55 protein-coding genes (2 of these 55 cut by a window edge) are annotated in these 55,580 nt (G+C 71.6%); 34 read left to right on the top strand and 21 right to left on the bottom strand.

The window, feature by feature from the left end; all coding sequences use genetic code 11:
- The 3 genes in view from ACBI99_RS12825 to ACBI99_RS12815 are tightly spaced (each overlapping or abutting the next) and all read left to right on the top strand, a layout consistent with a single transcriptional unit that may run on beyond the window.
- On the top strand, positions 1–490 hold the end of the coding sequence (locus tag ACBI99_RS12825) for a C45 family peptidase (RefSeq protein WP_219500638.1). 641 nt of this gene lie to the left of the window's left edge; 490 of the gene's 1,131 nt are visible here — the last part of the coding sequence; its start codon lies beyond the left edge, outside the window; it ends in the stop codon at positions 488–490.
- The gene (locus ACBI99_RS12820; RefSeq protein ID WP_219500639.1) at positions 483–1,316 is read left to right on the top strand and encodes a polysaccharide deacetylase; all 834 of its coding nucleotides are present in this window, start codon (positions 483–485) and stop codon (positions 1,314–1,316) included. The genes ACBI99_RS12825 and ACBI99_RS12820 overlap by 8 nt, the downstream gene beginning before the upstream one ends.
- Positions 1,313–2,038: an SDR family NAD(P)-dependent oxidoreductase gene (locus ACBI99_RS12815; protein ID WP_375072367.1), complete on the top strand. Its 726-nt coding sequence runs from the start codon at positions 1,313–1,315 to the stop codon at positions 2,036–2,038. Before ACBI99_RS12820 ends, ACBI99_RS12815 begins: the two co-directional genes overlap by 4 nt.
- Before the next feature lie 23 nt (positions 2,039–2,061).
- Here ACBI99_RS12815 and ACBI99_RS12810 read toward each other — a convergent pair whose 3' ends face one another.
- The 6 genes from ACBI99_RS12810 to ACBI99_RS12785 are packed head-to-tail and all read right to left on the bottom strand — an operon-like array spanning position 2,062 to position 8,660.
- Positions 2,062–3,807 carry an ABC transporter substrate-binding protein gene (locus ACBI99_RS12810; protein ID WP_375072366.1) on the bottom strand — a complete coding sequence of 582 codons (1,746 nt, stop codon included), beginning with the start codon at positions 3,805–3,807 and terminating at the stop codon, positions 2,062–2,064.
- 46 nt (positions 3,808–3,853) lie between these two features.
- On the bottom strand, positions 3,854–5,437 hold the full coding sequence (locus ACBI99_RS12805) for a thiamine pyrophosphate-dependent enzyme (RefSeq protein ID WP_375072365.1): 1,584 nt from the start codon (positions 5,435–5,437) through the stop codon (positions 3,854–3,856).
- Positions 5,434–6,198: an ABC transporter ATP-binding protein gene (locus tag ACBI99_RS12800; RefSeq protein ID WP_375072364.1), complete on the bottom strand. Its 765-nt coding sequence runs from the start codon at positions 6,196–6,198 to the stop codon at positions 5,434–5,436. Before ACBI99_RS12800 ends, ACBI99_RS12805 begins: the two co-directional genes overlap by 4 nt.
- Positions 6,191–6,940: an ABC transporter permease gene (locus ACBI99_RS12795; protein WP_357584277.1), complete on the bottom strand. Its 750-nt coding sequence runs from the start codon at positions 6,938–6,940 to the stop codon at positions 6,191–6,193. The genes ACBI99_RS12800 and ACBI99_RS12795 overlap by 8 nt, the downstream gene beginning before the upstream one ends.
- A complete protein-coding gene (locus tag ACBI99_RS12790) occupies positions 6,937–7,713 on the bottom strand; it encodes an ABC transporter permease (protein ID WP_219500650.1) in 777 nt (258 codons plus the stop codon). Before ACBI99_RS12790 ends, ACBI99_RS12795 begins: the two co-directional genes overlap by 4 nt.
- Positions 7,710–8,660, bottom strand: coding sequence for an ABC transporter substrate-binding protein (locus ACBI99_RS12785; RefSeq protein WP_364173515.1), 951 nt, complete (start codon positions 8,658–8,660; stop codon positions 7,710–7,712). The genes ACBI99_RS12790 and ACBI99_RS12785 overlap by 4 nt, the downstream gene beginning before the upstream one ends.
- 108 nt (positions 8,661–8,768) lie before the next feature.
- Between ACBI99_RS12785 and ACBI99_RS12780 the strand changes: the two genes are divergently transcribed.
- Complete coding sequence (locus ACBI99_RS12780; protein WP_375072363.1) at positions 8,769–9,524, top strand: IclR family transcriptional regulator C-terminal domain-containing protein; 756 nt, start codon at positions 8,769–8,771, stop codon at positions 9,522–9,524.
- A 324-nt stretch (positions 9,525–9,848) separates the two neighbouring features.
- Here ACBI99_RS12780 and ACBI99_RS12775 read toward each other — a convergent pair whose 3' ends face one another.
- Together ACBI99_RS12775 and ACBI99_RS12770 are read right to left on the bottom strand one after the other, a co-directional pair.
- Positions 9,849–10,667: a MerR family transcriptional regulator gene (locus ACBI99_RS12775; protein ID WP_375072362.1), complete on the bottom strand. Its 819-nt coding sequence runs from the start codon at positions 10,665–10,667 to the stop codon at positions 9,849–9,851.
- A 51-nt stretch (positions 10,668–10,718) separates the two neighbouring features.
- The gene (locus ACBI99_RS12770) at positions 10,719–11,432 is read right to left on the bottom strand and encodes a helix-turn-helix domain-containing protein (RefSeq protein WP_357584271.1); all 714 of its coding nucleotides are present in this window, start codon (positions 11,430–11,432) and stop codon (positions 10,719–10,721) included.
- 250 nt (positions 11,433–11,682) lie between these two features.
- Between ACBI99_RS12770 and ACBI99_RS12765 the strand changes: the two genes are divergently transcribed.
- The 7 genes from ACBI99_RS12765 to tgmC all read left to right on the top strand — a co-directional run bounded on the left by ACBI99_RS12765 (position 11,683) and on the right by tgmC (position 17,056).
- Positions 11,683–12,912, top strand: coding sequence for a serine hydrolase (locus ACBI99_RS12765; protein WP_219500667.1), 1,230 nt, complete (start codon positions 11,683–11,685; stop codon positions 12,910–12,912).
- A 23-nt stretch (positions 12,913–12,935) separates the two neighbouring features.
- Positions 12,936–13,337, top strand: a complete 402-nt coding sequence (locus ACBI99_RS12760) for a hypothetical protein (protein ID WP_357584267.1) — start codon at positions 12,936–12,938, stop codon at positions 13,335–13,337.
- A gap of 84 nt (positions 13,338–13,421) precedes the next feature.
- Positions 13,422–13,967, top strand: coding sequence for a UTRA domain-containing protein (locus tag ACBI99_RS12755; RefSeq protein WP_357584265.1), 546 nt, complete (start codon positions 13,422–13,424; stop codon positions 13,965–13,967).
- A gap of 3 nt (positions 13,968–13,970) precedes the next feature.
- Entirely contained in the window at positions 13,971–14,729 is a 759-nt protein-coding gene (locus tag ACBI99_RS12750; RefSeq protein ID WP_375072361.1) for a GntR family transcriptional regulator, read from the top strand.
- 79 nt (positions 14,730–14,808) lie between these two features.
- Positions 14,809–14,955 (top strand): hypothetical protein, encoded by a 147-nt coding sequence (locus ACBI99_RS12745; RefSeq protein WP_219500671.1) that lies wholly within the window; start codon positions 14,809–14,811, stop codon positions 14,953–14,955.
- On the top strand, positions 14,955–15,911 hold the full coding sequence (gene tgmB / locus ACBI99_RS12740; RefSeq protein ID WP_375072360.1) for an ATP-grasp ribosomal peptide maturase: 957 nt from the start codon (positions 14,955–14,957) through the stop codon (positions 15,909–15,911). Before ACBI99_RS12745 ends, tgmB begins: the two co-directional genes overlap by 1 nt.
- Complete coding sequence (gene tgmC, locus ACBI99_RS12735) at positions 15,908–17,056, top strand: ATP-grasp peptide maturase system methyltransferase (RefSeq protein ID WP_375072359.1); 1,149 nt, start codon at positions 15,908–15,910, stop codon at positions 17,054–17,056. The genes tgmB and tgmC overlap by 4 nt, the downstream gene beginning before the upstream one ends.
- 52 nt (positions 17,057–17,108) lie before the next feature.
- Here tgmC and ACBI99_RS12730 read toward each other — a convergent pair whose 3' ends face one another.
- On the bottom strand, positions 17,109–18,116 hold the full coding sequence (locus ACBI99_RS12730; RefSeq protein WP_375072358.1) for a LysR family transcriptional regulator: 1,008 nt from the start codon (positions 18,114–18,116) through the stop codon (positions 17,109–17,111).
- Between the two features lie 124 nt (positions 18,117–18,240).
- On the opposite strand from ACBI99_RS12730, the gene ACBI99_RS12725 reads away from it, so the two are divergent.
- On the top strand, positions 18,241–18,789 hold the full coding sequence (locus ACBI99_RS12725; RefSeq protein WP_357584253.1) for a hypothetical protein: 549 nt from the start codon (positions 18,241–18,243) through the stop codon (positions 18,787–18,789).
- Positions 18,790–18,830: 41 nt separating this feature from the next.
- Here ACBI99_RS12725 and ACBI99_RS12720 read toward each other — a convergent pair whose 3' ends face one another.
- Together ACBI99_RS12720 and ACBI99_RS12715 are read right to left on the bottom strand one after the other, a co-directional pair.
- On the bottom strand, positions 18,831–19,718 hold the full coding sequence (locus ACBI99_RS12720; RefSeq protein WP_357584251.1) for a MurR/RpiR family transcriptional regulator: 888 nt from the start codon (positions 19,716–19,718) through the stop codon (positions 18,831–18,833).
- Positions 19,703–21,175, bottom strand: coding sequence for a glycoside hydrolase family 3 protein (locus ACBI99_RS12715; RefSeq protein WP_375072357.1), 1,473 nt, complete (start codon positions 21,173–21,175; stop codon positions 19,703–19,705). Before ACBI99_RS12715 ends, ACBI99_RS12720 begins: the two co-directional genes overlap by 16 nt.
- A gap of 88 nt (positions 21,176–21,263) precedes the next feature.
- On the opposite strand from ACBI99_RS12715, the gene ACBI99_RS12710 reads away from it, so the two are divergent.
- Both ACBI99_RS12710 and ACBI99_RS12705 read left to right on the top strand, forming a co-directional pair.
- The gene (locus ACBI99_RS12710) at positions 21,264–22,793 is read left to right on the top strand and encodes a glycoside hydrolase family 10 protein (RefSeq protein ID WP_219500682.1); all 1,530 of its coding nucleotides are present in this window, start codon (positions 21,264–21,266) and stop codon (positions 22,791–22,793) included.
- A 4-nt stretch (positions 22,794–22,797) separates the two neighbouring features.
- A complete protein-coding gene (locus tag ACBI99_RS12705; protein ID WP_375072356.1) occupies positions 22,798–23,919 on the top strand; it encodes an anhydro-N-acetylmuramic acid kinase in 1,122 nt (373 codons plus the stop codon).
- On the opposite strand, the gene ACBI99_RS12700 is transcribed toward ACBI99_RS12705, so the two are convergent.
- Entirely contained in the window at positions 23,893–24,534 is a 642-nt protein-coding gene (locus ACBI99_RS12700; RefSeq protein ID WP_219500688.1) for an FHA domain-containing protein, read from the bottom strand. The genes ACBI99_RS12705 and ACBI99_RS12700 overlap by 27 nt on opposite strands.
- Positions 24,535–24,715: 181 nt before the next feature.
- Between ACBI99_RS12700 and ACBI99_RS12695 the strand changes: the two genes are divergently transcribed.
- From ACBI99_RS12695 to ACBI99_RS12680, 4 genes are all read left to right on the top strand, one after another.
- On the top strand, positions 24,716–25,837 hold the full coding sequence (locus tag ACBI99_RS12695; protein WP_357584245.1) for a citrate/2-methylcitrate synthase: 1,122 nt from the start codon (positions 24,716–24,718) through the stop codon (positions 25,835–25,837).
- Between the two features lie 10 nt (positions 25,838–25,847).
- Complete coding sequence (locus ACBI99_RS12690; protein ID WP_219500691.1) at positions 25,848–26,144, top strand: DUF3017 domain-containing protein; 297 nt, start codon at positions 25,848–25,850, stop codon at positions 26,142–26,144.
- Positions 26,145–26,197: 53 nt separating this feature from the next.
- The gene (locus tag ACBI99_RS12685; RefSeq protein ID WP_219500694.1) at positions 26,198–27,412 is read left to right on the top strand and encodes an NADP-dependent isocitrate dehydrogenase; all 1,215 of its coding nucleotides are present in this window, start codon (positions 26,198–26,200) and stop codon (positions 27,410–27,412) included.
- Between the two features lie 141 nt (positions 27,413–27,553).
- On the top strand, positions 27,554–28,555 hold the full coding sequence (locus ACBI99_RS12680) for a polysaccharide deacetylase family protein (protein ID WP_357584243.1): 1,002 nt from the start codon (positions 27,554–27,556) through the stop codon (positions 28,553–28,555).
- Here the strand turns inward: ACBI99_RS12680 and ACBI99_RS12675 are convergent.
- Both ACBI99_RS12675 and ACBI99_RS12670 read right to left on the bottom strand, forming a co-directional pair.
- The gene (locus tag ACBI99_RS12675; RefSeq protein ID WP_375072355.1) at positions 28,530–29,528 is read right to left on the bottom strand and encodes a hypothetical protein; all 999 of its coding nucleotides are present in this window, start codon (positions 29,526–29,528) and stop codon (positions 28,530–28,532) included. The two genes, ACBI99_RS12680 and ACBI99_RS12675, sit on opposite strands and share 26 nt — an antisense overlap.
- Positions 29,525–31,072, bottom strand: coding sequence for a hypothetical protein (locus ACBI99_RS12670; RefSeq protein WP_375072354.1), 1,548 nt, complete (start codon positions 31,070–31,072; stop codon positions 29,525–29,527). Before ACBI99_RS12670 ends, ACBI99_RS12675 begins: the two co-directional genes overlap by 4 nt.
- Before the next feature lie 109 nt (positions 31,073–31,181).
- On the opposite strand from ACBI99_RS12670, the gene ACBI99_RS12665 reads away from it, so the two are divergent.
- A complete protein-coding gene (locus tag ACBI99_RS12665) occupies positions 31,182–31,691 on the top strand; it encodes a hypothetical protein (protein WP_375072353.1) in 510 nt (169 codons plus the stop codon).
- 28 nt (positions 31,692–31,719) lie between these two features.
- Positions 31,720–32,652, top strand: a complete 933-nt coding sequence (locus ACBI99_RS12660; RefSeq protein ID WP_375072352.1) for a DUF5996 family protein — start codon at positions 31,720–31,722, stop codon at positions 32,650–32,652.
- Here the strand turns inward: ACBI99_RS12660 and ACBI99_RS12655 are convergent.
- Positions 32,624–33,085 (bottom strand): SMI1/KNR4 family protein, encoded by a 462-nt coding sequence (locus ACBI99_RS12655; RefSeq protein WP_375072351.1) that lies wholly within the window; start codon positions 33,083–33,085, stop codon positions 32,624–32,626. The two genes, ACBI99_RS12660 and ACBI99_RS12655, sit on opposite strands and share 29 nt — an antisense overlap.
- A gap of 15 nt (positions 33,086–33,100) precedes the next feature.
- On the opposite strand from ACBI99_RS12655, the gene ACBI99_RS12650 reads away from it, so the two are divergent.
- Positions 33,101–35,080: a serine/threonine-protein kinase gene (locus ACBI99_RS12650; RefSeq protein ID WP_375072350.1), complete on the top strand. Its 1,980-nt coding sequence runs from the start codon at positions 33,101–33,103 to the stop codon at positions 35,078–35,080.
- Between the two features lie 54 nt (positions 35,081–35,134).
- Positions 35,135–36,109 carry a malate dehydrogenase gene (locus ACBI99_RS12645; protein ID WP_375072349.1) on the top strand — a complete coding sequence of 325 codons (975 nt, stop codon included), beginning with the start codon at positions 35,135–35,137 and terminating at the stop codon, positions 36,107–36,109.
- A 121-nt stretch (positions 36,110–36,230) separates the two neighbouring features.
- Here ACBI99_RS12645 and ACBI99_RS12640 read toward each other — a convergent pair whose 3' ends face one another.
- Positions 36,231–36,356, bottom strand: a complete 126-nt coding sequence (locus ACBI99_RS12640) for a hypothetical protein (RefSeq protein WP_281426784.1) — start codon at positions 36,354–36,356, stop codon at positions 36,231–36,233.
- Between the two features lie 59 nt (positions 36,357–36,415).
- Positions 36,416–37,363, bottom strand: a complete 948-nt coding sequence (gene galE, locus ACBI99_RS12635; protein WP_375072348.1) for a UDP-glucose 4-epimerase GalE — start codon at positions 37,361–37,363, stop codon at positions 36,416–36,418.
- Positions 37,364–37,449: 86 nt separating this feature from the next.
- Between galE and ACBI99_RS12630 the strand changes: the two genes are divergently transcribed.
- From ACBI99_RS12630 to ACBI99_RS12620, 3 genes are all read left to right on the top strand, one after another.
- The gene (locus ACBI99_RS12630; protein ID WP_357584226.1) at positions 37,450–38,763 is read left to right on the top strand and encodes a hemolysin family protein; all 1,314 of its coding nucleotides are present in this window, start codon (positions 37,450–37,452) and stop codon (positions 38,761–38,763) included.
- 14 nt (positions 38,764–38,777) lie between these two features.
- Complete coding sequence (trpS, locus tag ACBI99_RS12625) at positions 38,778–39,782, top strand: tryptophan--tRNA ligase (RefSeq protein ID WP_357584224.1); 1,005 nt, start codon at positions 38,778–38,780, stop codon at positions 39,780–39,782.
- Between the two features lie 92 nt (positions 39,783–39,874).
- A complete protein-coding gene (locus tag ACBI99_RS12620; protein ID WP_357584222.1) occupies positions 39,875–40,813 on the top strand; it encodes a YihY/virulence factor BrkB family protein in 939 nt (312 codons plus the stop codon).
- Here the strand turns inward: ACBI99_RS12620 and ACBI99_RS12615 are convergent.
- The gene (locus tag ACBI99_RS12615) at positions 40,802–41,911 is read right to left on the bottom strand and encodes a D-alanyl-D-alanine carboxypeptidase (RefSeq protein WP_357584220.1); all 1,110 of its coding nucleotides are present in this window, start codon (positions 41,909–41,911) and stop codon (positions 40,802–40,804) included. The two genes, ACBI99_RS12620 and ACBI99_RS12615, sit on opposite strands and share 12 nt — an antisense overlap.
- 98 nt (positions 41,912–42,009) lie before the next feature.
- Between ACBI99_RS12615 and ACBI99_RS12610 the strand changes: the two genes are divergently transcribed.
- A complete protein-coding gene (locus ACBI99_RS12610) occupies positions 42,010–42,261 on the top strand; it encodes an SCO4848 family membrane protein (protein ID WP_246644007.1) in 252 nt (83 codons plus the stop codon).
- Here ACBI99_RS12610 and ACBI99_RS12605 read toward each other — a convergent pair.
- Positions 42,173–43,576, bottom strand: a complete 1,404-nt coding sequence (locus ACBI99_RS12605; protein WP_375072347.1) for a peptide ligase PGM1-related protein — start codon at positions 43,574–43,576, stop codon at positions 42,173–42,175. The genes ACBI99_RS12610 and ACBI99_RS12605 overlap by 89 nt on opposite strands.
- A 461-nt stretch (positions 43,577–44,037) precedes the next feature.
- Here ACBI99_RS12605 and ACBI99_RS12600 point away from each other — a divergent pair, with 461 nt between their 5' ends.
- Positions 44,038–45,273 (top strand): M20 family metallopeptidase, encoded by a 1,236-nt coding sequence (locus ACBI99_RS12600; protein ID WP_375072346.1) that lies wholly within the window; start codon positions 44,038–44,040, stop codon positions 45,271–45,273.
- A gap of 9 nt (positions 45,274–45,282) precedes the next feature.
- Here the strand turns inward: ACBI99_RS12600 and ACBI99_RS12595 are convergent, their stop codons facing one another.
- Complete coding sequence (locus ACBI99_RS12595; protein ID WP_375072345.1) at positions 45,283–47,163, bottom strand: Xaa-Pro dipeptidyl-peptidase; 1,881 nt, start codon at positions 47,161–47,163, stop codon at positions 45,283–45,285.
- A 291-nt stretch (positions 47,164–47,454) separates the two neighbouring features.
- Here ACBI99_RS12595 and ACBI99_RS12590 point away from each other — a divergent pair, with 291 nt between their 5' ends.
- From ACBI99_RS12590 to ACBI99_RS12565, 6 genes are all read left to right on the top strand, one after another.
- Positions 47,455–48,525 (top strand): BMP family protein, encoded by a 1,071-nt coding sequence (locus tag ACBI99_RS12590; protein ID WP_219500718.1) that lies wholly within the window; start codon positions 47,455–47,457, stop codon positions 48,523–48,525.
- A 94-nt stretch (positions 48,526–48,619) separates the two neighbouring features.
- Positions 48,620–50,149, top strand: a complete 1,530-nt coding sequence (locus ACBI99_RS12585; protein WP_219500721.1) for an ABC transporter ATP-binding protein — start codon at positions 48,620–48,622, stop codon at positions 50,147–50,149.
- A complete protein-coding gene (locus tag ACBI99_RS12580; RefSeq protein ID WP_364173422.1) occupies positions 50,149–51,273 on the top strand; it encodes an ABC transporter permease in 1,125 nt (374 codons plus the stop codon). The genes ACBI99_RS12585 and ACBI99_RS12580 overlap by 1 nt, the downstream gene beginning before the upstream one ends.
- The gene (locus ACBI99_RS12575) at positions 51,270–52,547 is read left to right on the top strand and encodes an ABC transporter permease (protein WP_219500726.1); all 1,278 of its coding nucleotides are present in this window, start codon (positions 51,270–51,272) and stop codon (positions 52,545–52,547) included. Before ACBI99_RS12580 ends, ACBI99_RS12575 begins: the two co-directional genes overlap by 4 nt.
- A complete protein-coding gene (locus ACBI99_RS12570; protein ID WP_219500729.1) occupies positions 52,544–52,939 on the top strand; it encodes a cytidine deaminase in 396 nt (131 codons plus the stop codon). Before ACBI99_RS12575 ends, ACBI99_RS12570 begins: the two co-directional genes overlap by 4 nt.
- On the top strand, positions 52,939–54,213 hold the full coding sequence (locus ACBI99_RS12565; protein ID WP_219500731.1) for a thymidine phosphorylase: 1,275 nt from the start codon (positions 52,939–52,941) through the stop codon (positions 54,211–54,213). Before ACBI99_RS12570 ends, ACBI99_RS12565 begins: the two co-directional genes overlap by 1 nt.
- Here ACBI99_RS12565 and ACBI99_RS12560 read toward each other — a convergent pair.
- On the bottom strand, positions 54,210–54,596 hold the full coding sequence (locus ACBI99_RS12560; RefSeq protein WP_219500732.1) for a MarR family winged helix-turn-helix transcriptional regulator: 387 nt from the start codon (positions 54,594–54,596) through the stop codon (positions 54,210–54,212). The genes ACBI99_RS12565 and ACBI99_RS12560 overlap by 4 nt on opposite strands.
- 87 nt (positions 54,597–54,683) lie before the next feature.
- Between ACBI99_RS12560 and ACBI99_RS12555 the strand changes: the two genes are divergently transcribed.
- Positions 54,684–55,580, top strand: partial view of an MFS transporter gene (locus ACBI99_RS12555; RefSeq protein ID WP_357584215.1) — the 5' portion only. Its footprint extends 507 nt past the window's final position; only the first 897 of its 1,404 coding nucleotides appear in the window; it begins with the start codon at positions 54,684–54,686; the stop codon falls past the right edge of the window.

Genomic DNA, 55,580 nt, shown 5'->3' with positions numbered 1-55,580 from the left:
CTCCTCCGGCAACCTGCTCATCGCCGACGCCGGAGGCGAGGCGATCGACCTGGAGGTGGCGCCGGGCGTGTTCGGCGCGCTGCTGCCGGAGGGCGGGCTGATCACGCACTCCAACCACTTCCAGTGCCCGCTGCCGCTGACCGACAGGAAGGCGGCCACCTCGGCGCTCACGCTGCTGCGGCCGGCGAGGGCGCGCCACCTGCTGGAGGACGCCGCCGCCGCGCGCACGCTGGAGCCGCGCGACCTCGTCGCCGCGCTGCGCGACCACTACTCCCACCCCGACAGCATCTGCCGGCACGCCGACCCGGACGCCCCAGCCGCCGAGGTGGTGACGACCGTCTACTCGGTGCTGATGGACCTGAACCGGCGGGAGCTCAGCATCGCGCCGGAGCCGCCCTGTTCGCACCCGTACGAGCGGTGGCGGCTGGACGACGTGTTCGAGCCCGGCGCCGTACCCGAGGTCTGCTTCCCTGAGGAGGGCCATGCCTGAGAGCACGATCTGCCTGACGTTCGACTTCGACGCCATCTCGCTCTGGCTGGCGCGCGGGATGACGTCGCCGGGGCCGGTCTCGCGCGGCGAGTTCGGCGCGCACGCGATGCCGCGCATCCTCAAGGCGCTGGCCAGGCGCGGGATCACCGCGACGTTCTTCGTCCCCGGCCACACCGTCGACACCTATCCGGCCGAGTGCGCCGCCATCGCCGAGGCCGGGCACGAGATCGCCCTGCACGGCTACGCGCACGAGCCGGTGTCGAAGCTCGACCGGGCCGGCGAGCTCGCGGCGGCCGTGCGGGCCCGCGACTCCATCAGGAGGGTCACCGGCTACGAGCCCACCGGCAACCGGACGCCGAGCTGGGACTTCACCGCCTCGACCGTGGACGTGCTGCTGGAGCTGGGCTGCGAGTACGACTCCAGCCTGATGGGCACCGACTACACGCCCTACTACGCCAGGCGCGGCGACGTGGCCGACGCCGACGGGCCGTACCGGTTCGGGGAGCCGACGCCGCTGGTCGAGCTGCCGGTCTCCTGGTCGCTGGACGACTACCCGCAGTTCGAGTATCTGCGGACGGACACGGCGATCATGCCGGGGCTGCGCGATCCGGGCACGGTGTTCGGCAACTTCCTGGACGACGTGGACTACATGGTCCGGGAGGAGCCGGGCGGCGTGTGCGTGCTGACGTTCCACCCGCAGGTGATCGGCCGGGGGCACCGGATGATCGGGCTGGAGCGCTTCCTCGACGCCTGCCTGGAACGGCCGCTGGCCTTCCGCACCTGCCAGGAGGTCGCCCGCGCCTTCCGCGCCGGGGACGGCTCGTGAGGTTCGCCGGCCGTACGGTGCTCGTGCTGGGCGCGGCGGGCGGGATCGGCGCGGCGGCCTGCGCGGCGCTGTCGCGCGAGGGGGCGCGGGTGGTCGCCGCCGACGCGCCCGGGGCCGGCGCCGAGCTGGCCGCCGACCTGGCCGAGCCGGGCGCCGCCGCGGCCGTCGTGCGGGAGGCGTGGCGGTCCCACGGCCCGCTGGACGCGCTGCTGCACGTGGCGGGGCTGTTCCCGGCGCGGCGGGCGCTGGAGTCGACCGAGGAGCTGTTCGACCGGGTCATGGCCGTCAACACCCGCTCGGCGCTGATGGCCGCCACCACGCTGGCCGGCCTGTGCGCGGGCCGCCCGGCCGCCGTCGTGTTCACCAGCTCGGGCGGGGCGGGCCGTCCGCGCCCCGGCACCACCGTCTACGCCGCATCCAAGGCCGCGCTGGAGGCCGTGACCCGCGGCCTCGCGCTGGAGCTGGGCCCGCTGGGCGTCCGGGTCAACGCCGTCGCCCCGGGCTTCGTCGACGTGGGCTCCGCGCTGAACCCGGTCCCGGCCGCCTACGTCGAGGCCGTCGCCGCCGGCAGCCCGGCCGGCCGCGTCGCCGGGCCCGGCGACATCGTGCCCAGCCTGCTGTGGCTCTGCTCCGGCGAGTCGGCCTGGGTCAACGGGCACGTGCTGGCCGCCGACGGCGGCGCCGGGCTCGGCTCGCCCGCCGCGCCGTCATGGCTGGGCTGAGCCGGAGCCGTGAACCGGTGCTGTCAGGGCCGGGCTGATTCGGCGCGGAAGGCGTGCTGCGCCAGCTCCACCGGCGCGATCACCCGGCTGCGGCCGTCCTGCACCTGGTGGACGAGGTGTGCGTGGGCCAGCGAGGCGTCCCAGGTGTCGTCCGGGTAGGCCAGCGCCCGCTGGCCGCGCCCGCCGAAGTAGTACGGGCCCGCCGCCCCCCGGTGCACGCCCTCGCGCAGCGAGCGCACCACCGCCCCGAAGTCCCACGGCCTGCCGACCTCCGACCAGGCGCCGGCCAGCATGTGGATCATGTCGTAGTGGATGGCCGCGCTGCCGCTGCCCGGCTCGTCCCCGTAGGCGTGCCGGTAGCGGCGCATGAACCTGGCGCTCACCGGGTCCCCGTACGTGCCGATGACCGTGGACCACAGCAGGCCCTCGGCCAGCCCCTCCATCCGCTCCTCGAACCGGGGGATCGTCGGCGTCCACACCGTGTAGACCAGCGACCGGCTGCCCGACCCGCGCAGCTCCTCCAGGAACCGGCGCAGCTCGTCCTCCACGTACGTGCACACCAGCACGGCCGCCGGCTCGATCGCCTGGATGCCGGCCACCACCTCGGGCCACGGCACCCGCGTGTCGGCGATCGGCACCATCGCGGCCAGGTCCCAGCCGCGCGCCCCGGCCAGCTCGTCCAGCTCGGCGGCCCGGTGCGGGTCGTGGTCGTCCTCGCGCACCAGCGCCACCAGCCGCCGGTTGTCCGGCCGCCACTGCCCGGAGGTGTCGAGCAGATCCAACGTCCGGACGAACCCGGACAAGTACGCCGTCTCGGTGGCACACACCTGGAACGTCTGCCCGAGCATGCCGGGATTGTCGTGCACGTGCTCGGTGATCGACGGCGACACCATCGCGTGCATCAGCGGCGCCCGGTACTCGGCCGCCAGGGTGATCGCGCCCAGGTGGTAGCGCGGGCTCACGTTGCCCAGCGTGATGGCGTCCACGTCGTGCGAGCGCAGGTACTCCACCGCGCGCAGCAGGTCGCCGTCCGTGTCGCCGGACACCTCGATCGCCAGGTGGTCGATCCGCCGCCCGCCCACGCCGCCGCGCGCGTTGACCTCCTCCACCGCGATCGCCGCGCCCCGCCGCATCGCCAGCGCGTCGAACCGCCTCGGCCCGTCGAGCGGGTAGATCGCGCCCAGCCGGATCGGCCGCCTGACGGACCCGCCGCCCGGCCCCGGCCTCGGCGCCGGCTCGGCCCGGGCGCAGCCGCCGGTCACCCGGCCCACCGCCGTGACCGCGAACCCCTCCGGCCCGGAGAACGGCGCCAGCAGCGCCTCCTCGTCCACGGCCAGCGCCGCCGCCGCCGTCCGCGTCGGCGCGCCCAGCTTGACCAGGATCCGCTCGACATGCGTGGCCACGGTACGGGCCCCGCACCCGACGCGCTCGGCCGCCTCCGGGTTCGTCATGCCGACGGCCACGCAGGTCAGCACCTCGTGCTCGCGCTCCGTCAGCCCCAACGGCGCCTCGCACCGCCGCGCCTCCAGCCCGGTCACGGTGCCGCGCCCGGTGACGGACACCTCGACGCTCACCCGGTACAGCCGCCGGTCCGCGCCCCGCCAGTAGTAGCGCAACACCCCCGGCCCCTCGCCGGCGGCCCGCATCGCATGCTGGACCAGAGGACGATTACGCGCGAAGAACCCGGCGGCGCCGGTCACGACCCGCTTCCCGGGTTCGACCACGAGCCTGGCCCGGAACTCCGGCTCCGCCTCCAGACGTCTCTCCATTTCGTGACGATACCGGCCATATCCCACAAACCGCCACCGCCTGGGCTCAGGGTTGGAAGTCGGGGTCGACGCTCACCTGGATGTCCAGCAGCAGGGGGTCGGGGCGGGTGCGCAGGGCCGGGATCACCTCGTCCAGCGTCGCCGTCAGCGCGGCGTGGTCGTCGATCCGCCTGGCCTCGCAGCCGAGCGCCCTGGCCAGGCCGCTCACGCTCACCTCGTCGAAGGCCGGCCAGGGGGCCTTGCCGCCCTGCTTGTCGGCCAGCCGGTCCATGATCGCGTACCGGCCGTTGGCGAGCACCACGAACAGCGCGCCCACCCGGTAGTGGGCGGCGCTCCACAGGGCCTGCACGCCGTAGAGGGCCGACCCGTCGCCGGCGACCGCCACGACCGGCCGGTCCGGCAGCGCCATCCGCAGCCCGACGGCGGCGGGCAGCGCGAACCCGAGCCCGCCCATCGCCGCCGACACGAACCCGAGCGGGTTGCGCGCCGGCATCAGCCGGTGCAGGTCGGGCCGCGACGACGGGGTCTCCTCGACGAGCACCACGTCCCGGGGCAGCCGGGCGGCGAGCTCCGCCAGCACGTGGGCGGGCCGCAACGGCCGCCCGCCCGGGGGCGGCCCGGGTGCCTCGGCGCGCAAGCGGGGGACGGCCGTCACGGGCCGGGCGGGCACCAGGCCGAGCAGGGCGGCGCAGGCGGCGGCCGGTGCGGCCAGGCAGGCCAGGTCGGCCGGGCTGCGGTGCGCCTCCTCGGGGTCGTCGGTGACGAGCGCGACCAGAGTGCCCGGCTCCACCAGAGGCCCGGGCGCGTACGGGTACTGCCGGAACACCGGCGCACCCACGGCGAGCACCACGTCGTGCCCGGCGAGCGCGGCCCGCAGGCGCGGCCGGTCGGCCGGCAGCACGCCCGCGTACTGCGGATGGTCCTGCGGGAACCCGGCCCGCGCGCCGAACGACTCCTGCCACACCGGGCACCCGAGCCGCTCCGCCAGCGCGACCAGCGGCTCCCAGGCGCGCACCCCCGCCCCTGCCACGATCGCGGGGGAGCGCGCCCCGGCCAGCATCGCGGCCAGCGGCCCCACGTCACCGGCCGCCTCCGCCCGCACCAGCCGCGCGGGCGCCGCGGGGGTCTCGCCCTCGTACGGCGCCGCCCAGTCGTCCATCGGCACCACGACCAGCGCCGGCCCCCGGTACGTGACGGCCCGGTGGCAGGCGGCGGCCACGGCTCCGGGCACGTCCTGCGCCCGGACCGGCTGGTCGACGTGCACCGGGTAGTCGCCGGCCAGCCCCGCCAGCCGCCCGGCCAGGAACGGCTCCAGAGCCAGGTGCCGCCGGTCCTGCTGCCCGACGAGGATGACGAGCGGCACCCGGTTCACCCGGGCGGTGGCGATGGCGCCGACGGCGTTGCCCAGCCCGGCCGTGGTGTGCAGCACGGCCAGCGCGGGCGCGTCGTGCCCGATGGCCCAGCCGGTGGCCATCCCGACCACGGACCCCTCGTGCAGCGCGAGCGTGAAGGTGAGGTCGTCGGGCAGCCCGGTCAGCAGCGACACCTCGGTCGAGCCCGGATTGCAGAAGATCGTCGTCAGCCCGGTGCGGCGCAGCACCTCGAACGTGGCGTCCCTGACCGTCGTCATCCCCGGGCCGCCTGGATCCGTGCGTAGACGTGCCCGCGCAGCTCGCCGAACCTGGGCAGCGACCGGGTTTTGAGCTGGTCCCGGTCGGGCGGCAGGTCGATCTTCAGGTCCTCGGTGACGACCGTCGGCGACGACGACAGCACGATCACCCGCTGTCCCAGGTAGACGGCCTCGTCGATATCGTGTGTGACGAACAGCGTGGTCACCTCCAGGTCCCGCCACAGGCGCAGGATCAGGTCCTCCAGGTCCGCCCGGGTCTGCGCGTCGACGGCCGCGAACGGCTCGTCCATCAGCATCACCTGAGGCTCGTACGCCACCGCGCGGGCGATCGCCACCCGCTGCTGCATGCCGCCGGACAGCTGCCACGGATGCGCCTGGGCGGCGTCGGCCAGCCCCACCGACTCCAGCGACTGCGTGACCAGCTCCCGGCGCCTCGGCGCGGGCACCTTCTTCTCCTTCAACGGCAACTCCACGTTCTGCCACACGGTCATCCACGGGAACAGGCTGCGGCCGTACTCCTGGAAGACCACCGCCATGCGCGGCGGCGGCCCGGTGACGGGCACCCCGTCCAGCCGCACCTCGCCGGTGCTCGCGGGGAGCAGCCCGGCGACCATGCGCAGCAGCGTCGTCTTGCCGCACCCGGACGGCCCCACGACGCACACCAGCTCCCCGGCCGCCACCTCGAACGTCAGCGACCGGATCGCCTCGACGCTGCGTCCCAGGCTCTCGTACGTCTTTCCCAGCCGGTCGATCTCAAGCACGCGCGGCTCCGCTGCCGTAGTACCAGGACAGGACCCGCCGCTCCAGGCGGCGGAAGAGCAGCGAGAGGCCCAGCCCGAGCAGCCCGAGCAGCAGGATGCCGCTCCACATCTCGGCGATCTGGAACTGCCGCTGGAACAGCACGATCGTGAACCCGAGCCCGCTGGAGCTGGCGAACATCTCGCTGATGACCATGAGGATGATGCCGATCGACAGGGCCTGCCGCAGCCCGGCCATGATCTGCGGGCCGGCCCCGGGCAGCACGAACCTGCGTAGCCTCGACCCGCCGCGCACCCCGTACATCCGGCAGGTGTCGGCGAGCACCCCGTCCAGCGCGCGCACGCCCTCGACGGTGTTGAGCAGGACGGGCCACACGCAGCCGGAGACGATGACGAGCACCTTCATCGGCGTGTCGATGCCCGCCAGCAGCATGATCAGCGGGACCAGCACCGGCGGCGGGATCGCCCGGAAGAACTCCAGTACCGGCTCCAGCGTGGCCCGCAGCCTCGGCGACAGCCCGATCGGCACGCCCAGCCCGATCCCCAGCAGCGCCGCCAGCGCGTAGCCCGCCAGCAGCCGTCCCACGCTGGGCAGCACGTCGCCGGTCAGCCGCTCGGAGAGCCACGTCTCGGCGAACGCCACCGCGACCCGGTCCGGGCTCGGCAGGTAGAACGACCCGCCGCTGACCGCCCACCAGACCAGCACCAGCAGCGCGGGCACCCCGAGCAGCCTGACGACCCTCACCCGGCCACCTCCCCGCGCACGGCCGGATGCCAGGCCAGCACCCGGCGTTCCAGCAGCCGTACGGCGGTGTTGACGCCGATGCCGATCAGCCCGGCGACGACGACGAGCGCGTACACGGTGGAGACCGCGCCGCTGCTCTGCGCCACCTGGATCTGCGCGCCCAGCCCGGGGCTGCCGATCACCAGCTCCGCGGTGACCGCCAGGATGAACGCCACCGCCGCCGCCAGCCTGAGCCCCGTCATCACGTACGGCAGCGCGGTCGGCCACACCAGGTGCCGCACCCGCGACCAGGCCGACAGCCCGTAGGCGCGAGCGGTGTCGTCGGCGACCGCATCGACCGCCGCGACCCCGTACAGCACCTGGATGAGCACCTGCCAGAACGACGCGTACACCACCAGCAGCAACGTCGACCCGAGCGACGGCCCGAACAGCAGCGTCGCCAGCGGCACCAGCGCCACCGACGGGATCGGCCGCAGGAACTCCACGGTCGAGCTCGTCGCCGCCCGCAGCCCCGGCACGACGCCGATCACCACCCCGGCCGCCACCGCCAGCGCGAACGCCAGCGCCAGCCCGGCCGCCCAGCCGCGCATCGTCTCGCCCAGCGCCACCCACAGCCCGGCCGTGGCCAGCTCGCCGGCGAGCGTGCGCAGAATCTCCGAAGCCGGAGGCAGGAACCGCTCATCGACCAGCCCGAGCCGGGGCGCCGCCTCCAGCACGGCCAGCAGCCCGGCCGGCCCGATCAGCCCGAGCAGCCCGTGGTGCGGCCGGCTCACGGCACCAGCTCCGAGACGTCGATCTCGGCGTTCAGCACGCCGTCGGCCAGCGCCAGGTCCGCGATCGTCTGCACCGACGCGCGGTTCACCTCGGCGGGCCACTTCGGCAGGTAGATCTTCTCGATCACCTCGGGCGCGATCTTCGTGTACGTCGACAGTACCTGGCGCACCTCGTCCGGATGCGTGTCGGCGTACTCCAGCGACTTGCGCATCGCCGCGGTGAACCGCTTGGTCAGGTCAGGGTCGGTCCGGCTCGTGGTGAAGTACATGGCCACGGTCAGCGCGTCGGCGGCGTCGGCGAAGTTCCACGCCACCGGGCGGGCGCCCTGGCTGATCGCCTGGCTCACGAACGGCTCCACCACCCAGATGGCGTCCACCCTGTCGTTCTCCAGCGCGGCCGGGGCGTCGGGGAAGGGCAGCTCGACGAACTCGATGCCGTCCGGGTCGCCGCCGTCCTTGCGCACCGAGGCGCGGATCGTGGTGTCGCCGATGTTCTTCAACTGGTTGACCGAGACCTTCTTGCCCGCCAGGTCCTTGGCCGACCTGATCGGGCTGCCCGGCTTGACCAGCACCGCGCTGAAGTCCTTGCCCGGCTCGCCGGTCGAGGAGACGCCGTTGGCCACCACCCTGATGTCGAGCCCCTGCTGCTTGGCCGTCAGCAGCGAGGTGGTGTTGGCGAAGGCGAACTGGAACTGCCCGCTCACCGCGCCCGTGATGCTCGCCGCCCCGCCCTGGACCGGGGTGATCGTCAGGTCGATGTCCTGCTCGTCGAAGAACCCCTTGGCCTTGCCCAGGTGGATCGGCGCGGTGTCGACGATCGCGATGACACCGGCGTTGACCTTGTCCTTGCCCGTGCCCTCGCCCGTGCCCTCGCCCGGCGGGGCCTGGGGTCCGCCGCACGCGGCGGCCAGTAACAGGACGAGGGGGACCGCGAGAGCGAGACGCACGATGTTCTCCCGATTGTCTGTTCGCTATGCGCACATTTATTCTCTGGTCGAACACCCCCCGCTACGCGGGAACATACGCGCTCACCGCCCCCTGTCAAGGGATCTCCGATGGCTGATCACGTCCAGTCGCTGGCCCGTGGGCTCGCCGTCATCCGCGCCTTCAGCGCCGTCTCGCCCGCGCTGACCTTGAGCGACGTGGCGCGGGCCACCGGGCTCACGCGGGCGGCGGCCCGGCGCTTTTTGCTGACATTGACGGATTTGGGATATGTGCGGAACGACGGCCGGCTGTTCTCCCTCACTCCCCGCGTCCTGGAGCTCGGGTACGCGTACCTCTCCAGCCTGTCGCTCCCCGAAGTCGCCGCGCCCCATCTGGAACGCCTCGCCGCCGACGTCCACGAATCGGCGTCCGTGGCCGTGCTCGACGGCGAGGACGTCGTGTACGTGGCCCGCGTCGCCACCGCCCGCATCATGCGCGTCACCATCAGCATCGGGACCCGCTTCCCCGCCTACTGCACCTCCATGGGCCGCGTCCTCCTCGCCGCCCTGCCCCCGGCCGCCCTCGACGCCTACCTCACCCGCGCCCGCCTGCGCCCCCTCACCGCCCGCACCATCACCCAGCCACCGGCCCTCCACGCCGAACTCGACCTCGTACGCGCCCAGGGCTGGGCCATGGTCGACCAGGAACTGGAGGAAGGGCTCCGCTCCCTGGCCGTCCCCATCCGCGACCGATCGGGCACGACGGTGGCGGCGGTGAACGTGTCCACCCACGCCAGCCGGATGACCCTGGCCCAGGCCCGCCGCGACCTCCTGCCCCGCCTCCAGGCCACCGCCACCTACATCGAAGCCGACCTCACCCCGTCCTGACCCCCTGACCGCAAGGTCCTCGCCCGGGAGCGCGCTTCGCGCGGGGCGGCTCGGGCTGTGTCGCCGGGGGGAGCCGAGCTCCCCCGCGCCCCCCTTGCCGGTGGCCTCCGGCCCCCGGACCCCCGAGCGCGGCGCGGGGAGCACGAGGGAGGCCGAAGGCCCACCTGACAGGTACATGCGCCGGCCTAGGCATCTCGCCGGGGATCGTGGTGGGCCGCCTCCAGCATGACGGCCTCTGGCCTGCGCGGCAGGGCAACGGGTTGAAGCGAAAAGTGAACCTGGAGAGCGACTTCTGAACACGTGACCCTGCTGACGGCGGGGGCGTCAGCTCCAGGTGGCCGTGTCCGGGTCGATGCCGCAGGCTCGCGCGTTGGCGTCGATGATGTCGCGCAGCCAGCAGGCCAGGCCCGGCTCGAGGTCGTCGTAGTAGTCCGCGAACCCCGGCTCCTCGGCCTGCTTCCTGCCCAGGCAGACCTGCATCGCGTGCGTGCAGTCGAAGTACGCGCCGATGGACGCCCGGTGCCGTTCGGCCAGGGCGTTGGCCTCGGCGCTTCCCGGCGTGACGCCGGCGCGTTTGGCGGCTGCCAGGTCGTGCTCCAGTGCCGCCTTGGAGTCGGCGACCTGTTGCCAGTCCTCGGGGGTCCTGCCGGCGGCGCGTTCGGCGTACTGGACCCATTGGGGTGTGTCGCCCCAGCGGTCGCGGGCGCCGGCGATCCAGGACGGCTCCCAGCGCCGGCCGAAGATCGCGACCTGCTCCTCAGCGGAGAGCAGGATGCCGTCGCTGGCGGCTTCGATCATGCGGTCGACCGCGTCGACCATCGTCCGGAGGCGGGAGATGCGGTCGAGGAGCTGGGCGCGCTGCTGTTTCAGCGGCACGGTCATGTCGGCCGAGGGGGCGTCGAGGAGTTCGCCGATGTCTTCGAGGGGCAGGCCGAGCTCGCGGTAGATGAGCACGCGGTGGATGCGGGCGATGTCGGCCGCCGAGTAGAGCCGGTAGCCGCCGGAGGTGCGCCCGGACGGGCTGACGAGCCCGATCGCGTCCCAGTGGTGCAGGGTGCGGACGGTGACTCCCGCGTGGGAGGCCGTGGCCCCGACGGTCAGCCCGTCGGCTCCCGCGGCTTCGTCCGTCGCGCTGCTGGTCACGCCGTCGAGTCTGCCATGCGTGCCCGGCCGGCGTGCCTCCCGGGGGCGCGCTCAGCGTTGCCCGGCGTTGCGGGCGCGCCACTGGTCCATGGCCTGCCGGTGGGCGTCGGTGACGAGGTGGAGGAAGTCGGCGGAGGCCTCGAACCGGGCGCCCGCCGGGGTCGTGGTCCCGAGGATCGCGCCGCCGCGCCGTGACGCGGCGATCAGGATCTCGTTCATCTCCAGGGCCGCCTGGATGGACCGCAGCCACATGTCCTCGTCCATGACGTAGCGCTCGCGCCGCCCGCCGGGGTCGCGTTCGCGCCTGAGCATGCCCTGCTGTTCGAGGAAGGTGACGGCGTGCGAGATCGACGCGGGGCTGACGCGCAGCCGCTGGACCAGGTCGGCGGCGGTGAGGCTGCCCGAGTCGGTGACGTACAGGCTGGCCAGCACCCTGGCCGCCATCTTCGGCAGCCCCTGCTGGGCGAGCAGGTCGGTGAAGGAGCGGGTGAAGTCCTCGACCGCCTGCGGGTCGCGTCCGTGGCCGCTTTCGGGGACGGGCGGCGGGGGAGGCTGGGTCCGCTTGCGCCGGCGGGCGCGCACCTGGGTGGCCTCCTGCGCCCGGTCGGCCCCGTAGCCGTCGGGGCCGCCGTTGCGGGTGACCTCCCGCATGACCGTCGAGGCGGGCCTCCCCAGCCGCCGGCCGATCTCCGCGTATCCGAGCCCTTCGGCCAGCCATGCGGCGATGTTCTCCCGGTCCTGGCCGGTCAGTCTGCCTCCGGGCATCGGTGCTCGGCTCCCCTCGGTCGGCGTGCGCGTGACTCTGCTGCACAGTATGCGTTCACCCGTATCTCATTGCAATATCAGCGTACCTTTCTCCTTTGCGTTCAGCGACATACTCATTGCAAAGAAGGCTCGCTAGCTCCAAACTACCAGCGAGAAAGGTGCGATTTTGCATGTTGACGAAACTTTGAACGCAATGTACTGTCGCAGTCGTTCAGAGATTCCCGAACACAAACTGAGAGCGAGAACCATCATGGAGAACGGCACCCGAGGCTTCACCAAGACGGGGCTGAGCAGGCTGCACGACGTGCTGGCGCGGCATGTCGAGTCCGGGCGGATCCCCGGCCTCGTCGCCCTCGTCAGCCGTGGTGACGAGACGCATGTCGAGACGATCGGGACGATGCGTCACGACGGCGGCGCGCCGATGCGCCGCGACACGATCTTCCGGATGGCGTCCACGTCCAAGCCGGTCTCGATGGCGGCGGCGATGATCCTGATCGACGAGTGCAGGCTGCGTTTCGACGACCCGGTGCAGGAGTGGCTGCCCGAGCTGGCCGACCGTCAGGTGCTGAGGCGCTACGACAGCCCGCTGGACGACACCGTGCCGGCGCGGCGGCCGATCACCGTACGGGACGTGCTGACGTCCACGTTCGGGCTCGGCATGGACATGACGTCGCTGGGCACGCCGATCATGAACGAGATTTTCAGCCGGGGCCTCACGCCCAACCTGCCGGAGCCGATGCCCGAGCCCGACGAGTTCATGCGCCGCCTGGGCGAGCTGCCGCTGATGCACCAGCCCGGCGAGCGCTGGCAGTACCACATCAGCAACGACCTGATCGGCGTGCTGGTGGCCAGGGTCACCGGTCAGCCGTTCGAGACGTTCCTGCGCGAGCGCCTCTTCGGGCCGCTGGGCATGACCGACACCGGGTTCCACGTCCCCGCTGACAAGATCGACCGCCTGCCCACCCTGTACGCGCCCGATCCCCAGTCGGGCGAGTTCCTGGTGTGGGACGAGGCCGAAGGCGGGCGCTGGAGCCAGTCGCCGGCGTTCCCGAGCGGCGGCGGCGGGCTCGTCTCGACCGTCGACGACTACCACGCCTACTTCCGCATGCTGCTCAACGGCGGCACCCACCGCGGCGAGCGGATCCTGTCGCGGCCCGCCGTGGAGCTGATGACCACCAACCGCCTCACGCCCGAGCAGCAGGCCGCCCGCCACGCCATGGCGACCGACAACGTCCACATCTCCCACGGCCAGGGCCAGCACGGCGGCTGGGGCCTCGGGATGGCGGTGCGCACCTTCCGCGGCGACTACGCGCCCGTCGGCCAGTTCGGCTGGGACGGCGGCAGCGGCACCTCCAGCTACGCCGACCCCGCCAACCAGCTCACCGGCCTGCTCCTCACCCAGGTCGGCGCGTCGGTCCCCGACCCGATGCGGCTCATGCACGACTTCTGGACCACGCTCTACCAGGCCCTCGACAACTGACCAGCGGATCGGAGACGACCACCATGTCCATCACCCTCGCCGAACAGGACCAGCTCACCCTGCGCACCGCCGCCTACGGCGCCGTCTCGCTGATGGCCGCCGCCTCCGGCAAGCCGCACAAGGCCGCCACCCAGGGCTCCGTCGCCCTGTCCTCGGCCACCGGCCTGGTCGGCCACGTGCTCGCCGACACCTCCACGGCCGTCAACCTGTACGGCAAGTCCGTGGCCGCGCTCGCCGACCACGTGCTGCCCGCCCTGACGGAGGCCATGGCCCTGCTCAAGCGGCAGGCCCCGGCCGAGGCGGGCAACTTCCGCACCACCGTCCTCCTCGCCGTCGACACGGCCGCCCGCGCCCACAACGGCGACCCCAGCCCCATCAGCGCCGACATGGCCCGCAAGATCACCGAAGCCCTCGACGCCGCGTGACCTCGCGCCGGTCCGCGCGGCATCGGCGAAAGTACTGTGGAGATCGTGGTGTCCTTTACTACCTAACCGGATATGGGGGTAAGGATGAACGATCGTCACGATTGGCTGGGCAGCACCGCGCGCTACGTGGCACCGCGCACGCCGGGGGAGCCTGACGCCTGGAGCGAAGAGCTGGCCGAGCACGGCCGGCGCGGCTCCCAGAGGCTCCGCGAAGCGGGCGAGGCCGAGCCTCCCGGCTTCGTGGCCGCCGCACTCCGCCTCGCCGACGGTGAGCGGGCGGTGGTACGGCGGCGCGTCATGCTGGAGGAGGACCGGCCGGTCGAGCTCACCGACTCCTATTACCCCCGGTCCGTCGCGGCGGGCACGGGGCTCGCGGAGCCCCGGAAGATCCGGGGCGGCGCCCCGACGCTGCTGGCCGAGCTCGGTTACGTGGCCGACGAGGTGGTCGAGGACCTTTCCGTGAGGCGGGCGGAGCCGGACGAGGCGCACGAGCTGGCGCTGCCGGCCGGCGCCCTGGTCATCCAGCTCGTCCGGGTCAGCTCGACCGCGGACGGCGTGCCGTACGAGGTCTCCGTGATGACGATGCGGCCCGAGGGGCGTCACTTCCGCTACCGGCTGAAGGCGGGCTGAGCGGTGGCGACCAAGGAGGACGGGCGTCCGAGGCACCAGCAGATCGCGGCGGAGATCCGGGCGCGGGTCATGTCAGGGGACCTGGTGCCCGGCACCCGCCTGCCGACGACGCAACAGCTCATGTCCACCTACGACGTCACGAACCAGACGGTTCAGCGGGCGTTGAGCGTGCTCAAGGACGAGGGGTTCCTGATAGGTCGTGCCGGAGTCGGGGTGTACGTGCGGGACGATTCGGTCCTCGCCCTCGAACCCGCCGCCTACCACCGGCCGCCCGCCGACGGCATGCCGTACCCCTGGACGAGCGAGGCCGAGGCGCGAGGCCGGCGTGGCGCGGTCCGGATCCTGGAGGTGGCGACCGTGCGGCCGCCGGTCGAGGTGGCCCGGCTGTGGGGCGGGCGGGTGTCGATGCGGCGCCTGCTGTTGCTGCTCGATCAGCAGCCGACCGAGCTGGCCTGGATCTACCATCCGCTGGAGATCGCCGACCGGACTCCCCTCGTCGGGCGGCGCAAGATTCCCGGGGGCACCGCACGGGTCCTCGCCGACCTGGGGCTGCCGCCGGTCGAGTGGGCGGACCGGGTATCGGCGCGGCTGCCCACGACCGAGGAGCTGGAACTGCTGCACCTGCCCGACGACGTGCCCGTGCTGCGGACGTTCCGGACGGTGTACGCGGAGGGCGGGCGGCCGGTCGAGGTGCAGGTGCTCGTCAAGGGCGGCCACCGGTACGAGCTGACTTACCGAAATGCTTACCCCCTTAGGGAGTAAAGAAGTATGGTGGGGCTCCCCTGCGGATGATCGGAGAAGCGCCATGCGCCGTTCGTACGTCCCCTGGGGAGTGAGCCGGATGGCTCCCTTCCCAGTGATCGAGGCCGCCAAGCACGGCTCCAACGTCGAGCGGCCGACGGCCACCGCGCCGCCCATGCCCGACGGCGACGGCAGCGGCAGCGGCCACGGCAAGCAGGACTCCACGACCGACTGGGTGTCCGACTGATGCCGGTGCTGGTGGTGTCCTGCGTGGACGACCCCACGGCCGACCTGGTGCTGGCCGAGCTGTGCGACCGGGAGGTCCCGGTGGTGCGGTTCGACCCCGGCGCCGACTTCCCCCACGAGCTGACCCTGTCGGCCTCGGTCGGCGACACCGGCCTGGCCGGCTCGATCGAGACCGCGGCGCGCAGGCTCGACCTGCTCGGCGTGCAGGCGGTCTACTGGCGTCACCCCACGCCCTACCGGCCGCCGCGACATCTGGACGAGCACACCGGCCGGTGGGTGGCCGACCAGTCACGCTTCGGGCTGGGCGGCGTCCTCGCCGCGCTGCCGGGGGCCCGCTACCTCAACCACCCCTGGCGCAACCGGGACGCCGAGCACAAGCCGGTCCAGCTCGCCACCGCCGTGACCGCCGGGCTCAGGGTGCCGCGGACGCTGGTGACCAACAGTCTCGACAGCGTCCGGTCGTTCGCGTCCGTCGTGGGCGACGTGGTCTACAAACCGCTGTGGTCGACCCCGTACCAGAACGCGGATGGTGAGGCGCGGACCATCTGGGCGGACGTGATCGACCCTGGGACGCTCGACGAGCGGGTGGGCGGCGCCGCGCACCTGTTCCAGGAGCGGGTGCGCAAGGTCGCCGACGTCCGGGTGACGATGGTGGGCGAGAGGGCCTTCGCCGTCCGCATCGACGGTGCGCCCCGGCTCGACTGGCGCCAGGACTACCCGTCCCTGACCTACACGCCGGTGGACGCGCCGTCCACGATCGTGCGGGGGATGCGCGCCTACCTCGACGCGTTCCGGCTGGACTTCGGCGCGTTCGACTTCTCCCTGACGCCTGACGGCGACTGGGTGTTCCTGGAGTGCAATCCGAACGGCCAATGGGGCTGGTTCGGCCCGGACATCTCGCAGCCGATAGCTCACGCGATAGTCGATCAGCTCACAACAGCCGAAGCGCGGCGATGAGCTCATCCGCGGCGCGGCACAGGCAGGAGATGGCCGGACTCCTGGCCTCGGAGAAGGGCGTCACGGATCGGCGCTGGATCGAGGCGGTCGCCGCCGTGCCGCGTGAGCTGTTCCTCGGCGACGCCGTCTTCCACCCGGACGACGGCGCGCAGGGCACGCTCTGGCGTCCGGTCCGGCGCGACCGGACGGATCCCGAGACCTGGTCGCGCATGGCCTACGCGGATCGGAGCTGGGTGACGCAGGTCGACGGCGTGCTGGCCGAGGACGCCACGCGGGCGCTGCCCGGGGCACCGACCTCCTCTTCGACGCTGCCCAGCCTGGTGGTGAAGATGCTGGAACGGGCCGAGATCGCCGAGGGGGACCGGGTGCTGGAGATAGGCACCGGCACGGGCTACTCCACCGGCCTGCTGTGTGAGCGCCTCGGCGCAGGTCAGGTGACGTCGGTCGAGTTCGACCCGGCGGTGGCGGCCCGTGCCAGGGCGGCCCTCGAATCCGCCGGGCACGCGCCGGTCCTGATCGTCGGTGACGGGCTGACGGCCTACGACAAGGACGCCGAGTACGACCGGCTGATCGCCACCTGCTCGGTGCGCTACATCCCCGCGCCCTGGATCTGGCAGGTACGGGACGGCGGCACCATCACGACCCCGTTGTCCGGATGGCTGGGAGGCACGGTCCTGGCGCATCTCACGGTGGAGCCCGGCGGGGCCGGCGGGCGGTTCCTGCCTGATGAGCTGTCGTTCATGTTCGCCAGGCCGCACGACCGGCCCTCACGCGCCCACTACCTGCTCCGCCTCGGCGAGCAGCGCGAGACGCGGATCGCCCCGGCCGTGCTGGACGACCCGGCCGCCCGGTTCGTGGCCCAGCTGGGAGTTCCGTCCGCGGAGCTGATGGGCGCCGGGGACCACGTCGTGCTCCTGGACGTGGCCACCGGCTCCCAGGCCACGACCGAGCCCGCGCCCGGAGGCGGCTGGAGGGTACGCCAGCACGGCCCCCTGCGCCTGTGGGACGCCGCCGAGGACGCGATCGAGACCTGGCGGGAGGCGGGGAGCCCGCCCGTCTCGGCGTTCGGGCTCACCGTCACCCCGCAGGGCCAGCGGGTGTGGCTCGGCGATCCGGGCGGGCCGTCGTGGAGTCTGCCGGCGTGAGCCGCCGAAAATGCCGAAACCGCTGTCCTTTACTCAGGGAGTCAGGTGAATATCAGGCGTCCGAATGGTGGGAGAGAAAGGTGCGGGCCGCCTGGCGGATGGCGGCGATGACCGGGCGGTCGCGGTCGGTCTGCAACCAGGCCAGCGCGGACGTACTCGGAGAAAGATCCACCACGTCGAGATAACGCACCCCGGGCCGTGGATAGAAATCGCGTGCGGCGGCGGGCAGAAAGCCGGCGGCCTCGCCGCGGGCGACGGCGAGAAGCAGCGCCTCCATGTCGGGGACGACGGGCCCGAAGCGCACCGGGCGGCCGTCCGGGCGCGGGTTCACCGCCCAGAAGTCGCGCCAGACGCGCGGCACCTCGGCCGGCATGTCGACGAAGGTGTGCTCGCCGAGCTGGGCGAGGGTGAGCCGGGGCTCGGCGGCCGGCGGGTCGTCGGCGGGCAGGCAGACCACGCGGGGTTCGGTGGCCAGGACCTGGAGGCCGATGCCGGGCGGCGCGGGTGGCCGGGAGAAGACGACGTCGACGTCGCCGCGGATGAGCGCGCCGAGGTGGTCGGCGAAGTTGAGGGTGGAAAGCCGCACGTCGATGCCCGGGTAGTGGTCATGGAGGCGGTCGAGGATGGCGCGGGTGTAGGGCATCGCGGCCTCCGCGCCGACGGTGCCGATGGCCAGCCGCCCGGTGACGGTCGCGGCGTGCTCGCCGGCCTCCCGGCGCAGCGCGTCCAGGGCGGTGACGGCGGCCCGGATCGCCGGCAGCAGGCTCCTCCCGGTGGTGGTGAGCTCGACGCTGCGGCTGGTGCGCTCGATCAGCCGGACTCGCAGCCGGTGTTCGAGAGCCTTGATCTGCTTGCTGAACGCGGGCTGTGTCATGAACAGTCGTGCCGCCGCCCTGCCGAAGTGCAGTTCTTCGGCGAGGACGAGCAGTAATCGCAGTTGGTGCGGGCTCGGGTCGCCGCCACTCGTTCCGGTGGACGGCTCCTTGTGCGCCTCTCTGGAACGGCCAATCCCCCGGGGCTTCCCCCGGCACGGCGAAACCGCGCTCGGTGAAGAATCCATATACCGGATGCTATCAATGAAAATTCGATGGGAATCGAATTTTCCTTTGCCGCCAGGGCCCGCCGGACGAGCATGGAACCCGGCTCGTCCGGAGCCAGTTGTCAAACGATCGGCAAGGAGCGCAATGAGGATCTGGAACAGGCTCGCCGTCGTGATCACCCTGCTGGCGGCGGGGCTCGTCGGCGCGCAGGGCGCGGCCCTGGCCACGCCCACGCCGGCCGACACGGGGAAGGCGGGGAAGACGCAGTACTGCAACATCGTCGTGGGCAAGGCGCCCAAGGGGGAGCTGTCGCCGATCCTGTCGAGGTCGTGCGGCACCGACCCGGAGGCGGCCCGGACCGACGTCAGCATCCAGGCACGCACGCTGCTGATGGAGTGGAACGAGCACGCCTTCAACGACCCGCCCACGACCGTCGGCCGCATCTACGGCGACTACGGCCCGTGTGACTCCGACGGCTACCGGGTGCGGGCGGAGGGCTTCTGGGCCAACCGCATCTCCGGGTTCGCCACCTGGAACCGGTGCAGCGTCGCCACGGGCTACGACCTGGTGAACGTCTCAGGTGACCAGCAGACCTGGAACGGCACCGCCAACGCCTGCGAGTGCGTGGACGTCGGCTTCGTCGGCTACTACATGAACGACCGCATCGAGTCGTTCTGGATCCGCCGGGGCTGACCCGACGGGCCACGGGGCGTCCGCCTGCCAGGCGGGCGCCCCTAGGAGCGGTGGCGGTAGCGGTCCGTGGCTTCGCGGGTGGCGCGGATGGCCGCGTCGGCCCGGTCGTAGGTCCGCTGGGCCAGTCCCACGAAGATGCAGTCCACGATCAGGAGCTGGCTGATGCGGCTGGCCAGGGCGCCGGGCCGGAACGCCGTCTCGCGTCCGGCCGACACCAGCGTGTGGTCGGCCACCCCGGCCAGCGAGGAGCGCGGGTTGTTGGTGATCGCGACCACCAGCGCCCCCGCGTCGGCCGCCGTGCGGGCGGGCACGAGGACGTCGGGCGTCTCCCCGCTGCAACTGATGGCCACCACCACGTCCCCGCCGCGCAGCAGCGCGGCGCTGGTCAGCGCCAGGTGCGCGTCGCTGAACGGGTGGCTGGACAGCCCGATCCGCAGCAGCTTCTGCGACATGTCGGCGGCCACCAGCCCGGACGCGGCGACGCCGTACACGTCGACGCGGCGCGCGCCGGCGATGGCCGTGACGACCTCGCCGAGGCCGTCCGGGTCGAGCTGGGCGGCGGTGTCGGCGAGCGCCTCCGACTCGGCGCGGGCGACCTTGGCGATCACGTCGGTCAGCGGGTCGTCGGGGCCGAGGTCGCCGGGGACGAGCCGTTCTGGCTCCTTGGCGACGGCGGCGGCCAGGGCGAAGCGCATCTGGGAGTAGCCGCTGAAGCCCAGGGCGCGGGCGGTCCGGACGATGGTGGCCTCGCTCGTCCCCGACACCACGCTGAACTCGGTGATCGTGCTCCTGACGACCAGGCCGGGGTCGTCGAGGATGATGCGGGCGATCGACTGGGCGGCGGGGGTGAGTGAGGGCAGCACGGCCCGTACGGCCGCGACCGGGCTGGCCGGCTCGCCGTCGACGGTGCCGGTCACGAGGTGAGCCATTCGGCCGCCGCCTGGGCCGAGACGCGGGAGATGCCGTGGGTGGCCAGGTGGACGGCGCCGGCGGGGGCGTCGGGGATGCCGGTGTCGACGACGATCACGTCGGGGCGCTCCTGGACGGCCTGGGCGATGCGGTCGCGGACCCACGGGTGGCGGGCGGCGTCGTGCACGACGAGGACGACGGGGCGCCGGTCGGCGCTGGAGCCGAGGCCGACCTTGGCGGCGAGCCCGGCGCCGAGGCGGGGGAGCGGGCCGCCGGGCTCCATCTGGACCCGGGTGGTGCCGGGGAGCAGGGCGGTCAGGGCGGCGGTGATGCCGGTGGGGGTGGCCGGGTCGACGGCCTGGTTGAAGCGCGTGTTGACCTCGACGACCAGGGGCGGGCTGGTGAGGGTGACGGTTCCGGTCGGGGTCAGCGCCGCCCGGGCGGCCTCCAGTCCGGCGTCGGTGGCCGGTTCGGCGAGCGCGGCCTGGCGGGCGGGGGCCTGGGCGGCGTACCAGCCGGACAGGGCGGCGACCCGGCCGGCGGCCTCGGCGAGCCGTTCCTCGGTCAGTTGCCCGGTCTTGACGGCCTCGACGATGGCGTCGCGGAGCTCGTACAGGCTGTCCTCGGTGACGTGGCCGGCGCAGATGGCGTCGACGCCGGCGGCGAGGGAGCGGACGGCGATCTCGCCGGGGGTGAAACGCGCGGCCACGGCCTTCATCTCGATGGCGTCGGTGACGAGCAGGCCGTCGAAGCCGAGCTCGCCCCGCAGCAGGTCGGTGAGGACGGCGCGGCTGAGCGTGGCGGGCAGGTCGGGGTCGAGCGCGGGGATCAGCAGGTGGCCGCACATGATCGAGCGCACCCCGGCGGCCACGGCGGCGCGGAACGGCGGCAGGTCGCGTTCGGCGAGCTCGTCGCGCGTGGCGTGCACGGTGGGCAGCGCCAGGTGGGAGTCGGTGGTGGTGTCGCCGTGGCCGGGGAAGTGCTTGGCGCAGGCGGCGACGCCGGCGCCCTGGACGCCGTTGACGTAGGCGACGGTGTGGCGGGCGACCAGGTCGGGGTCGGGGCCGAAGGATCGGATGCCGATGACCGGATTGGCCGGGTTGGCGTTCACGTCGGCGGCGGGGGCGTAGTCGAGCGTGACGTCGGACCGGGCCAGCAGGCGGCCGATCTCGCGGCCGACCCGCTCGGTGAGCGTCACGTCGTCGGCGACGCCGAGCGCGCGGTTGCCGGGGAAGGAGCTGCCGGTGGCGACCTCGAACCGGGTCACGGCGCCGCCTTCCTCGTCGACGGCGACGACGGCGGCCGGGTTCGCGGCGCGGATCTCGGCGACGACCTGCGGTCGCGGGTCGTTGCGCGCGAACAGCACGACGCCGCCGAGGCCCTGGCCCAGCGCTCGGCGCATCCAGTCGGGAACGGTGGTTCCCTCGTAGCCGGGCTGAAGCACTGCCATGGCCAGTCGGTACAGGTCAGCGGTCATGCGGCATTTTCCTTCACAGTTGTTGATCTGAAGGTAATTTTCTGTCATCGTCGCCCCAGACACAACCACTTCCGAGAGGCCACCCCCCATGCCCAGCAGACGGACTCTCCTGAAGGGCCTCGCCCTCGCCGCCGCCGCTTCCGCCGTGCCGCTGCCCGCGTTCGCGGCCACGGACTACGTGCCACCGCTGCGCCAGATGCGCGGCATGTGGATCGCCTCCGTGGTCAACATCAACTGGCCCTCCAAGCAGGGCCTGAGCGTCGAGGAGCAGAAGGCCGAATACCTCGCCTGGCTCGACCTGGCCGTCGAGCGCAAGCTCAACTCGGTGTTCGTGCAGATCAGGCCGACCGCCGACGCGTTCTGGCCGTCGCCGTTCGAGCCGTGGTCGCACTGGCTGACCGGCACCCAGGGACAGGACCCCGGCTACGACCCGCTCGGCTTCGCCGTCGAGGAGACCCACAAGCGCGGCCTGGCCTTCCACGCCTGGTTCAACCCGTACCGGGTGTCGATGCAGGCCGACCCGGCCAAGCTGCACCCCGACCACCCCGGCCGCAAGCACCCCGACTGGATCCTGCCGTTCGGCGGCAAGCTCTACTACAACCCGGGCATGCCCGAGGTGCGCAAGTTCTGCCAGGACGCGATGCTCGACGCGCTGGCCCGCTACGACATCGACGGCCTGCACTTCGACGACTACTTCTACCCGACCAACAGCACGGCCTTCGACGACAGCGCCGCGTTCGCCCAGTACGGCGGCGGCTTCCCCGACCTGGCGAGCTGGCGCCGGCACAACGTCGACCTCATGGTCTCGGAGATGCAGCAGCGGGTCCGCGAGGTCAAGCCGGAGGTCGCCTGGGGCATCAGCCCGTCGGGCATCTGGCGCAACAAGGGCACCGACCCGCTCGGCTCGGAGACCAACGGCGGCCAGTCGTACGACAACCTGCACGCCGACACCCGCGGCTGGGTGAAGAAGGGCTGGCTCGACTACATCGCGCCGCAGCTCTACTGGTACATCGGCCAGCCCCCGGCCGACTACTCCAAGCTGGTGCCGTGGTGGTCCGACGTGGCGAGCGGGACCGGCACGCTGCTGTGGATCGGCCAGGCCGCCTACAAGGCCGGCGACCCCGCGCAGGCGCCCGAGTGGCAGGACCCGAAGGAGCTGTCCGACCACCTCACGCTCAACCGGAACCACCCCGAGATCAGCGGCGACATCTGGTACAACGCCAACGACCTGCGCGCCGACCGGGTCACCTCGATCAGCACCGCCGTGACCGACCACTACACGCGCCCCGCGCTCGCCCCGGTCCTGCCGAGGCTGGCCGACGGCGCCGCGCCGCGCCGCCCGGTGGTGGCCTACGCGCTGCGCCGCCACGGCGGGGTCGAGGTGCGGGCGGTGGCGACGGGCCGGGACGAGCCGTTCCAGTTCGCCATCTTCCGGTTCCCGGAGCGGGCCTCCGCCTCGGCGTTCGGCGACGCCCGCCACCTGGTGGCCGTCGTGCCGGGCGACCGCCAGGTGCGCTGGGTCGACCCCGAGGGCAAGCGCGGCGACCACTACTACGCGGTGGCGGTCGACCGGGCCAACCGGACCAGCGAGCCCAGCCGCGGCTTCCGGGTGGTCTGACGCCATGCGGGTTCTCGGCCTCATCTCCGGCACGTCCCACGACGGCATCGACAGCGCCCTCGTGGACTGGTCGCTGGACGGCGGCGTGCTCACCGGCGCCCTCGTCGAGCTCGGGGAGAGGCCGTACCCGCCCGAACTGCGAGCGCGCATCACGGCCGCGCTGCCGCCCGGCCGCGTCGACTTCGGCGAGGTCTGCGCGCTCGACACGCTCATCGGCCAGGCGTTCGCCGAGGTGGCTGCCGGCGCGCCGGCGGCCGACCTGGTCTGCTCGCACGGCCAGACGCTCTTCCACTGGGTGGAGGACGGCCGCGTGCGCGGCACGCTCCAGCTCGGCCAGCCGGCCTGGATCGCCGAGCGCACCGGCGTGCCGGTGGTCTCGGACGTACGGGCGCGCGACGTGGCGGCAGGCGGCCAGGGCGCGCCCCTGGTGTCGTACCTGGACCTGCTGCTCATGGCCGGGCTGCCGGGCCGCACCGGGGCGCTGAACCTGGGCGGCATCGCCAACCTGACCGTGCGCGACCCGGCCATCGCCTACGACACCGGGCCCGCCTGCGCGCTCATCGACGCCGCCGCGCCCCCGTACGACAGGGACGGGAAGCTGGGGGCGGCGGGCACCGTGGACGAGAACCTGCTGCGCGAACTGCTCGCCGAGCCGTACTACCGGCTGGAACCGCCCAAGTCCACCGGCAAGGAGCTGTTCACCCCCGGCTACGTCAAGGCCGCGCTGCCGCAGGCGGACCTGGTGGCGACGCTGACGGCGCTGACCGCCGAGACGGTGGCGGCCGAGGTGCGCCGGCACCGGCTCGACACCGTGATCGTCTCCGGCGGCGGGGCGCGCAACCCCACGCTGATGGGCATGCTCCGCGCCCGCGCGTCGCAGGCCGAGTTCGTCACCAGCGACGAGCTCGGCGTGCCGGCCGACGGCAAGGAGGCGATCGCCTTCTCGCTGTTCGGCTGGCTCACCGCGCACGGCCTGCCCGCCACCGTGCCCAGCTGCACCGGCGCCACGGGCGCGCGGGTGCTGGGCACGATCACGCCGGGTTCCGATCCGCTGACGCTGCCGGAACCCCTCGCCGAAGCCCCGGTCGCGATCCGGTTCTCAGGAAGCCCTGCGCCCCGCCGCTGACGGCTCGGTGGCGGCGCCCGACCGCTGTGGTGGCACCACAGGGGTCGGCCGCACCAGGCCCAGCGCCACGACCTCGTTGGCGAGGCGGGTGCGCCGGTTGGTGCCTTCGGGGATCCTGAACTTCTGATACAGCCGCAGCAGGTGCTGCTTGACCGCGGCTTCGGTCACGACCAGGTCGTCGGCGATCTCCCGTGCGGTGGCCGGGGCGACGAACGCCTCGTCCGACAGCGCCGGCCGGCAGAGCGAGGTCAGCACGTCGACCTCGCGCCTGGTCAGCTCGGGCGCCGCGGCCCTGCGCAGCTCGACCTCGGGGGCGAAGTCCTCACGGGGGACTCCGCCGATGCGCCCGCGCGCCGCGCCGAAGGAGACGACGTCGCCGTCGTCGAGCACCCTCCGGGCGATCGGCCTGCCGTTCACCCGCGTGCCGTTGCGGGACAGGCCCAGGTCAACGACATACAGGTAGGGTCCTCGCCTGACGAACTCGGCATGGAGCCGAGACACGCTGGGGTCGCTGAGCCGGATGTCCACACCCCGGCCCCTCCCCACGGTCGTGATCTCGGGGCGCAACGGGACCACCTCGCCGGTGTCCTCGATGCGTATGAACGGCCCCTCCACGGCAGTTCCTCCCCAGGTAGCCCGCCGTAACTATTACTACAGCTCCGGCTTACCCATACGTGGCGATGCGGAATCTCCTTTGCCGAAAGGAGAATCGCGCGTGAAATTGGTCTGGACCTCTGCGGACGGTTTTGCCTGCTCACGGGTAGACTTCGAGCGGAGATAAGCGGAGGAAACACTCATGGCGGACAAGCCCACCAAAGGTCTTGCCGATGTCGTCGCCGCGTCCACAGCGCTCAGCGACATCGACGGGAAGGCCGGTCGCCTCTTCTATCGCGGATACGACATCCACGACCTGGCCGGCCGCGCGACGTTCGAAGAGACCGCACATCTGCTGCAACGCGGCAAGCTGCCCACCCGGGCCGAGCTCGACGCGTACACGGCGGAGCTGGTGCGGGGCCGCGAGCTGGGCGGCCTGGTCTCGGCGAACATCTCCGAGATCGCCGAGAAGCAGAAACCGATGGAGGCGCTGCGCACCCTCGTCTCGCTCGCCGGGGCCGACGACCCCGACAAGGACTCCAGCAGCCCCGAGGCGAACCTGCGCAAGGCCGCCCGCCTCACCGCGCAGCAGGGCCTGCTCATCGCCCGCTACCACGCTGCGCGCACCGGCGCCCAGGCGATCGAGGCCGATCCTTCGCTCAGCATCGCCGCGAACTTCCTGCTCCAGGTCACCGGCCGCACCCCCGACCAGCGCGCGGTCGAGATCTTCGACGAGTGCCTGGTGCTGCACGCCGACCACACCATGAACGCCTCGACGTTCGCCGCCCGGGTGTGCGCCGCGACACTGTCGGACATGCACTCCGCCATCGTCGCCGCCATCGGCACGCTCAAGGGCCCGCTGCACGGCGGCGCCAACGAGCAGGTCATGAAGACGCTGGAGTCCATCGAGCCGTCCGGCGTCGCCCAGGCCGTCCGCGACAAGCTCGCCGCCGGCGAGAAGATCATGGGCTTCGGGCACCGCGTCTACAAGACGGAGGACCCGCGGGCGACCCACCTGCGGCGGATGTCGGAAGAACTGGCCGCCTCGACCGGCGACGACACTTACTATCGGATGTCCAAGGAGATGGAAGAGGTCGTCTTCGAGTCGAAGGGGCTCTACCCCAACGTCGACTTCTACGCCGCCTCGGTCTACCACTACCTTGGGATCCCGACCGACCTGTTCACCCCCGTCTTCTCGATCAGCCGCATGTCCGGCTGGACGGCGCACGTCATCGAGCAGCATGCCGACAACCGCCTGATCCGCCCGGACAGCGAATACATCGGCGAGACGGACCAGAAATGGAAGCCGATCGACGAGCGATGAGCGACGTCAGTTGAGCGACACGAGGCGCGAGAACTGGGGGCCGTACCCGCTGATCCTGGCGGGTGCGGCCGTCGGCGTGGGGCTGGTCTTCCTCGTGGACCCGCGGTGGGGCGGGTTCGCGCTGGGCGCCGTCGTCATGGTCGGCGCCGCACTGCGGTTCGCCGGCTACGGCGGGCCGCTGGCCGTGCGCAGCAAGAAGACCGACGTGATCACGCTGGGACTGTTCGGGTTCGTCCTCGTGCTGACCTCGCTGTTGCTCTACAACAACGAGCTCAAGGCGTTGATCCTGTCCCTTTTCGCACGTTGACGAGGCCGTCCGATAGCCTCAACGCATCCATTCATTGAAGGGGAACCATTCGCATGCCCAAGATCAAGGTGGAGGGCCCCGTCGTCGAGCTTGACGGCGACGAGATGACCCGGATCATCTGGCAGTTCATCAAGGACCAGCTGATCCTTCCCTATCTCGATGTCGACCTGAAGTACTACGACCTCGGCATCGAGCACCGCGACGCCACGGACGACCAGGTCACGATCGACGCGGCCAACGCCATCAACAAGTACGGCGTCGGCGTGAAGTGCGCCACCATCACCCCCGACGAGGCTCGGGTGGAGGAGTTCGGGCTCAAGAAGATGTGGAAGTCCCCGAACGGGACCATCCGCAACATCCTCGGCGGCGTCATCTTCCGCGAGCCGATCATCATGTCCAACGTGCCGCGGCTCGTCCCCGGCTGGACCAAGCCGATCGTCGTCGGCCGTCACGCCTTCGGCGACCAGTATCGCGCCACCGACCTCAAGATCCCCGGCGAGGGCACGCTGACCCTCACCTACACGCCGAAGGACGGCTCCGAGCCGATCGAGCTCGACGTGTACGACTTCCCGGGCGGCGGCGTCGCCATGGCCATGTACAACCTGGACGAGTCGATCCGCGACTTCGCCCGCGCCTCCATGCGCTACGGCCTGGCCCGCAACTACCCGGTCTACCTGTCGACCAAGAACACCATCCTCAAGGCGTACGACGGCCGCTTCAAGGACATCTTCGCCGAGGTCTACGAGAACGAGTTCAAGGCCGACTTCGAGAAGGCCGGGCTCACCTACGAGCACCGCCTCATCGACGACATGGTCGCCGCCTCGCTCAAGTGGGAGGGCGGCTACGTCTGGGCGTGCAAGAACTACGACGGCGACGTCCAGTCCGACACCGTCGCGCAGGGCTTCGGCTCGCTCGGCCTGATGACCTCGGTCCTGATGTCCCCCGACGGCCGCACCGTCGAGGCCGAGGCCGCGCACGGCACCGTCACCCGGCACTACCGCCAGCACCAGCAGGGCAAGCCCACCTCCACGAACCCGATCGCCTCGATCTTCGCGTGGACCCGTGGCCTGGCCCACCGCGGCAAGCTGGACAACACCCCGGCGGTGACGGAGTTCGCGAACAAGCTGGAGCAGGTCTGCATCGAGACCGTCGAGGGCGGCCAGATGACCAAGGACCTCGCGCTCCTCGTCGGCGGCGACGCCAAGTGGCTGACCACCCAGGACTTCCTGGCGGCGCTGGACGAGAACCTGAAGAAGAAGATGGCCTGACCATCGCACGTGAAGGGGCCGCCTCCGGGCGGCCCTTTTCGCATGTCGAGACCATCTCTTGGCGCAGTGCAGGGTACGAGCCTCCCGTAACAGTCGTGCACGCATCGGGGGGTTCGAATGCGACTGCGTTTCATCAGTGGCGTGGGTGTGGTCGCAGTCGCTGCGATCGTGGCCGGATGCGGCTCGGAGCCCGTCGCCCAGGTCAAGGACACCAAGGCGGAGGCCGCCGCCAAGCTGCAGAAGACCAAGGCGGCCAAGGTCGCCGCCGCCGCGAAGGCCAAGGCCAACGAGCTCGGCCAGATCCCGGTCCTCATGTGGCACCGCATCGTCGACAAGCCCGCCACCACCGACGACCGCACCCCGGCGCAGTTCCGCGCCGACCTCGAACGGCTGGTCAAGGACGGGTACGTGCCCATCACCGCGGCCGAGATGGTCACCGGGAAGATCGACATCCCGGCGGGCAAGCACCCGGTGGTGCTCACGTTCGACGACTCCTCGCCCTCCCAGCTCACGCTGGACGGCACCGGCGCGCCCAAGCCCGGCACCGCGGTCGCGATCCTCCAGGAGGTCGCCGCCAAGCACCCCGGCTTCCGCCCCGTCGCCACCTTCTACGTCACCCGCGACATGTTCGGCAAGACCGGCCGCGAGGAGCAGGCCCAGATGCTCCTGTGGCTGAAGAACAACGGCTTCGACATCGGCAACCACACCCGCGACCACCACAACCTGCGCGGGCGCACGCACAAGCAGGTCGAGGAGCAGATCGGCTCCATCGGCAAGGAGATCACCGCGCTGGCGCAGGTCAAGCCGGTCACGATCGCCCTGCCGTACGGCAACCAGCCGAACAAGAAGGAGTGGGCCGCGCGCGGCGACGGCTACAAGCACGCGGGCGTCTTCCTGGCCGGCTACACGCCTTCCGCCTCGCCGTTCAGCCGCTCGTTCGAGCCGCTGGGCATCCCGCGTATCAGGGCCATGGACAAGAAGGGCGACTGCGCCCAGTTCTGCTCGACGGCCTGGCTCGACTGGCTCAAGGCGAACCCGGACATGCGTTACACCTCGGACGGCGACGTGTCGACCGTGGCGTACCCCAAGTTCAAGGCGCCGTTCCTGCGCCAGCTGTTCAAGACGTACGCCCTGCCGTACTGACGTCGCCGATCTCGACGATCAGGTTCGCCGGGTTCAGAAGCTCGTCGGTGACGCCCGGCACGGTGATGGCGAGGCGGCGGGCGTCACCGGTGGCCAGGTCGAGCACGTGGTAGGCGTCCTCGTTCCAGGGGCCGGTCGCCCGGATGACGAGGGTGTCCTCGTCCTCCCAGCGCACGATCTCCTCGGCCCGCCATCCGGCGGGCAGGCGCGGCGTCACGGTCCGGGTGGCCGCGCGCGTCGCCGGGTCGATCAGCACCACGGCGCGGGCGGCCCTGCCGTGCCGCGTCACCTCGTCCGGGACCACCGCCAGCGCGCGCCCGGACGGGGACGGCGCGGCGCCGTCCAGGTTGCCGGGCAGCTCGGCCCGCCGCACCTCCTTGCCTTCCGGCGAGTGGACGGTGTACGTGACGGCCGTGAGATGACCGGGCGCGCGGCTGCTCCTCGACGTGGCCAGCACGACGCCCTCGGCGGTCCAGCCGGCCACCCGGCCTGAGCCCTTCAGCCGGCGCGTGCTGCCGCGCTCGACGTCGACGATCAGTGAGGCGTCCCGGACGAGCAGGTGGCGGCCGTCGCGGAAGAAGGCAGGGTAGCCCTCCTTCCTGACGCGGATCCGCTTGACGGTCCCGGCGGTCAGATCCCTGAGGGTCAGGTGACGGTCCCGCAGGTACGCCAGCCGCCTGCCGTCCCGGCTGAGCGTGATCCCGTCGTCGCCGGCGCCGGCGCCGGGCACCCACCAGCGCTCGCCGGTCGTGGTCACCAGGGTCCAGTGCCGGCAGGCCGCCGTGGGCTCGTCGCAGACGGGCCGGTACGCGTACCGCACGGGCGCGGGCAGCGGGCCGCGCAGCTCCTGCACCGGACGGGCGTCCTGCCCGGACTCCGGCCGGAGGAACGTGACGGGGCCTCGAGACCACAGCGGCGTGAGGAGCCAGGCCAGGGCCAGGACGGCGGCGGCGACCACCGCGGCGAGCCTCATGCGATCCTGCCCGGGACCGAGCCGGCGGGCAGGTCCTCGACGGGTTCGCTCCTGCCGGTGTCCAGGGCCACCAGGAAGTGGCCGGCGTCGGCGAGCTCGATCAGCAGGCGCCCGTCCTCGGCCCAGCCCAGCGGGACCGGCGGCTCCTCGTGCTCGGGGAGGCGCAGCGGGGCCCGGTCGCGGACCAGGCCGGTGCGCGGGTTCATGGTCAGCACCTCGTCGTCGGTCACGAGCGCCAGCCTCCGCCCGTCGGGGGAGGCCAGCGGCCGCAGCGTGGGGTCGAAAGGCGTCCGGGTGCGCACCTCGCCCCGCGGGTCGAGCGTCAGCAGCTCGGTGTCGGGGGCGACGGTGAACGCGCGGCGGCCGGTGGTGGCGATCATCCCGTAGGGGCCGAGCCCCAGCACGCGGCGGACCTCCGGCAGGTGGACCCGCTCTCCGGTGGCCGAGTCGACGACCTCCGTCCCGCTGCCGTCGGTCGTCAGGCTCACGTGGCGACCGTCGCGGGACAGCATCGGCTCCGGGAGGTCCCTCGGCGACACCGGCTCCGTGAGCGGGTCCAGCAGGTCGCCCCGCAGCCCGGCGAGCATCATCCGGCCGGTGTCGCGGTCCAGGTAGACGGCGCGGCTCCCGTCGCCGCTGAGCGCGAACGGCGCCCCCTCGTCGTCGCGCGCCTCGGGCAGCAGGATGCCGTCGCCGTTCGCGTCGTACAGGTGCCAGCCGGGGGCGTCCTGCGCGGGGGTCGCGAAGACGGCATGTGCGAGCACGTCCCGGGACCCTTTACCGGTGAACGGAACCGGCGGGCCCGGGTTCCCGTACGGCAGGAGGGCGAGGCCGCCGGCCAGCAGCAGCGCCGTCGCCGCCGGCCAGGGGCGGGAGCGCGGGCGCGGCGCCGCCGCCGAGGTGTCCACCGCGGCCAGGACCACCGTCAGGAGCGGCAGGCCGTACATGATCGCGACCCGCACCACCTCCGCCGAGCTGGACAGGTAGGGAAGGCCGCTGCCCGGCGCGGTCCACAGCGCCACGACGACGCCGGACGCGGCCAGGTGACGCGCGGCGCCGGCGCGCAGCGCCGCCCCGGCCCGGTCGCCCGGCCGCGCCCGCAGCCGCGCGAGGAGCACGAGGACGGCGAGCACGACGGCGAGCGTGACGACCGCCCAGAACCGCTGCTCGATCGGCACCTCGTGCTGGAACGAGCGCAGCACGGCCGCCAGGGCGACCGCCGAGGCGATCACGGCGGCGGCCCGCCACATGAGCGTGAGCGACTCCGGCAGGACCTCCAGCTCGCCGCCGCCGTCGCGGGCCAGGAACGCGGCGGCGGCGAGCATGCCGACGAACCAGCCGGCCGCCAGCGAAGGGAGAACGCTGAGAAAGGAGTTTTCGCCGGCGAAAGCGAAGATTATGCACGCGCCGATTCCCGCCACCGTGTAACGGTCGCGTACGGCGAGGTAATGGCCGATCCGGCCGAGGTCGGCCGGATTCGCCTCGATCGCGGCGTGACGTGCGAAGAATTCGGCCCGCTCCCCGGAAACGCGGGGATTCCGCATGGCCAGCGCGCCCCCGACCGCCGTCGCCAGAAGAAATGTCGTCAGCAACTGCCGTTCACCACCCGGGAAAAGTAGCAGAATGCACATTCGGCTGACAGGGGGATCAATAATGAGCAAACGGGTCAGGTGGGCGGGAATCTGGGTGCCGCTCGCGGCGGTGGCGGTTGGCGCGATCTGGTTCAGCGGGCTGGTGACGCCGCTCCTGGTCCAGAAGGCGAGCAGCGTGAGCGAAGTGGGCACCGCCTTGTGGTCCCTCGACGACCACAGCCGGCGGTTCCGCTCCTACATCACCGCGTCGCCGGTTTTCGTCAACGAGGGCTGGCTGCCCGTCACGATCACCGGCGTCGGGCTGCGGGGCCCTGGACTGGACCTCCTCGCGATCAAGGAAGGGGAAGGCCGCCCGTTCCCGTACACCGTCCCGGGGCGCGGCAGCGTGCGGCTGGATCTCAAGCTGGAGGTGACCGACTGCGCGGCCGCCGTCGCCGCCGAGGAGGCGGCCGCGATCGTGTTCCGGGTCGAGCACTGGTGGGGAAGCGTGACCACCGACGTGGTGCCGCCCGGGAACTCGCTCGGCGAACCCTGGCAACTCTGGACCGTGCATCGGGCCTGCTATGACTAGATGTAGCGGTATGAATACTATGGGCGACATGGAGTTGTTTCCGGCTATGCCGCTTGAGGAGTGGGCCGACACCAAGGAGACCATCCACCGCTTCGCCCAGATCGTGGGCAAGGTGCGGCTGGTCTCGGCGACCCGGCGTAACCACTGGTGGTCGATCCCGTTCCACCTGACCGGACGGGGGCTCACCACCCGGCCGATGGGCGGGATGGGGGAGCTGCCGCTGTTCTGCATCGACTTCGACTTCGTCAGGCACCGGCTCGTCGTGGACGTGCTCGACGGGCGCAGCGCCGAGTTCAGCCTGGTGGGGCAGTCCGTGGCGTCGTTCTACGAGGAGCTGTTCGCGACGCTGGACCGGTTCGGCGTCCGGCCCGACATCCTGGCGGTGCCGTTCGACCTGGGCGACAGCACGCCGTTCGCCGAGGACACCGCGCACGCCGCCTACGACCCCGCGCTCGCCAACCGCTACTGGCGCGTCCTGTCGCAGGTCGCCCAGGTGCTCGACCGCTTCGCCGCCGGATTCTGCGGCAAGACCAGCCCGGTGCACCACTTCTGGCACACCTTCGACATCGCGGTCACCCGGTTCACCGGCAAGATCGTGGGCGCCTCGCCCGACGTCGACCCCGTCACCCGGGAGGCGTACAGCTGGGAGGTCATCAGCTCCGGCTTCTGGTTCGGCGACGACGAGCGGCCCTGGCCGGCGTTCTACTCCTACACCGCGCCCGAGCCCGACGGGCTGGAACGGGAGCCCCTGCGGCCGGAGCGGGCCGAATGGCTCCCGGCGCGGGGCAGCCACCTGGCGGTGCTGCGCTACGACGACGTCCGGGCCGCCGACGACCCGGTGTCGACCGTGCTGGACTTCTTCGAAAGCGCCTACCAGGCCGGGGCGAAGCTGACCCGCCTGCCCGAGGACGAGCTGGCCAGCCCTGGCGGCGTCACCGACCCGTGCCTCGACACGCCGTGAGGATCTCCCGGCCCCGCTCCGGCGTGATCAGCGGCGCGATGCGCGGATCGGCCAGCAGGCTCACCGGGGCGACGTGGTCGTCCGTCAGCGGCCGCCACAGCGCCAGCGCCTCCTTCAGCCGGGGCCAGGCGTCGGCCGCCGACCAGTCGACGGCCCGCACCGCCGCGTCGAACTCCGGCACCCCGTAGCGGAGCGGCGCCTGGCCCGCCTCCCCGGTGCCGCGCAGCTGCCAGACGAACGAGCCGGCGTGCGTCCAGCCGTCGGTGACCAGAAGGAACTCCCGGTACGACGGCGGCAGCGTGCGCCCCAGGCGTGACGGTCCAGGAGCGGCATCCCCGCAGGAGACCCCGACATTCCTGACGTCACGAAGCCTTAACAGTTCTCTGGAAACTTCCTGGGCGTCGTAAAGTTTGCGTCGTCGGGCTTTGTGCACACGTGGGGAAGACGAATGCCGCAGATGTCGCCGCTGGTCGCCGGTGATCCCACCCAGCTGGGATCGTTCCGGCTGTCCGGGCGCATCGGCGAGGGCGGCCAGGGCATCGTCTACCTGGGCGTCAACGACGCGGGGGAGCAGGCGGCGGTCAAGCTGCTGCACGTGAAGTTCAGCGGCGACACGGTCGCCCGGTCGCGCTTCGCACGGGAGCTGAAGGCGGCGCAGCGGGTGGCGTCGTTCTGCACGGCGCGGGTGATGGAGGCCGACCTCGACGGCGACACCCCGTACATCGCCAGCGAGTACATCGACGGGCGGCCGCTGCGCGAGCTCGTCGAGAGCGACGGGCCGCTGCGCGGGACCGTGCTGGACCGGCTGGCCATCGGCACCGCGACCGCGCTGGTCGCGATCCACCACGCCTCGATCGTGCACCGCGACCTCAAGCCCGACAACGTGCTGATCGCCTCCGACGGGCCGCGCGTGGTCGACTTCGGCATCGCGCGGATCATCGACTCGACGGGGACCATCACCAGCCGGGCCATCGGGACCCCCGCCTACATGGCGCCCGAGCAGATCGCCGGCGACGACGTCGGGCCTTACACGGACGTGTTCGCCTGGGGGGCGACGATCGCGTTCGCGGCCACCGGGCAGTCGGTGTTCGACGGCAACTCCATCGCGACGGTGCTCAACAAGATCCTCAACCACGAGGTGGACGTGGGGATGCTGCCCGAGCCGCTGCGCGGGGTGGTGCGGTCGGCGCTGGCCAAGTCGCCGGGCGAGCGGCCGTCGGCGGACCAGATCCTGCTGCGGCTGCTCGGGCAGCCGGAGCACGTGGGGGCGTCCACGGACGTGCTCAACCGGGGTGTGCAGGTGGCCAGCGACGACACGACGCCGTTCATGCGCGTGTCACGCACCACGGGCGTCACGGCCGCGCCCGCGAGCGCCGTGCGGACATCCGGTACGAGCCACGCCGGCGCCTCTGCGGCGCCGTCGGGGGAGATCGCCTACCGCGGGGCCGAGAGTGCCGGGGTGGCTGAGAGCCCGCCGCGCTCGGAGGGCGGGGGGACGGGCAGTGGCGCGTTCCAGCTCCCCGTGGACGGCGGGGCGCCGGCGCGGGGCGGGCGCGGGGCCCGGTGGGCGGTGCTGGCCGGTGCGCTGGTGCTGGTGGCGGCGGCCGTCGCGGCGATGGTGTGGAAGGGCTGGCCGGTGGCGCTGGGCGAGCTGGGCCCCGACCCGGCCGAGGGCAGCGGCAAGCCGCCGGAGGCGTACGCGTCGGTGATGGACAAGGTCGGCAGGACCGGCAAGATCGTGATCGGGGTGAAGGCCGACCTGCCAGGGATCGGGCTGCTGCGTGACGGCGGGTTCGAGGGGTTCGACGTGGACCTGGCCAAGGAGATCGCGGCCAAGCTCGGCGCGAAGCAGACGGAGTTCGTGGCGGTCTCGCGGGGGAGCAGGGCGCGGGAGCTGGCCGAGGGCGGTGTGGACCTGGTGGTGGCGACCTATTCGATCTCCGATGCCGACGACGTGACGTTCGCCGGACCGTACTACCTGGCCTACCAGGACGTGCTGGTGCGCAAGGGGCGGATCGCCGCCCTGTCCGACCTGAAGGGGAAGCGGGTCTGCGGGATCAACAGCCCGACGGTCGGCATGGTGCAGGACAAGGTGGAGGTCGAGTCGGTGCCGGCGGGCAACTACGCCGAGTGCATGGACCTGCTGCGCAGCGGCGCGATCGACGCGGTGCCCGGCGAGGACCTGATCCTGGCCGGGTTCGCCGCGCGCGAGAGCCAGCGCTACAAGGTGCTGGGCGCGCGGCTCGACGACCCGGAGCGTTACGCGGTCGGCCTCAGGAAGGGCGACGTCAGGACGTGCAAGGCGATCAACGGGGTGATCGCCGACATGTACCGGACCAAGGCGATCCACAAGCTGCTGGGCCGCCATTTCGGCACCGTGGACTTCGCCACGCAGTCGAAGGTGCCCGCGATGAATGACTGCGGATGACGACCGGGTAGAGTCCGAAAGTCAACGAATCGACCCGGGAGTTAGGGGAAGGCCATGGCCACGCCCGTCAAGGTGACCGTAACCGGAGCAGCCGGTCAGATCGGCTACGCGCTGCTGTTCCGCATCGCGTCGGGCCAGCTGCTGGGCCCGGACGTCCCGGTGAAGCTGAGCCTGCTGGAGATCCCGCAGGCGGTCAAGGCGGCCGAGGGCACCGCCATGGAGCTCGACGACTGCGCGTTCCCGCTGCTGTCGGGCATCGAGATCAGCGACGACCCCAACGTGGCGTTCGCCGGCGCCAACGTCGCGCTGCTGGTCGGCGCCATGCCGCGTAAGGCGGGCATGGAGCGCGGCGACCTGCTCGGCGCCAACGGCGGCATCTTCGGCCCGCAGGGCAAGGCGATCAACGACCACGCCGCCGACGACATCAGGGTGCTGGTGGTCGGCAACCCGGCCAACACCAACGCGCTCATCGCCCAGCAGAACGCTCCCGACGTGCCGGCCGAGCGCTTCACGGCGATGACCCGCCTCGACCACAACCGCGCGCTGTCGCAGCTCGCGGCCAAGCTGCAGGTGCCGGTCTCCGACATCCGCAACATGACGATCTGGGGCAACCACTCCGCGACGCAGTACCCCGACCTCTTCCACGCCGAGGTGGGCGGCAAGGTCGCGGCGGAGCAGGTCGACGGCGAGTGGCTGCGCGAGACGTTCATCCCGACGGTGGCCAAGCGCGGTGCGGCGATCATCGAGGCGCGCGGCGCCTCGTCGGCGGCGTCGGCCGCCAACGCCGCGATCGACCACGTGCACGACTGGGTCAACGGCACCGAGTGGACGTCGGCGGCCGTGGTGTCCGACGGCTCCTACGGGGTGCCGGAGGGGCTCATCTCGTCGTTCCCGGTGCGTTCGGCGGGCGGGCGTTACGAGATCATCCAGGGGCTGGAGATCGACGCGTTCTCGCGTGAGCGGATCGACGCCTCGGTGCGGGAGCTGGCCGAGGAGCGCGACGCGGTGCGCGAGCTGGGCCTGATCTGAGCAGCCCGGCCTGACCAGATCTGTCGCGAAGGCGCGCGCCCCGGATGGCGGGGTGCGCGCCTTTGTCGTGCTCGTGTCGGTCGTGCTCGTGCTCGTGCTCGTGCCGGTCGTGCTCGTGCCGTCAGGGTGGCGCGTGACAGGGGGATGGCGAGCCGGCCTTGACGGGCTCGGGCGTGGCGAAGACCACGCCCGCGGCGGCGGCCAGGCTGCCCAGCATGACGAGGACGACCGCGAGCGCCTTCGTCACCCTTGGTGAAATGCTCCTCACATTTCGGTATCACAGCACATATTGCGCCGCGACAGGAGTCATTTGCCGGAAAGCGCCGCCCAGGCGTCGGCGACCATCTCGCGCAGCGTCGTGTGCTCGGGCTTCCAGCCCAGCTCGTCCTGGATCTTGTCCGACGAGGCGACCAGCACCGCGGGGTCGCCGGCCCGCCGCGGCCCGACGACGGCCGGGATCTCGTGGCCGGTGACCTCACGGCAGACCTCGATCACCTCGTTGACCGTGAACCCGCTGCCGCTGCCCAGGTTGTAGATCTTGTGCTCGCCCTCCGCGCAGGCGTCGAGCGCCAGCAGGTGGGCCCGCGCCAGGTCGCGGACGTGCACGTAGTCGCGCACGCCGGTGCCGTCGGCCGTCGGGTAGTCGTCGCCGAACACGGTGATCGACTCGCGCTCGCCCGTCGCCACCTTGAGCACGTTGGGGATGAGGTGCGTCTCGATCGCGTGGCGCTCGCGGAAGCGGCCGTAGGCGCCGGCGACGTTGAAGTAGCGCAGGCTCACCGCGCCCAGCCCGCGCAGCGCGGCGAACGCGGTCAGCGTCGTGTCGACGGCCAGCTTGGAGGCCCCGTACGGGTTGGTGGGCCGCGTCGGGTCGCTCTCCACGATCGGCGAGCGCTCCGGCTCCCCGTAGGTCGCCGCCGTCGAGGAGAACACGATCCTGCGCACGTCGCGCTCACGCATGGCCTCCAGCAGCGCCAGCGTGCCGCCCAGGTTGTGGGCCCAGTAGAGCCCCGGCTTCTCCACCGACTCGCCGACCAGCGACTTGGCGGCGAAGTGGAGCACCGCGTCCGCCCCGTCGAGCGCGTCGCCGGCCTCGGTGATCGACGCGCGGACGAACCGCGCCCCGTCGGGCACCGCGTCCTCGTGCCCGGTGGACAGGTCGTCGAGCACGGTCACCTCGTGTCCCGCCTCGACGAGCTGGGCCGCGACGACGCTGCCGACGTATCCGGCGCCTCCGGTGACCAGCAGCCTCATGTTCACTCCCGTTGAAATATGTTTGATTTTGTACGGCTTGCCGTTCAGCATACGTGGGAAAGCCGCCGAGTACGCTGCCAAACACCATGTTTGACACCGTCGCGGCGAACATCGCCCTGGTCCTGCTCTTCATCCTGGTGGGCGGGTTCTTCGCCGCAGCCGAGATGGCCATGGTCTCCCTGCGCGAGAGCCAGGTCCGCAAGCTGTCGCACAAGGGCCGCCGCGGCGAGCGCGTCGCCAAGCTCGCCCGCGACCCCAACCGCTTCCTGTCCGCCGTGCAGATCGGCGTGACCGTCGCCACCATGCTGTCAGCAGCGTTCGGCGCCGACCGGCTCGGCATGCAGCTCACCCCCGTGCTCCAGGGCTGGGGCGTGCCCGCCGCCATCGCCCCCGTGCTCGCGCTGGTGCTGGTGACACTGGCCATCTCGTACGTGTCCCTAGTGCTCGGAGAGCTGGCCCCCAAACGCCTGGCCCTGCAACGCGCAGAGGGCCTGTCGCTCGTCGTCGCGCCGTTCCTGGACCGCATCGCGGCGCTGTCGAGGCCCGTCATCTGGATGCTGTCGAAGTCCACCGACGGCGTCGTCCGGCTGCTCGGCGGCAACCCGAAGGCCGACCGGGAGGAGGTCACCACCGAGGAGCTGCGCGACATGGTGGTCGGGCACGCCGAGCTGACCCCCGACGAGCGCAAGCTGATCGCCGAGGTGTTCGCCGCGGGCAAGAGGCAGTTGCGCGAGGTCATGCTGCCGCGTACCGAGGTGGAGTTCATGGAGGCCGACACCCCGCTGGCCGAGGCCGCGGTGCTGGCCGCCGGGCTGCCGCACTCCCGCTTCCCGGTCTACCGCGAGTCCTACGACGAGGTCATCGGGTTCGTGCACGTCAGGGACCTGCTGGACCCGGTGCTCACCGGCCGCACCGAGCCGCTGAGCGAGCTGGTGCCGATCCGGCCCGCCAAGTTCGTGCCCGCCTCCAAGCGGCTGCTCACCACGCTGGGCGAGATGCGCGACGAGGGTCAGCACATGGTCATCGTCATCGACGAGTACGGCGGCACGGCGGGCATCGTCACGATGGAGGACCTGGTCGAGGAGCTGATCGGCGACATCAGGGACGAGTACGACGTCGAGGACGACACGGTCGTGCTGCCCGCCGGGGAGATCGAGATCGACGGCCTGACCAACCTGAACGACTTCGGCACCGAGACGGGCATCAGGCTGCCCGACGGCCCGTACGAGACGCTGGGCGGGTTCGTCATGGCGATGCTGGGCCACGTGCCGGAGCTGGGCGAGCGGGTCGAGGTGCACGGTTTCGAACTGACGGTCACGGAACTCGACGGCAGGCGTATCGCGCGGGTAAGGGTGAAGCGCCGCTCGCTGGTCGAGTCGCCGCCCGAACCTGATTCCTGACACAATTGCCTGCTATGGCCAGACCTCGTGTACTCTCCGGCATCCAGCCCACCGCGGACTCCTTCCACCTGGGCAACTACCTGGGTGCGGTCCGGCAGTGGGTCACCTTGCAGGAGACCCACGACGCCTTCTACTGCGTGGTTGACCTCCACGCCATCACCGTGCAGACCGAGCCCGCCGCGCTGCGCCGCCGCACCCGCGTCGCGGCCGCCCAGCTCCTCGCCGCCGGGCTCGACCCCGAGCGCGCCACGGTCTTCGTGCAGTCGCACGTCCGCGAGCACAGCGAGCTCGCCTGGATCCTCAACTGCCAGACGGGCATGGGCGAGGCCGCCCGCATGACGCAGTTCAAGGACAAGTCGGCCAAGTACGGCGAGAGCGCGGCCAGCGTCGGGCTGTTCACCTACCCGATCCTCCAGGCGGCCGACATCCTGCTCTACCAGGCCAACAGCGTGCCGGTGGGCGCCGACCAGAAGCAGCACCTGGAGCTCACCCGCGACCTGGGCCAGCGCTTCAACCACCGCTTCGGCGACACGTTCACGATCCCGGAGCCGTACATCCTCAAGGAGGTCGAGAAGATCACCGACCTCCAGGACCCGTCGGCGAAGATGTCGAAGTCCTCCTCCAGCCCGGCCGGCATCCTGGACGTGCTGGAGCAGCCGGGGCCGCTGCGCAAGAAGGTCATGCGCGCGGTCACCGACACCGGGTCGGAGGTGCTGTTCGACGAGGAGAACAAGCCGGGCATCTCCAACCTACTGCGGATCCAGTCGGCGCTGACCGGCGTGCCGATCCCCGACCTGGTGGCCCGCTACGAGGGGCAGGGCTACGGGACGTTCAAGAAGGACGTCGCCGAGGCCGTGGTCGAGGCGTTCACCCCGATCCGCGAGCGCACCGAGAAGCTGCTGGGCGACGAGGCCGAGCTGGACAAGCTGCTGGCGGCCGGCGCCGAGCGGGCCCGCGCGGTGGCCCGGCGGACGATGGCCGAGGTCCGCGACCGGGTGGGCTTCCTGCCGACGCTCTGAGCCGACGGCCGCGCCGAGGCCGTCCACTCGCCACGCGCACCGGCCGAGTCGGGTCGCCGCGTAAGCGGGGGCCGCCTGGGCAGGAGTGCAGGGTGATCGTGAGTGAGCGGGTGGCGGCCGCCAAGGCGCGCGGGCGGCGCACGGTGGAGAGCTGGCGGGTGCGGCGGCCGTCGGTCGACCACCTGATCAGGACCGTCCAGCGCTACCAGGCCACGTTCGGCGACCGGCTGGCCGGGGCGGTGACGTACTTCGCGTTCCTGTCGTTCTTCCCGCTGATCGCGCTGGCGTTCGCGCTGCTCGGGTACGTGATGTCCGTCGACGAGGCGGTCACCCAGGCGCTGGAGGCGGCGATCGCCGAGCGGCTGCCCGGCGTGTCGGAGGAGCTCGACCTGTCGGGCATCGGGGAGGCCAGGGCGACCGCCGGGATCATCGGCCTGCTGGGCCTGCTCTACGCCGGGCTGGGGGCGGTGGACGCGCTGCGGGGGGCGCTGCGCGAGGTGACGATGGCGACCTCGCCGCCGCTGAACTTCTTCCTCGGCAAGCTGCGTGACCTGGTCTCGCTGCTCATGCTCGGGGTGACGCTGATCGTGTCGGTGCTGGCGGGCGGGCTGGCCACGCAGGCGACGCGGATCGTGGCCAACTTCCTGTTCGGCGACAGCTCGCCGGTGGTCACGGCGGCGACCGGCGTGGTGGGCGTGCTGGGCAGCGTGGGCGCCGACTGGGTGCTGTTCGTGATCGTGCTCGGCTGGGTGGCGCGGCCCGTCCAGCCGTTCCGGGTGATCGCCCGGGGTGCGCTGCTCGGCGCGATCGGGTTCGGCCTGCTCAAGCAGCTCGCCTCGCTGCTGCTCGCGCAGACGCTGAGCAACCCGCTGTACGGCGCGTTCGCGGTCATGGTCGGGCTGCTGATCTGGATCAACTTCTCGGCCCGGCTCGTCCTGTACGTGGCCGCGTGGACGGCCACGGCGGGAGGCGCCCCGCCGCCCGAGCCGACGCCGATGCCGTTCAGGACGGGCCGGACGTCACAGGCGTGAGCGCCGCCTGCGCCGGATGCCGTAGCCGAGCCAGAGCAGCCCGAACAGCAGCCCGCCGCCGATCACCAGCGAGCCGACCGTGCGCGTGGTGCCGGTCTGCTTGGCGGCGGCGTTGTCCAGCAGCGGCGGCGGAGGCACGGCGCTGGGCGTGGCGCTCGGGGTGGTCACCGGGGCGGCCTGGGCCGGCGGCTGGTCGGGCAGCGGGTCGACGAGCTGCCCCACCGGGCTGACCTTGCCCCGGGCGGCGAACCCCCAGTCGAGCAGGTCGGCCACCTCGTCCCAGAAGTAGCCCTTGTGCCGCATGACGACCACGATGATCGTGTGGCCGTCGCGGGTGGCCGCGCCGACGAAGCTGCCGTGGGCCTTGGAGGTCCAGCCGTTCTTGACGCCGATCATGCCCTTGTAGCGCCAGAGCAGCTTGTTGTGGTTGCTGATCTGGTAGGGCTTCTTCGGCGCGGGGAACGTGGCGGTCTTTGTGCTGATATATCGCCGGAAGTCGGCGTTCGCCAGCCCGGCCCGCGCGATGAGCGCCAGATCGTACGCCGAGCTGCTCTGCCCCGGCTTGTCCAGCCCGCTGGGCGTCATGGCGACCGTGTCGTTCGCCTGGAGGCGCTTGGCCTCGGCGTTCATGTCGGCCATGGTCTTGGCCAGGCCGCCGTTGGTCTCGGCCAGCGCCATCGCCGCGTCGTTGCCCGAGGACATCATCAGCGCCCTGAACAGGTCCTCGACCTCGTAGATCGGCTTGGGCTGCAGGCCGACCGCGCTGCCCTCCTGGTTGACGGCGTTGCGGCTGGGCTTGACCTTGAGGTCCTTGTCCAGTTTGGGGATGAGCGTGACCGCGGTGAGGATCTTGAGCGTGCTGGCCGGCAGGAAGCGGCCGTGGGCGTTCCTGGCCGCGAGCACCTGGCCGGTCTCCTGGTCGGCGATGAGGAACGAGGTCGCCTTGGTCTTGGGCGGCGCCCGGAAATCGCCCGGCCTGACCAGCCCCTTGGCGCCCAGCGCGTCACCGCCCACCGGTGAGGTGGTCGGGTCGGCCTGGGCGGGACCTGCGAGGATGACCCCGAGACCGACCGCTGCGATGAGTGCCGTGACAGGCATCCGTTTCGTCCACATGGCGGTCTCAGCGTAGCTTCGAGTTGTATCCCATGTGCCGACACATCCCCCGAAGATCGGCCCACGACGCTAGAGAGATGGTCATGTCACGAAAGATCGCCGGATTCCTCGTCGCGCTCGCCGCGTTCATGGTCTTCGAGTGGATCAACCTGGGATTCAACCTTCAGGACGGCCACGACACCGGCTTCTACGTGGTGCACGGCATCCTGATCGCGGTCAACATCATCCTGGCGGTCGTGCTGGGGATCATCGGCCTGCGGGGGCTCGGCAAAGTGCCGTCCTGGTGGCGGCGTGCAGCTCGTCGGCCTCACGACGGGAGCCGGCGATCGTCGTGAAGCCCATCTTGCCGTGCTCGGGGATGGCGCCGAGCAGGTGGAAGACGTTCCCGGTGCCGGTCGCGGCGTCGAAGCCGAGGCCGAGCCGTTCGGCGGTGCGCAGCACCTCGCCGGGGGAGCGGCCGCGCAGGCCGTCGGCCGAGCAGTTGTCGGTGGCCGTGTAGTACGTGGGCCGGTCGCCGGCCATCAGCAGGCCGGTGCCCGGGTCGTACCGGGCTCCGGTGACGAGCTGGGCCGCCCCGTACGGATGGGTGGTGCCGCCGATCCGCAGGTTGATCTCGCACAGCAGGGCCGCGTAGCCGGCATCGGTCTTCATGGCGAAGAAGTCCATGCCGAACAGCCCGACCGCGCCCTTGCTCGCCAGAATGGCGGCGATCCGGTCGGCCGAGGCGCCCACCTCGGCGCGGTACTCCGGCGCGGCCGGGAACGTGCAGCCCTGGTAGACGTCGTTGTTGGCGCCGCCGAGCACCTGGTCGTGGGTGGCCAGCACCTCGTGGTGCCCGCCGGGCGAGATGCGGGCCAGCGCGCTGGGGAAGTACAGCGGCCGGTGCTCGATGAACTCCTCGACCACGGCGCCGCGCTCGGCGATCTTGGCGGTGAACGTCTCCCAGGTCTCGCCCGCGGCGGAGAAGCTGGTCGCGGCGCGGTCGCCTTTGGGCAGGATGGCGTTGCCGAGCCCCGAGTAGCCGTCGTTCAGCTTGAGGATGACGCGCTCGCCGGGCAGCGACTCGATGGCGTCCTCCAGCTCGGCGAGGGTGTGCAGGTCGCCGAAGCCGCGCGCCATGGGCACGCCCGCCATCGAGCCGAGCTCGCGCGAGCCGCTCTTGGAGCCGTAGTAGGCCAGCGCCGTGGCCGGGCCGTAGAGGGGCACGTTGAGTGACGAGGCGAGCTCCTCCTCCAGCTCGCTCAGCACGAACGGCACGATGAAGGCGTCGTCGTCGATCGCGGACCGCAGCCGGTCCATGACGTCGGGACGCGACAGTAACGTCCTGGTGAGCGGTTGCGCGTGCGGCTCGTCGAGGGTGATGAGCTCCAGCCGCTTGGCGGCCTCCTCCGGGTCGGGCAGGAAGCCGAGATAGTAGGCGACGATCTCCGGGTCGATCGGCGCGGACGAGAGGTAGACCACCTTGACCCCGGGCTCGCGCAGGGTCAGCAGCAGGAAGAGCAGGCGCTCCTCGTAGCACCGCGCTCCCGTGATGCGGCGGAGCTCGTCCTGCGGCAGGGAGAGCGAGGGTACGACCACCAGGGTCCCCTCGCCCGGCTCGAAGATGCTCAACCTGGCATACTTCTCCCCGAACGGGATATTAGTGATCATATTGCGAGTGAAACACGCATTCTTCTCAAATGCAGCAATCGCCGGAGTGTCATGACCATGACAGAAGGTGACAGCATTCGTCATGGCGGAGCACGTTTGGGATGCCTGGCTCGGGGTCAGGATTTAATGATCCCTTGTGACTATTTTCGGGCCACGCCGGATGGTCACAGTCCGTGACGACCCGTGGTTACGGGCATGCAGGCGGCTAACTTTTGGTGTAGTTGTCGGCGCGAACGCTCACGAGAGCGATAAAGTCGAAGCATCGCCGGGCCCGTGGCTGATCGCCATGTTCCCGGCTGAAGCCGCCCTCTTCGGGAGACGGCGGAGAGTCGCGCCCCCGTGTCGATGAGCTGCTCGGAACGGACAGCCGCCACTGAGGGACAAATGACGAAAGACGGCGCTATTAGGCCGTGCGGCGTTGGGCAGTGGTGATCGCACGGCATGGGACGGGATGGTGACTGATGCAGGGACGTGAGCTTCGAGGGGAACTCGACGCGTTCCTGGCGGGGATCGAGCAGGACCTGGTGGTCTTCCGCCGTGATCTGCACATGCACCCCGAGCTGGCCTTCGCCGAATACCGCACGACGCAGCGGATCGCCGAGCGGCTCAGCGCCGCCGGGCTGGTCCCCTCGGTGCTGCCGCGCGGCACCGGGCTGATCTGCGACGTGGGCCGGGGCGACGGCCCGACAGTGGCACTGCGCGCCGACATCGACGCGCTCCCGCTCCAGGACGAGAAGGAGCTGCCCTACCGCTCCACCGTGCCCGGCTCCTGCCACGCGTGCGGGCACGACGTGCACACCACGGTCCTGCTCGGCACCTCGCTCTTCCTGGCCCAGCAGGCCGCCGCCGGGCTGCTGCCCGGCCGGGTGCGCCTGATCTTCCAGCCCGCCGAGGAGCTGCCCGGCGGCGCCCTGGAGGTCATGGCGCAGGGCGGCATCAGCGGCGTCGACCGCATCTTCGGCCTGCACTGCGACCCGCGCGTGGACGTCGGACAGATCGGCCTCAAGTCGGGCCCGATCACCTCGGCCTGCGACAAGCTGACGATCCGGGTCTCCGGCCCCGGCGGCCACACCGCCAGGCCGCACCTCACCGCCGACCTGGTGTTCGCGCTCGCCAAGATCCTCACCGAGCTGCCCGCCGCACTGTCGCGCCGGGTCGACCCGCGCTCCTCGCTCAGCCTCGTGTGGGGCCGCGTGTCGGCGGGCTCTGCCGCCAACGCCATCCCCGACGACGGCGTGGCCGAGGGCACCGTGCGCTGCCTCGACGAGAACGCCTGGCACGCCGCCCCCGACCTGATCAAGTCCCTGCTGGAGTCGGTCGCCGGCGCCTACGGCGTCGAGGCGACGATGGACTACACGCGCGGCGTGCCGCCCGTGGTCAACGACGACGGCTGCGTGGAGATGCTGACCGAGGCGGCCCAGCGGGCGCTCGGCCCGGGCGCGGTGGTGCCCACCCAGCAGTCGCTCGGCGGCGAGGACTTCGCCTGGTACCTGGAGTCGATCCCCGGCGCGTTCGCCAGGCTCGGCACCCGCTCCCCGGAGTCCGGCATCACCTACGACATCCACCAGGGCACGTTCGACGTGGACGAGCGGGCCATCGCCATGGGCGTGCGCCTCATGGCGACGACCGCGCTCACCGCCCTGTTCGAGGGCACCCGCCTCCCGGCCGCGGACGAGATCACCTCCGCCCTGGCCTGAGGCGGGCCGTCACGGCAGCCGGCCGAAGACCACCGGCAGCTTCACCGACGAGCGGCCCGGCGACACCGTGACCTTGGTGCCCGCCGGGTAACGCAGCGTGTAGTCGTGGTCCGTCGAGATGATCACCACGCCGATCCGGTGCCCCTTCTTGAACAGGTGGTCCTGCGGCTGGAGATCCCACGTGAAGCCGTACTCGCGGCCCGGCCTCACGGGCTCGCTGCGGTCCTCCCGGTGCCGGTTGCGCACGTCCAACCACCCCCGCGTGACGATCTTGTACGGGGTCACCGCCGTGCCCAGCGTGCGCAGGGCGGTGCAGCCGGTGTCACCCGGGACGCCCTGGCCGTAGCAGAGCGTCTCGCCGGTCGGCACCAGCCTGCCGTCGGGCCGCGTGTCCGTCCCGTAGTCGACCAGCAGGGCGGTCAGATACGGCGTGGCGCCGTCGCGCATCGAGGCCCGCACCGAGATCGTCGGCGTGCCCGAGATCCGCACGTCGGCGGGCAGCGGGGCCGTCAGGTAGGCCAGCCGGTTCGGGTCCGCCGCGGGCGCGGTCCCGGCCAGGTCCTCGGCCGTGCGGGTCTTCTGGTCGGTGTACGACTCGCGCGCCGACCAGGGGCGGGGCAGCAGGCCGAGCTTGCCGCCCGAGCCCATCCACAGCCGCACCGGGTGGGCGCCCGGCAGCGGCCAGGAGGCGTGCCGCCCCCACTGCCCGGCGGCGATCTCCACGTCGGCCTGCGGCTCACGCATGACGCCGCTGTCGAGCCCGTACAGCCAGTGGTCGAACCAGCCGTGGAGCTGGCGCAGCCACTCGGCGGTGCGCAGGCTGAACGGGTTCATGTGGGTGCCCTGGTGCAGCCAGATCTTGCGCGGCACGTTCCGCTCGGCCAGGGCCTGCCACCACTGGGCGGCCTGCTTGGTCTTGACGTTCCAGTCGTTGAGCCCGTGCACCAGGAAGACGCTGGCCCGGACCTTGTCCACGTCGTTGAGGTAGTTGCGGGCGTCCCAGAACGGGCTGTAGTCGCCGCTGACGCGGTCCTGGGCCGCCGCCAGGCCGTCGATCACCGGGCCGCACACCGTCTGGCCGTCCTGCCTGGTCAGCACGAACTTGGCGAGCACGTCGGCGTCCTCGCCCTGGAAGCCGCCGGGGGCGAGCACGCCGCCGTTGGCCCGGTAGTAGTCGTACCAGGAGGAGATCGCGGCGATGGGCACGATCGTCTCCAGGCCCTCGACGCCGGTCGCGGCGACGGCGTTGGGCAGGGTGCCGTTGTAGGAGACGCCGATCATGCCGACCTTGCCGGTGGACCAGGTGGCCTCGACCGGGGCGCCGTTCGCGTCGAAGCCCTTGGCGCGGCCGTTGAGCCAGTCGATGGCGGCCTTCGGCCCGGCGGTCTCGTTGCGGTCGCCGGTGGTCGGGCAGCCGGTGGCCCGGCCGCTGCCCACGTTCTCGACCAGGGCTATGGCGTAGCCGCGGGGCAGGAAGTAGTTGTCGTAGTAGCCGGCGAACGGCTCACTGGCGAGCTTGTCCGCGTGCGAGCGCAGCGTGGGCAGCGGGTTGCCGTCCTCGTCCACGTCGACGGGGTGGTTGGGGACGTCGTTGACGCCGGAGAAGTACGGGCTGGCCTCCATGATCACGGGGACCTTGAGCCCCTGGTCGGTCTCCTTGGGACGCAGGATGTCGACGGCGACCCGGTCGGGCCGGCCGTCGTGGTCACTGTCGGTGCCTTCGACCTCGACGAAGACGGTCTGTTTGACGGCGTCCGCGCGGGAGAAGACCGGTTGGGTGGCGTTCCCCTCCACGCTGATGGCGGGGGTGTCCGCCGCGACGGGCCCGCTGGTCAGTCCCAGGACGAGGACCGCGGCCAGCGGCACGGCGATGGCCTTCCAAGGGTGCATGGCAGAGCTCCAGACGACTTTTCCGCCGGTTGGCGGGAATCCCTGCCATGATCGATCGGCGGTCACCGGCTGGCGAGGCCCAAAATTCGGCAAAGCTTGCCGGCCGCCACCTGAGCGGACGGGCCCGGAAATCAGGTCACGGACGCGCTTGATGTCGATAACGGAGCGGTTGCGACCCTGTGTGCTGGTTTGGTATGCCCTGGTCAACCAACTATCTTCCGTGCAGGGTTGCCGTACGTTTCTTCGCGCCTGCGATGAAGTTCGACGGCGGGGAAATGGAAGGGAGTCGCCTTGCTCAGCAAGCGATTCGGCAGGTTGGCGACCGGCACGCTGGCCGGTGCCATGCTCATGGCGGCCGCGGCTTGTGGTGGTGGCAGCACGGGCGGGGAGACCACGGCGAGCACGTCGCCCGGCACGGAGACCAACGCTCCGGCGGCGAGCGGCCTGAAGGTCGGCCTCGCGTTCGACATCGGCGGTCGCGGTGACAAGTCGTTCAACGACGCCGCCTACGCCGGCCTGGAGAAGGCCAAGGCCGAGCTCGGTGCCGACATCAAGGAACTGAGCCCCGCCGCCGACGGCTCCAACCGCGCCGAGCTGCTGACCCAGCTCGTCGACGCGGGCTACAACCCGATCATCGGCGTGGGCTTCGCCTACGGCGAGGACATCAAGAAGGCCGCCGAGGAGAACCCGGACGTGCAGTTCGCGGTCGTCGACTCGGCCTCGAACGCGGCCAACGTCACCGGCCTGCTGTTCGCCGAGGAGCAGGGCTCCTACCTGGCGGGCGTCGCCGCGGCGACCAAGGCCAAGAGCGGCCACGTCGGCTTCGTCGGCGGCGTCGAGAACGACCTGATCAAGAAGTTCGAGGCGGGCTTCGTGGCCGGCGTCAAGTCGGTCAAGGCCGACGCCAAGATCGACGTCAAGTACCTGACGCCCGACGGCGACTTCACCGGCTTCCGCGCCCCCGACAAGGGCAAGGTCGCGGCCGAGAAGATGTTCCAGGACGGCGCCGAGGTCGTCTACCACGCCGCCGGTGACTCCGGCCTGGGCGTGTTCCAGGCGGCTGCCGCGGCCAAGAAGAAGGCCATCGGCGTCGACTCCGACCAGCGCCAGACCGTCACCGAGCCCGAGCTGCAGGAGGTCATCATGACCTCGATGCTCAAGCGCGTGGACGTCGGCGTCTTCGAGTACATCAAGGCGTTCCAGGGCGGCGCCAAGGGCGGCAGCGACATCGTCTACGACCTCAAGGTCGACGGCGTGGGCCTGTCCACCACCGGCGGCGAGATCGACGACATCCAGGACAAGATCGACGCTGCCAAGAAGGACATCGTCGACGGCAAGATCACGGTTCCGGCCAAGCCGTAACCTGGGTAGGAACCATCGACCGAGGGCCCGAGTCCCGAGACCCGGGCCCTCGGGCATATCTGCCAGGCTCTAGGAGAAACCGAATGAGCGGCCGATGAACGCCGAGACGCCCGCCGTACAACTGGAGGGCATCACCAAGCGCTTCCCCGGCGTGGTGGCCAACCACGACATCTGCATCACCGTCCAACCCGGCACGGTGCACGCGATCGTCGGGGAGAACGGCGCCGGCAAGTCGACCCTGATGAAGATCCTGTACGGGATGCAGAAGCCGGACGAGGGCACCATCAAGGTCAACGGCCGGGAGGTGGCCTTCCGCACCCCGAGCGACGCCATCGACGCCGGCATCGGCATGGTGCACCAGCACTTCATGCTGGCCGACAACTTCACCGTGCTGGAGAACATCGTCCTGGGCGCCGAGCCGCGCAAGGCCGGCGTCATGCTCGACGCGGGCCGGGCGCGGGCGCGGATCAACCAGCTCGCCGAGAGCCACGGGCTGCGCGTCGACCCCGACCGGCTGGTCGAGGACCTCGGCGTCGGCGACCGCCAGCGCGTGGAGATCCTCAAGGTCCTCTACCGGGGCGCGCGCATCCTCATCCTCGACGAGCCGACCGCGGTCCTCGTGCCGCAGGAGGTCGAGGAGCTCTTCGAGAACCTGCGCGAGCTCACGGCCGGCGGCCTCACCGTCATCTTCATCTCCCACAAGCTCGACGAGGTGCTCAGCATCGCCGACGCGATCACCGTGATCCGGCGCGGCACCACCGTCGCCAGCGTCGACCCGGCCGACGTGACCGCCCGGCAGCTCGCCGAGCTCATGGTCGGCAGCGAGCTGCCCACGCCCGAGACGCGCGAGTCCACGGTGACCGACACGGTCGCGCTGCGCGTGTCCCACCTGACCCTGGAGGCCGACGGGCGGGCGCTCCTGGACGACGTGTCGTTCGACATCCGCAAGGGCGAGATCCTCGGCATCGCCGGGGTCGAGGGCAACGGCCAGTCCGAGCTCATCGAGGCCATCATGGGCATGCGCCCGGTGAGCGGCGCCGTCGAGCTCGCCGAGCAGGACATCTCCGCCTGGTCCACGCTCAGGCGGCGCGAGGCCGGCATCGGCTACATCCCGGAGGACCGCCACCGGCAGGGCCTGCTGCTGGAGGCGTCGCTCTGGGAGAACCGGGTGCTCGGCCACCAGACCAGGCGGCCGTCCCGCTCCGGCATCTGGATCAACCGGCGGGCCGCCAGGTCCGACACCCAGCGCATCGTCGACACGTACGACGTCCGCACGCCCGGCGTCGACACGCTGGCGCTCGCGCTGTCGGGCGGCAACCAGCAGAAGCTCATCGTCGGCCGCGAGATGAGCGGCGAGCCGAAGTTCCTCATCGCCGCCCACCCGACCCGCGGCGTCGACGTGGGCGCGCAGGCCGCCATCTGGGACCACCTGCGCGAGGCCCGCGCGGCCGGGCTGGCCGTGCTGCTCATCTCGGCGGACCTCGACGAGCTGATCGGGCTGTCCGACACGCTGCAGGTCATCTACCGGGGACGGCTCGTGGCCCGCCTCGACCCGTCCGACGTGACCCCGGAACGGCTGGGCGGATACATGACCGGCGCCATCACCGGCACGAAGGAGACGTGATGCCCGCAGGGCTCTATCGGGCATTGCTCACCGTGGCGGGCGCGATCATCGCCATCCTGGTGGCCATCGGCATCAGCAGCGTGGCGATCGTCGCGGCCGGGGCGAACCCCGGCGACGCGCTCGCCGCGTTCTTCGACTTCGGCGCGCGGGAAAGCTCGGTGTCCAACAGCATCGCCCGGATGCTGAACCGGGCCGTGCCGCTGTTCCTGGCCGGTCTGGCGGTGGCCGTCGGCTTCCGCATGAACCTCTTCAACATCGGCGTCGAGGGCCAGTACCGGATCGCGGCCGTCTGCGCCGCCTACGTCGGTTCGACGTTCGTGGCTCCCGCCCCGATCCAGATCACGGTGATCATCGTGGTGGCGGCGGCCGTCGGCGGCTTCTACGCGCTGATCCCGGCCGTGATGAAGGTGACCCGGGGGGTGAACGAGGTCATCTCCACGATCATGCTGAACTACATCGCGATCAACCTGGCGGCCTTCCTCGTCCGCGGCCCCTTCGCCGGCGAGCGCGCCAAGGGGCAGCTCACCACGACCACCCCGGTCCTGCCCGAGTCGGCCTGGTTCCCGAACATGAACTGGCTGCTGGAGGCGATCGGCCTGCCCGCGCCACGCGGCGGCGGCGTGTGGGGCTTCCTGCTCGTGGCCGTCGTCGTCGGCGTGGCCCTCTGGGTGGTGCTGGAGCGGACCAAGTTCGGCTTCGACGTCAAGGCCAGCGGCCTGAACCCGACGGCCGCGTTCGCCTCCGGCATCGGCCCGAAGCGCATGGTCATCTCCGCCATGGTGCTCTCCGGCGGCATCGCCGGACTGATCGGCCTGCCCGAGATCCTCGGCGACCAGCACGCCTTCGGCACCAACTTCACCCCCGGCCTCGGCTACCTCGGCATCGCGGTCGCGCTGCTGGGCCGTAACAGCCCCTGGGGCATCGCGGTGGCCGCGCTCCTGTTCGCCTTCCTGGACCGGGCCCAGGGGCCGCTGCAGTTCGCCGAGGTGCCGCCCTCCGTGATCACGATCATGCAGGGCACCATCGTGCTCCTCGTGGTCATCGCCAACGAGATCACCAGCAGGATCGCGCTGCGGCGCGAGGAACGGCGCGCGGCGCGAGAGCTCGGAAAGGTGAGCGCATGACCACCCTCGCCGGATCGAGCAGGATCCGCAAATACCACCTGGCGCTGATCGGCGTCGCGCTGCTGCTCATGCTGATGTCGCTGGTCCGGATCATCGCCGGGACCGACGACATCACCTCCTCCGGCGTGATCGGGGCGGCGCTGCTGTTCTCGGTGCCGATCGGGCTGGCCGGGCTCGGCGGCCTCTGGGCCGAGCGGGCGGGCGTGGTCAACATCGGCCTCGAAGGCATGATGGTGCTCGGCACCTGGTTCGCCGGCTGGGCCGGCTACCAGTGGGGTCCGGTGGCCGCGCTGCTGGCCGGGCTGATCGCGGGCGCGCTCGGCGGCCTGCTGCACGCCATCGCGACCGTCACGTTCGGCGTCGACCACATCATCAGCGGCGTCGCCATCAACCTGCTCGGGCCGGGCGTCACCCGCTTCCTGTCGGAGGTGCTCTACAAGGAGGGCTCCCCGGCCAACCAGGCGGGCGCCGGCATCACCACCTCGCCGCCGGTCTCGGGGGAGGCGTGGGAGTTCAGCCTGCCCCTGCTGTCCGACGGGCCCGACTGGCTGGGCTCGCTGGAGAAGACGCACTGGTTCCTGCTCTCCGACGTGGCCGGCATCCTGCGCGGGCTCACCCACGACGTCAACGTGCTGGTGATCCTGGCCGTGCTGATGCTGCCGCTGACGTTCTTCGTGCTCTGGCGCACCGCGTTCGGGCTGCGGCTGCGCTCGGCGGGCGAGAACCCGTGGGCGGCCGAGTCGCTGGGCGTGAACGTCCTGCGGATCAAGTATCTGGCCGTGGTCATCTCCGGCGCGTTCGCCGGGCTGGGCGGCGTGTTCCTGGTGTTCGTCAGCGACAAGTACGTCGAGGGGCAGTCGGCGGGCCGTGGCTTCATCGGCCTGGCCGCCATGATCTTCGGCAACTGGCGGCCGGGCGGGCTGGCCACGGGCGCGGCCCTGTTCGGCTACGCCGACGCCCTCCAGCTCCGCAGCCAGGGCGCGGTCACCTCGTTCCTGCTGTTCGGCGCGATCCTGCTGCTGATCTATCTGATCGTCAGGGCCCGCCGGATGCTGACGGCCGGGCAGTCCGCCCGCGAGTACACGACGATGGCGGCCGCCGCGGCCGGCATGGTCGTGCTGATCTGGCTGTGGCTGACTGTCGACAGGCTGCCGAACGAGTTCGTGTTCATCACGCCGCACGTGCTCACCCTGCTCGTGCTCCTGGTGGCGTCGCAGCGGCTGCGCATGCCCAAGGCCGACGGCGTGATCTATCGACGGGGGGAGCAGCATTGAGCATCGACTGGGAGGCGCTGCGCGCGGAGGCTGCGGAGGCCATGCGCCACGCCTACGCGCCCTACTCCAAGTTCCCCGTGGGCGCCGCCGCCCTGGTGGACGACGGGCGGATCGTCACGGGCTGCAACGTGGAGAACGCCTCCTACGGGGTGGGCCTGTGCGCGGAGTGCGGGCTGGTGTCGGCGCTCCAGGCGTCCGGCGGGGGCAGGCTGGTGGCCTTCACCTGCGTGGACGGCCACGGCGAGCTGCTCATGCCGTGCGGGCGCTGCCGGCAGCTCCTGTACGAGTTCGGCGGTGACGACCTGCTGGTCGAGACCGTCGACGGGCCGCTGCCGATGGCGCGGATCCTGCCGTACGCGTTCGGCCCCGTCGACCTGTCCAGGATGGCGTGATGGACGCGATTGAGGTCATCGTCGCCAAGCGCGACGGCGGCGAGCTGAGCGCGGCCCAGATCGACTGGGTGATCGACGCCTACGTGCGCGGCGAGGTCGCCGACGAGCAGATGTCGGCACTGGCCATGGCGATCCTGCTCAACGGCATGAACCGGCGCGAGATCGCCGGCTGGACGCAGGCCATGATCCGCTCCGGCGAGCGCATGGACTGGTCGGAGCTGGACCGGCCGACGGCCGACAAGCACTCCACGGGCGGCGTCGGCGACAAGATCACGCTGCCGCTGGCGCCGCTGGTCGCCGCCTGCGGCGCGTACGTCCCGCAGCTGTCGGGCCGCGGCCTCGGCCACACCGGCGGCACGCTGGACAAGCTGGAGTCGATCCCGGGCTGGCGGGCGTCGCTGTCCAACGACGAGATGCTCGGCGTGCTGCGCGCGGCCGGCGCGGTGATCTGCGCCGCCGGCTCCGGGCTGGCCCCCGCCGACAAGAAGCTGTACGCGCTGCGCGACGTCACCGGCACGGTCGAGTCCATCCCGCTGATCGCCTCGTCGATCATGTCGAAGAAGATCGCCGAGGGCACCGGGTCGCTGGTGCTCGACGTCAAGGTGGGCTCGGGCGCGTTCATGAAGACGCCGGAGCGGGCCCGCGAGCTGGCCGAGACCATGGTGGCGCTGGGCACCGACGCGGGCGTGCGCACGGTCGCGCTGCTGACCGCGATGGACCGGCCGCTGGGCCGGGCCGTGGGCAACGCCCTGGAGGTCGAGGAGTCGGTCGAGGTCCTGGCGGGCGGCGGGCCGTCCGACGTCGTGGAGCTGACCGTACGGCTGGCCAGGGAGATGCTGGAGGCCGCAGGGGTGTCGGGCAAGGACCCTGCCGACGCGCTGCGTGACGGGTCGGCCATGGACGCCTGGCGGACGATGGTCGGCGCCCAGGGCGGCGACCCGGACGCGCTGCTGCCGCGCGCGGCCGAGACGATGACGGTGGACGCCCCGGAGTCGGGGGTGCTCACCCGGCTCGACGCCTACGCGGTCGGGCTGGCGGCCTGGCGGCTCGGCGCGGGCCGGGCGCGCAAGGAGGACCCGGTGTCGGCGGGCGCGGGCATCACGCTGCACGCCAAGCCGGGCGACCTGGTCAGGGCGGGGCAGCCGCTGCTGACGCTGCACGCCGACGAGACGAGCCGCTTCGAGCGGGCGCTGGAGGCGCTGCGCGGCGGCTACGAGGTCGGACCGGCCGCGGGGGAGACCCTGCCGCTGATCATCGACCGGATCACCGCCTAGACGGACACCGCGGGCGCGTCGTCGAAGATCGAGGAGAGGACGGCGCGCTGGGTGGGGAGGGCTGCCGCGTGCCGGGCGCGGCCCTCCTCGGTGATGCACACGAACACGCCGCGCCGGTCGGAGTCGCACGCGCCGCGGCTGACGAGCGCGGACTTCTCCAGCCTGGCCACCACGCGCGAGAGCGCGCTCTGGCTCAGGTGGACCTCGTCGCACAGCTCCTGGATGCGCAGCTTTCTGTCGTGGTGGACCATCCGGTCGAGCACCTCGAACTCGCTGGGCCCCAGGCCGTGCTTGTCGCCCAGCTCCCGCTCCAGCATGCACATCGCCTTGGCGTGCTTCGCCAGGACGTAATGCCAGGTGCCGACCACGTGCGCCTCGTCCATGACGCGGAGATTACCACTAGGCGAAAAATCATGCAATGGAATTAAATGCGCTTGCATTAGATGCGAGTGCATGTAATCTTTCCGTCCATGTCCTCTTCCTCCACCCGGTGGAGCGCGCTCGCCGTGCTCTGCGCAGTGATCTTCCTTGACGCCCTGGACGTGTCGATGGTCGGCGTGGCGCTGCCCTCCATCCAGCACGAGCTGGGGCTCTCCACCTCTTCTCTGCAGTGGGTTGTCAGCGGCTACGTGCTCGGATACGGCGGTCTTCTTCTGCTCGGGGGCAGGACCGCCGATCTGCTGGGGCGGCGCAGGGTGTTCCTGGTCGCACTGGCGGTCTTCGCCGTGGCGTCGCTGCTGGGTGGCCTGGTGAACGACGGGGCGCTGCTCATCGCCGCCCGCTTCATCAAGGGCGTCGGCGCGGCCTTCACCGCCCCGGCCGCGTTGTCGATCATCACCACCACGTTCCCGGAAGGACCGCTGCGCAACAAGGCACTGAGCATCTTCACCGCCTGCGGCGCCAGCGGCTACTCGCTCGGCCTGGTGTTCTCCGGACTGCTCACCCAGCTCGACTGGCGCCTCACGATGCTGATGCCGGTGCCCGTCGCCGTCATCGCGCTGATCGCCGCGATCAAGGTGCTGCCGCGCAACGCCGAGGAGCGCGCCGACGGCGGCCACGACCTCATCGGCGCTGTGCTGATCACCGCCTCGATGCTGCTGCTCGTCTTCACCGTGGTCCAGGCGCCGGAAGCCGGCTGGTCCTCCGTCCGCACGATCGGCTCGCTGGTCGCCGTCGCCGCCCTGCTCGGCCTGTTCGTGCTCACCGAGCTCAGGCTCAAGCACCCGCTCGTCCGACTCGGCATCCTCCGCTCCGGGCCGCTCGTGCGGGCCAACCTCGGGCTCGTCGTCCTCATGGGCTCGTACGTGGCCTTCCAGTTCGTCGCCATGCAGTACTTCCAGAACCTGCTCGGCTGGTCCGCGCTCGGC

It is taken from the genome of Nonomuraea sp. ATR24, assembly GCF_041950485.1.
Lineage (GTDB): Bacteria > Actinomycetota > Actinomycetes > Streptosporangiales > Streptosporangiaceae > Nonomuraea > Nonomuraea ceibae.
This window is presented reverse-complemented; position numbering and strand designations above follow the sequence as displayed.

Excerpts from the sequence above, each read along its gene's own strand:
- ACBI99_RS12660 (WP_375072352.1), top strand. The coding sequence starts at position 31,720 with ATGGAGTTGTTTCCGGCTATGCCGCTTGAGGAGTGGGCCGACACCAAG.
- ACBI99_RS12715 (WP_375072357.1), bottom strand. The coding sequence starts at position 21,175 with ATGACCGCTGACCTGTACCGACTGGCCATGGCAGTGCTTCAGCCCGGC.
- ACBI99_RS12770 (WP_357584271.1), bottom strand. The coding sequence starts at position 11,432 with ATGCCCGGAGGCAGACTGACCGGCCAGGACCGGGAGAACATCGCCGCA.
- ACBI99_RS12580 (WP_364173422.1), top strand. The coding sequence starts at position 50,149 with ATGCCCGCAGGGCTCTATCGGGCATTGCTCACCGTGGCGGGCGCGATC.
- tgmB (WP_375072360.1), top strand. The coding sequence starts at position 14,955 with ATGCCGGTGCTGGTGGTGTCCTGCGTGGACGACCCCACGGCCGACCTG.
- ACBI99_RS12730 (WP_375072358.1), bottom strand. The coding sequence starts at position 18,116 with ATGGATTCTTCACCGAGCGCGGTTTCGCCGTGCCGGGGGAAGCCCCGG.
- ACBI99_RS12605 (WP_375072347.1), bottom strand. The coding sequence starts at position 43,576 with ATGATCACTAATATCCCGTTCGGGGAGAAGTATGCCAGGTTGAGCATC.
- ACBI99_RS12695 (WP_357584245.1), top strand. The coding sequence starts at position 24,716 with ATGGCGGACAAGCCCACCAAAGGTCTTGCCGATGTCGTCGCCGCGTCC.
- ACBI99_RS12560 (WP_219500732.1), bottom strand. The coding sequence starts at position 54,596 with ATGGACGAGGCGCACGTGGTCGGCACCTGGCATTACGTCCTGGCGAAG.
- ACBI99_RS12765 (WP_219500667.1), top strand. The coding sequence starts at position 11,683 with ATGGAGAACGGCACCCGAGGCTTCACCAAGACGGGGCTGAGCAGGCTG.
- ACBI99_RS12650 (WP_375072350.1), top strand. The coding sequence starts at position 33,101 with ATGCCGCAGATGTCGCCGCTGGTCGCCGGTGATCCCACCCAGCTGGGA.
- ACBI99_RS12615 (WP_357584220.1), bottom strand. The coding sequence starts at position 41,911 with ATGCCTGTCACGGCACTCATCGCAGCGGTCGGTCTCGGGGTCATCCTC.
- ACBI99_RS12600 (WP_375072346.1), top strand. The coding sequence starts at position 44,038 with ATGCAGGGACGTGAGCTTCGAGGGGAACTCGACGCGTTCCTGGCGGGG.
- galE (WP_375072348.1), bottom strand. The coding sequence starts at position 37,363 with ATGAGGCTGCTGGTCACCGGAGGCGCCGGATACGTCGGCAGCGTCGTC.
- ACBI99_RS12705 (WP_375072356.1), top strand. The coding sequence starts at position 22,798 with ATGCGGGTTCTCGGCCTCATCTCCGGCACGTCCCACGACGGCATCGAC.
- ACBI99_RS12725 (WP_357584253.1), top strand. The coding sequence starts at position 18,241 with ATGAGGATCTGGAACAGGCTCGCCGTCGTGATCACCCTGCTGGCGGCG.
- ACBI99_RS12780 (WP_375072363.1), top strand. The coding sequence starts at position 8,769 with ATGGCTGATCACGTCCAGTCGCTGGCCCGTGGGCTCGCCGTCATCCGC.
- ACBI99_RS12810 (WP_375072366.1), bottom strand. The coding sequence starts at position 3,807 with ATGGAGAGACGTCTGGAGGCGGAGCCGGAGTTCCGGGCCAGGCTCGTG.
- ACBI99_RS12575 (WP_219500726.1), top strand. The coding sequence starts at position 51,270 with ATGACCACCCTCGCCGGATCGAGCAGGATCCGCAAATACCACCTGGCG.
- ACBI99_RS12685 (WP_219500694.1), top strand. The coding sequence starts at position 26,198 with ATGCCCAAGATCAAGGTGGAGGGCCCCGTCGTCGAGCTTGACGGCGAC.
- ACBI99_RS12745 (WP_219500671.1), top strand. The coding sequence starts at position 14,809 with ATGGCTCCCTTCCCAGTGATCGAGGCCGCCAAGCACGGCTCCAACGTC.
- ACBI99_RS12805 (WP_375072365.1), bottom strand. The coding sequence starts at position 5,437 with ATGACGACGGTCAGGGACGCCACGTTCGAGGTGCTGCGCCGCACCGGG.
- ACBI99_RS12755 (WP_357584265.1), top strand. The coding sequence starts at position 13,422 with ATGAACGATCGTCACGATTGGCTGGGCAGCACCGCGCGCTACGTGGCA.
- ACBI99_RS12630 (WP_357584226.1), top strand. The coding sequence starts at position 37,450 with ATGTTTGACACCGTCGCGGCGAACATCGCCCTGGTCCTGCTCTTCATC.
- ACBI99_RS12595 (WP_375072345.1), bottom strand. The coding sequence starts at position 47,163 with ATGCACCCTTGGAAGGCCATCGCCGTGCCGCTGGCCGCGGTCCTCGTC.
- ACBI99_RS12760 (WP_357584267.1), top strand. The coding sequence starts at position 12,936 with ATGTCCATCACCCTCGCCGAACAGGACCAGCTCACCCTGCGCACCGCC.
- ACBI99_RS12670 (WP_375072354.1), bottom strand. The coding sequence starts at position 31,072 with ATGCGGAATCCCCGCGTTTCCGGGGAGCGGGCCGAATTCTTCGCACGT.
- ACBI99_RS12820 (WP_219500639.1), top strand. The coding sequence starts at position 483 with ATGCCTGAGAGCACGATCTGCCTGACGTTCGACTTCGACGCCATCTCG.
- ACBI99_RS12675 (WP_375072355.1), bottom strand. The coding sequence starts at position 29,528 with ATGAGGCTCGCCGCGGTGGTCGCCGCCGCCGTCCTGGCCCTGGCCTGG.
- ACBI99_RS12645 (WP_375072349.1), top strand. The coding sequence starts at position 35,135 with ATGGCCACGCCCGTCAAGGTGACCGTAACCGGAGCAGCCGGTCAGATC.
- ACBI99_RS12720 (WP_357584251.1), bottom strand. The coding sequence starts at position 19,718 with ATGGCTCACCTCGTGACCGGCACCGTCGACGGCGAGCCGGCCAGCCCG.
- ACBI99_RS12585 (WP_219500721.1), top strand. The coding sequence starts at position 48,620 with ATGAACGCCGAGACGCCCGCCGTACAACTGGAGGGCATCACCAAGCGC.
- tgmC (WP_375072359.1), top strand. The coding sequence starts at position 15,908 with ATGAGCTCATCCGCGGCGCGGCACAGGCAGGAGATGGCCGGACTCCTG.
- trpS (WP_357584224.1), top strand. The coding sequence starts at position 38,778 with ATGGCCAGACCTCGTGTACTCTCCGGCATCCAGCCCACCGCGGACTCC.
- ACBI99_RS12665 (WP_375072353.1), top strand. The coding sequence starts at position 31,182 with ATGAGCAAACGGGTCAGGTGGGCGGGAATCTGGGTGCCGCTCGCGGCG.
- ACBI99_RS12610 (WP_246644007.1), top strand. The coding sequence starts at position 42,010 with ATGTCACGAAAGATCGCCGGATTCCTCGTCGCGCTCGCCGCGTTCATG.
- ACBI99_RS12565 (WP_219500731.1), top strand. The coding sequence starts at position 52,939 with ATGGACGCGATTGAGGTCATCGTCGCCAAGCGCGACGGCGGCGAGCTG.
- ACBI99_RS12710 (WP_219500682.1), top strand. The coding sequence starts at position 21,264 with ATGCCCAGCAGACGGACTCTCCTGAAGGGCCTCGCCCTCGCCGCCGCC.